53 protein-coding genes (2 of these 53 cut by a window edge) are annotated in these 57,671 nt (G+C 57.3%); 33 read left to right on the top strand and 20 right to left on the bottom strand.

What is annotated here, in order from left to right; genetic code table 11:
• A protein-coding gene (locus VN577_22585; protein HWR17634.1) for a hypothetical protein crosses the window boundary here: on the bottom strand, positions 1–283 show its 5' portion. 89 nt of this gene lie to the left of the window's left edge; only the first 283 of its 372 coding nucleotides appear in the window; the start codon lies at positions 281–283; its stop codon lies beyond the left edge, outside the window.
• Positions 284–463: 180 nt separating this feature from the next.
• Between VN577_22585 and uvrA the strand changes: the two genes are divergently transcribed.
• On the top strand, positions 464–3,244 hold the full coding sequence (gene uvrA / locus VN577_22580; protein HWR17633.1) for an excinuclease ABC subunit UvrA: 2,781 nt from the start codon (positions 464–466) through the stop codon (positions 3,242–3,244).
• 4 nt (positions 3,245–3,248) lie between these two features.
• Here the strand turns inward: uvrA and VN577_22575 are convergent, their stop codons facing one another.
• Positions 3,249–4,490 (bottom strand): Nramp family divalent metal transporter, encoded by a 1,242-nt coding sequence (locus VN577_22575; protein ID HWR17632.1) that lies wholly within the window; start codon positions 4,488–4,490, stop codon positions 3,249–3,251.
• A gap of 254 nt (positions 4,491–4,744) precedes the next feature.
• Here VN577_22575 and VN577_22570 point away from each other — a divergent pair, with 254 nt between their 5' ends.
• Positions 4,745–5,161 carry a hypothetical protein gene (locus VN577_22570; GenBank protein HWR17631.1) on the top strand — a complete coding sequence of 139 codons (417 nt, stop codon included), beginning with the start codon at positions 4,745–4,747 and terminating at the stop codon, positions 5,159–5,161.
• A 49-nt stretch (positions 5,162–5,210) separates the two neighbouring features.
• On the opposite strand, the gene VN577_22565 is transcribed toward VN577_22570, so the two are convergent.
• On the bottom strand, positions 5,211–6,464 hold the full coding sequence (locus tag VN577_22565) for a penicillin-binding transpeptidase domain-containing protein (protein HWR17630.1): 1,254 nt from the start codon (positions 6,462–6,464) through the stop codon (positions 5,211–5,213).
• Positions 6,465–6,806: 342 nt separating this feature from the next.
• Here VN577_22565 and mtnA point away from each other — a divergent pair, with 342 nt between their 5' ends.
• The 4 genes from mtnA to VN577_22545 all read left to right on the top strand — a co-directional run bounded on the left by mtnA (position 6,807) and on the right by VN577_22545 (position 9,253).
• Complete coding sequence (gene mtnA, locus VN577_22560; protein ID HWR17629.1) at positions 6,807–7,856, top strand: S-methyl-5-thioribose-1-phosphate isomerase; 1,050 nt, start codon at positions 6,807–6,809, stop codon at positions 7,854–7,856.
• Between the two features lie 64 nt (positions 7,857–7,920).
• Entirely contained in the window at positions 7,921–8,208 is a 288-nt protein-coding gene (locus VN577_22555) for a type II toxin-antitoxin system prevent-host-death family antitoxin (protein HWR17628.1), read from the top strand.
• Positions 8,192–8,464, top strand: a complete 273-nt coding sequence (locus VN577_22550; GenBank protein HWR17627.1) for a Txe/YoeB family addiction module toxin — start codon at positions 8,192–8,194, stop codon at positions 8,462–8,464. Before VN577_22555 ends, VN577_22550 begins: the two co-directional genes overlap by 17 nt.
• A 96-nt stretch (positions 8,465–8,560) precedes the next feature.
• Entirely contained in the window at positions 8,561–9,253 is a 693-nt protein-coding gene (locus tag VN577_22545) for a dienelactone hydrolase family protein (GenBank protein HWR17626.1), read from the top strand.
• On the opposite strand, the gene VN577_22540 is transcribed toward VN577_22545, so the two are convergent.
• Positions 9,250–9,450, bottom strand: a complete 201-nt coding sequence (locus VN577_22540) for a hypothetical protein (GenBank protein ID HWR17625.1) — start codon at positions 9,448–9,450, stop codon at positions 9,250–9,252. The two genes, VN577_22545 and VN577_22540, sit on opposite strands and share 4 nt — an antisense overlap.
• A 120-nt stretch (positions 9,451–9,570) precedes the next feature.
• On the opposite strand from VN577_22540, the gene VN577_22535 reads away from it, so the two are divergent.
• From VN577_22535 to hutH, 7 genes are all read left to right on the top strand, one after another.
• Positions 9,571–11,262 (top strand): acyl-CoA carboxylase subunit beta, encoded by a 1,692-nt coding sequence (locus VN577_22535; protein HWR17624.1) that lies wholly within the window; start codon positions 9,571–9,573, stop codon positions 11,260–11,262.
• Between the two features lie 351 nt (positions 11,263–11,613).
• Positions 11,614–12,489, top strand: coding sequence for a hydroxymethylglutaryl-CoA lyase (locus VN577_22530; GenBank protein ID HWR17623.1), 876 nt, complete (start codon positions 11,614–11,616; stop codon positions 12,487–12,489).
• 50 nt (positions 12,490–12,539) lie between these two features.
• On the top strand, positions 12,540–12,974 hold the full coding sequence (locus VN577_22525; GenBank protein HWR17622.1) for an antitoxin Xre/MbcA/ParS toxin-binding domain-containing protein: 435 nt from the start codon (positions 12,540–12,542) through the stop codon (positions 12,972–12,974).
• Positions 12,974–13,432, top strand: coding sequence for an RES family NAD+ phosphorylase (locus tag VN577_22520; GenBank protein ID HWR17621.1), 459 nt, complete (start codon positions 12,974–12,976; stop codon positions 13,430–13,432). The genes VN577_22525 and VN577_22520 overlap by 1 nt, the downstream gene beginning before the upstream one ends.
• 108 nt (positions 13,433–13,540) lie before the next feature.
• Positions 13,541–14,323, top strand: coding sequence for an enoyl-CoA hydratase-related protein (locus VN577_22515; GenBank protein HWR17620.1), 783 nt, complete (start codon positions 13,541–13,543; stop codon positions 14,321–14,323).
• A complete protein-coding gene (locus VN577_22510; GenBank protein ID HWR17619.1) occupies positions 14,320–14,751 on the top strand; it encodes a thioesterase family protein in 432 nt (143 codons plus the stop codon). Before VN577_22515 ends, VN577_22510 begins: the two co-directional genes overlap by 4 nt.
• Positions 14,752–14,814: 63 nt before the next feature.
• Entirely contained in the window at positions 14,815–16,401 is a 1,587-nt protein-coding gene (gene hutH / locus VN577_22505; GenBank protein HWR17618.1) for a histidine ammonia-lyase, read from the top strand.
• On the opposite strand, the gene VN577_22500 is transcribed toward hutH, so the two are convergent.
• Both VN577_22500 and VN577_22495 read right to left on the bottom strand, forming a co-directional pair.
• Positions 16,402–17,202 carry a hypothetical protein gene (locus VN577_22500; GenBank protein HWR17617.1) on the bottom strand — a complete coding sequence of 267 codons (801 nt, stop codon included), beginning with the start codon at positions 17,200–17,202 and terminating at the stop codon, positions 16,402–16,404.
• Positions 17,203–17,263: 61 nt separating this feature from the next.
• Positions 17,264–17,845: an HD domain-containing protein gene (locus tag VN577_22495; protein HWR17616.1), complete on the bottom strand. Its 582-nt coding sequence runs from the start codon at positions 17,843–17,845 to the stop codon at positions 17,264–17,266.
• 259 nt (positions 17,846–18,104) lie between these two features.
• On the opposite strand from VN577_22495, the gene VN577_22490 reads away from it, so the two are divergent.
• On the top strand, positions 18,105–18,560 hold the full coding sequence (locus VN577_22490; GenBank protein HWR17615.1) for a helix-turn-helix transcriptional regulator: 456 nt from the start codon (positions 18,105–18,107) through the stop codon (positions 18,558–18,560).
• A gap of 76 nt (positions 18,561–18,636) precedes the next feature.
• On the opposite strand, the gene VN577_22485 is transcribed toward VN577_22490, so the two are convergent.
• Positions 18,637–21,048: a TonB-dependent receptor gene (locus tag VN577_22485; protein HWR17614.1), complete on the bottom strand. Its 2,412-nt coding sequence runs from the start codon at positions 21,046–21,048 to the stop codon at positions 18,637–18,639.
• A 570-nt stretch (positions 21,049–21,618) separates the two neighbouring features.
• On the opposite strand from VN577_22485, the gene VN577_22480 reads away from it, so the two are divergent.
• Positions 21,619–22,410: an isoprenyl transferase gene (locus VN577_22480; GenBank protein ID HWR17613.1), complete on the top strand. Its 792-nt coding sequence runs from the start codon at positions 21,619–21,621 to the stop codon at positions 22,408–22,410.
• On the opposite strand, the gene VN577_22475 is transcribed toward VN577_22480, so the two are convergent.
• Both VN577_22475 and VN577_22470 read right to left on the bottom strand, forming a co-directional pair.
• Positions 22,411–22,845, bottom strand: coding sequence for a hypothetical protein (locus VN577_22475; GenBank protein HWR17612.1), 435 nt, complete (start codon positions 22,843–22,845; stop codon positions 22,411–22,413).
• 33 nt (positions 22,846–22,878) lie between these two features.
• Positions 22,879–23,613, bottom strand: a complete 735-nt coding sequence (locus tag VN577_22470) for a ZIP family metal transporter (GenBank protein HWR17611.1) — start codon at positions 23,611–23,613, stop codon at positions 22,879–22,881.
• A 99-nt stretch (positions 23,614–23,712) separates the two neighbouring features.
• Between VN577_22470 and VN577_22465 the strand changes: the two genes are divergently transcribed.
• From VN577_22465 to VN577_22450, 4 genes are all read left to right on the top strand, one after another.
• Complete coding sequence (locus tag VN577_22465) at positions 23,713–24,351, top strand: DUF4412 domain-containing protein (protein ID HWR17610.1); 639 nt, start codon at positions 23,713–23,715, stop codon at positions 24,349–24,351.
• A gap of 2 nt (positions 24,352–24,353) precedes the next feature.
• On the top strand, positions 24,354–24,701 hold the full coding sequence (locus VN577_22460; protein HWR17609.1) for a spore germination protein GerW family protein: 348 nt from the start codon (positions 24,354–24,356) through the stop codon (positions 24,699–24,701).
• Positions 24,702–24,875: 174 nt separating this feature from the next.
• On the top strand, positions 24,876–25,058 hold the full coding sequence (locus VN577_22455) for a hypothetical protein (GenBank protein HWR17608.1): 183 nt from the start codon (positions 24,876–24,878) through the stop codon (positions 25,056–25,058).
• Positions 25,059–25,192: 134 nt separating this feature from the next.
• Positions 25,193–26,212, top strand: a complete 1,020-nt coding sequence (locus VN577_22450) for a radical SAM protein (GenBank protein HWR17607.1) — start codon at positions 25,193–25,195, stop codon at positions 26,210–26,212.
• A 4-nt stretch (positions 26,213–26,216) separates the two neighbouring features.
• Here the strand turns inward: VN577_22450 and VN577_22445 are convergent, their stop codons facing one another.
• Together VN577_22445 and rmuC are read right to left on the bottom strand one after the other, a co-directional pair.
• A complete protein-coding gene (locus VN577_22445; protein ID HWR17606.1) occupies positions 26,217–26,774 on the bottom strand; it encodes a class I SAM-dependent methyltransferase in 558 nt (185 codons plus the stop codon).
• A 56-nt stretch (positions 26,775–26,830) separates the two neighbouring features.
• Complete coding sequence (gene rmuC / locus VN577_22440) at positions 26,831–28,252, bottom strand: DNA recombination protein RmuC (GenBank protein HWR17605.1); 1,422 nt, start codon at positions 28,250–28,252, stop codon at positions 26,831–26,833.
• 133 nt (positions 28,253–28,385) lie between these two features.
• On the opposite strand from rmuC, the gene VN577_22435 reads away from it, so the two are divergent.
• Together VN577_22435 and VN577_22430 are read left to right on the top strand one after the other, a co-directional pair.
• Positions 28,386–29,180 (top strand): CAP domain-containing protein, encoded by a 795-nt coding sequence (locus VN577_22435; GenBank protein ID HWR17604.1) that lies wholly within the window; start codon positions 28,386–28,388, stop codon positions 29,178–29,180.
• 14 nt (positions 29,181–29,194) lie between these two features.
• A complete protein-coding gene (locus VN577_22430) occupies positions 29,195–30,097 on the top strand; it encodes a DUF72 domain-containing protein (protein HWR17603.1) in 903 nt (300 codons plus the stop codon).
• A 49-nt stretch (positions 30,098–30,146) separates the two neighbouring features.
• Here the strand turns inward: VN577_22430 and VN577_22425 are convergent, their stop codons facing one another.
• The 3 genes from VN577_22425 to VN577_22415 all read right to left on the bottom strand — a co-directional run bounded on the left by VN577_22425 (position 30,147) and on the right by VN577_22415 (position 33,933).
• Entirely contained in the window at positions 30,147–31,754 is a 1,608-nt protein-coding gene (locus tag VN577_22425) for a bifunctional UDP-sugar hydrolase/5'-nucleotidase (protein HWR17602.1), read from the bottom strand.
• A 464-nt stretch (positions 31,755–32,218) separates the two neighbouring features.
• Positions 32,219–33,457, bottom strand: coding sequence for a flavodoxin-dependent (E)-4-hydroxy-3-methylbut-2-enyl-diphosphate synthase (ispG, locus tag VN577_22420; protein ID HWR17601.1), 1,239 nt, complete (start codon positions 33,455–33,457; stop codon positions 32,219–32,221).
• A gap of 101 nt (positions 33,458–33,558) precedes the next feature.
• Positions 33,559–33,933: a hypothetical protein gene (locus VN577_22415; GenBank protein HWR17600.1), complete on the bottom strand. Its 375-nt coding sequence runs from the start codon at positions 33,931–33,933 to the stop codon at positions 33,559–33,561.
• A gap of 389 nt (positions 33,934–34,322) precedes the next feature.
• Here VN577_22415 and VN577_22410 point away from each other — a divergent pair, with 389 nt between their 5' ends.
• On the top strand, positions 34,323–35,828 hold the full coding sequence (locus tag VN577_22410) for an aldehyde dehydrogenase family protein (protein HWR17599.1): 1,506 nt from the start codon (positions 34,323–34,325) through the stop codon (positions 35,826–35,828).
• A 137-nt stretch (positions 35,829–35,965) separates the two neighbouring features.
• A complete protein-coding gene (locus VN577_22405) occupies positions 35,966–36,466 on the top strand; it encodes a DinB family protein (protein HWR17598.1) in 501 nt (166 codons plus the stop codon).
• 57 nt (positions 36,467–36,523) lie between these two features.
• On the opposite strand, the gene rseP is transcribed toward VN577_22405, so the two are convergent.
• Genes rseP through VN577_22390 form a run of 3 tightly spaced genes read right to left on the bottom strand, consistent with a single transcriptional unit; the run spans position 36,524 to position 39,992 of the window.
• Positions 36,524–37,864, bottom strand: coding sequence for an RIP metalloprotease RseP (rseP, locus tag VN577_22400; protein HWR17597.1), 1,341 nt, complete (start codon positions 37,862–37,864; stop codon positions 36,524–36,526).
• A 19-nt stretch (positions 37,865–37,883) separates the two neighbouring features.
• Positions 37,884–39,077 carry a 1-deoxy-D-xylulose-5-phosphate reductoisomerase gene (locus VN577_22395; GenBank protein HWR17596.1) on the bottom strand — a complete coding sequence of 398 codons (1,194 nt, stop codon included), beginning with the start codon at positions 39,075–39,077 and terminating at the stop codon, positions 37,884–37,886.
• 21 nt (positions 39,078–39,098) lie between these two features.
• The gene (locus VN577_22390) at positions 39,099–39,992 is read right to left on the bottom strand and encodes a phosphatidate cytidylyltransferase (protein HWR17595.1); all 894 of its coding nucleotides are present in this window, start codon (positions 39,990–39,992) and stop codon (positions 39,099–39,101) included.
• Between the two features lie 178 nt (positions 39,993–40,170).
• Here VN577_22390 and VN577_22385 point away from each other — a divergent pair, with 178 nt between their 5' ends.
• Positions 40,171–41,058 (top strand): GAF domain-containing protein, encoded by an 888-nt coding sequence (locus VN577_22385; protein HWR17594.1) that lies wholly within the window; start codon positions 40,171–40,173, stop codon positions 41,056–41,058.
• A gap of 79 nt (positions 41,059–41,137) precedes the next feature.
• Positions 41,138–42,679 carry an ATP-dependent DNA helicase RecQ gene (locus tag VN577_22380; GenBank protein HWR17593.1) on the top strand — a complete coding sequence of 514 codons (1,542 nt, stop codon included), beginning with the start codon at positions 41,138–41,140 and terminating at the stop codon, positions 42,677–42,679.
• A gap of 44 nt (positions 42,680–42,723) precedes the next feature.
• Here the strand turns inward: VN577_22380 and VN577_22375 are convergent, their stop codons facing one another.
• Positions 42,724–43,827, bottom strand: coding sequence for a VWA domain-containing protein (locus tag VN577_22375; protein ID HWR17592.1), 1,104 nt, complete (start codon positions 43,825–43,827; stop codon positions 42,724–42,726).
• A gap of 292 nt (positions 43,828–44,119) precedes the next feature.
• On the opposite strand from VN577_22375, the gene VN577_22370 reads away from it, so the two are divergent.
• On the top strand, positions 44,120–45,916 hold the full coding sequence (locus VN577_22370; GenBank protein ID HWR17591.1) for a hypothetical protein: 1,797 nt from the start codon (positions 44,120–44,122) through the stop codon (positions 45,914–45,916).
• A gap of 60 nt (positions 45,917–45,976) precedes the next feature.
• Here the strand turns inward: VN577_22370 and VN577_22365 are convergent, their stop codons facing one another.
• Both VN577_22365 and VN577_22360 read right to left on the bottom strand, forming a co-directional pair.
• Positions 45,977–46,924: a site-2 protease family protein gene (locus VN577_22365; protein HWR17590.1), complete on the bottom strand. Its 948-nt coding sequence runs from the start codon at positions 46,922–46,924 to the stop codon at positions 45,977–45,979.
• 15 nt (positions 46,925–46,939) lie between these two features.
• The gene (locus VN577_22360) at positions 46,940–47,752 is read right to left on the bottom strand and encodes a hypothetical protein (GenBank protein HWR17589.1); all 813 of its coding nucleotides are present in this window, start codon (positions 47,750–47,752) and stop codon (positions 46,940–46,942) included.
• A 163-nt stretch (positions 47,753–47,915) separates the two neighbouring features.
• On the opposite strand from VN577_22360, the gene VN577_22355 reads away from it, so the two are divergent.
• The 7 genes from VN577_22355 to VN577_22325 form a co-directional block, all read left to right on the top strand.
• The gene (locus tag VN577_22355) at positions 47,916–50,267 is read left to right on the top strand and encodes a two-component regulator propeller domain-containing protein (GenBank protein ID HWR17588.1); all 2,352 of its coding nucleotides are present in this window, start codon (positions 47,916–47,918) and stop codon (positions 50,265–50,267) included.
• A 160-nt stretch (positions 50,268–50,427) separates the two neighbouring features.
• A complete protein-coding gene (locus VN577_22350; GenBank protein ID HWR17587.1) occupies positions 50,428–51,012 on the top strand; it encodes an isoprenylcysteine carboxylmethyltransferase family protein in 585 nt (194 codons plus the stop codon).
• Between the two features lie 90 nt (positions 51,013–51,102).
• Positions 51,103–52,398 (top strand): FtsX-like permease family protein, encoded by a 1,296-nt coding sequence (locus tag VN577_22345; protein ID HWR17586.1) that lies wholly within the window; start codon positions 51,103–51,105, stop codon positions 52,396–52,398.
• 112 nt (positions 52,399–52,510) lie between these two features.
• Positions 52,511–53,314: an ATP-binding cassette domain-containing protein gene (locus VN577_22340; GenBank protein HWR17585.1), complete on the top strand. Its 804-nt coding sequence runs from the start codon at positions 52,511–52,513 to the stop codon at positions 53,312–53,314.
• 135 nt (positions 53,315–53,449) lie between these two features.
• The gene (locus tag VN577_22335) at positions 53,450–55,897 is read left to right on the top strand and encodes an ATP-dependent Clp protease ATP-binding subunit (GenBank protein HWR17584.1); all 2,448 of its coding nucleotides are present in this window, start codon (positions 53,450–53,452) and stop codon (positions 55,895–55,897) included.
• Positions 55,898–56,017: 120 nt separating this feature from the next.
• On the top strand, positions 56,018–56,689 hold the full coding sequence (locus VN577_22330; protein HWR17583.1) for a hemerythrin domain-containing protein: 672 nt from the start codon (positions 56,018–56,020) through the stop codon (positions 56,687–56,689).
• A 377-nt stretch (positions 56,690–57,066) separates the two neighbouring features.
• Positions 57,067–57,671, top strand: the beginning of a protein-coding gene (locus tag VN577_22325) for a potassium transporter Kup (protein HWR17582.1). It continues 1,261 nt past the right edge of the window; 605 of the gene's 1,866 nt are visible here — the first part of the coding sequence; it begins with the start codon at positions 57,067–57,069; its stop codon lies off the right edge, out of view.

Genomic DNA, 57,671 nt, shown 5'->3' with positions numbered 1-57,671 from the left:
CGTCATAAGCGAGCAAAATGGGTAGTACTGAGTCAGCCAGGCGATCCGCACACGGGCCATAGAGGAAGATCTTGTGGTAGCCTCCACCGGTTTCGTGGCCGTCCCATTCACCGGATCCCGCCTCTTTCAACTGCTCTTCCAATTGCTCTTCCAAACGAGTTAGATGCCGGGCTTCCGCTTCATTCCCGAAAGCATCATTGGAAAGCCGCATAGAAACGATGATGGCCTGCTCTTTGCCCGGTTCGGATCTCTTTATCACTGGCCACGGGCCCAATAATTTCACGCTGTCCTCTGCTCGAAGCACTTTGCGGTGGTTTGACCCTGTTCGCCAGTGACAATTAAGATACGGAAGTAGAACTGTGCCTTATCCCCGGCGGACTTTCTAGGGACTATGCACTCTCGGAAGTGCTAATACCTTCCCGCATTGGGCTATTCCGAAACGGCACCCAGGTCCTGGTTTGTCATGGGTATTTCGAAGATTACGGTGCGCGGCGCGCGCCAACACAACCTGAAAAACATCGACGTCGAAATACCCCGGAATACGCTCACGGTGATTACGGGACTCAGCGGGTCGGGTAAGTCTTCGCTCGCATTTGACACCATCTACGCCGAAGGCCAGCGCCGCTACGTAGAAACCCTATCCGCCTACGCCCGCCAGTTTCTCGACCAGATGGAGCGGCCGGACGTGGATGCTATTGACGGCCTGAGCCCATCGATCTCCATCGAACAGAAGACTACCAGCCGCAGCCCTCGTTCCACGGTCGGTACGATCACCGAAATCTACGACTATTTGCGCCTGCTTTATTCCTCGATCGGCGTGCCGCATTGTCCGCAGTGCGGAAAAGCGATTTCGCGGCAGTCGGCAGACCAGATCGTGGAGCGCGTGATGGCGCTGAAGCCGGAAGACCGGGTGATGATCCTGTCGCCGATCGTGCGTGGCCGCAAGGGCGAGTTCAAGCAGGAGATGGAGAAACTGGTCCAGCATGGATTCACGCGCGCCCGAGTCGATGGCGAACTGGTGAACCTGGAAGAAGAGGTCCGTCTCGACAAGCGGAAGAACCACACGATCGAAGTGGTGATCGACCGCCTGCTGGTGAAGCCGGGCATTGAAAGACGACTGGAGCAGTCGGTTGCGCTGGCGATGAAACTGGGCGGCGGTCTGGTACAGGTGGTGATTGTGGGCGGCGAGGAGTACATGTTCAGCGAAAGGCTGGCATGTCCGCAGTGCGGCATCAACGTGCCGCAACTTGAGCCGCGCTCGTTTTCATTTAACAGCGTGTATGGCGCGTGTCCGGAATGCCACGGGCTTGGGAGCAAATACGACTTCGACCCGGCCAAAGTGATTTTGGATTGGTCGAAGCCGCTGCTGGACGGCGCGCTCGGGCCGGGTTCCGCTTCGACGAACCTGCTGCACATGGTGAAGATTGCGGCGTCCGCACACGACATCGACCTAAGTACGCCATTCGAGAAACTGCCGCAAAACGAGCAGAACCTTTTACTTTATGGTCCGGAGAAGGGCGACCGTAGGACCGGGTTCAAGGGCGTCCTCGCTTATTTGAAGCAGAACATGGAAGACACGGCTTCCGAAGGCTATCGCGAATGGCTGATGAATTACATGTCGGCGACGCAGTGTCCGGTGTGCCATGGGAAGCGGTTGCGTCCGGAGAGCCTGGCGGTGAAGGTGAACGGGATGTCGATCGCGGACTTCACCGCGTTGCCGGTATCGCGAGCCGTGGAAGCAGTGGCGAAGGTCACTCTGAATGACCGCGAAGAACAAATAGCCGGACGCATCGTTCGCGAAGTCGCAGAGAGATTGGGTTTCCTGAATACCGTCGGACTGGGGTACATCTCGCTGGATCGCTCGGCGGCGACGCTTTCAGGCGGCGAAGGCCAACGGATCCGGTTGGCTACACAAATCGGGTCGAAACTGCGCGGCGTGTTGTATGTACTCGATGAACCTTCGATTGGCCTTCACCATCGCGATAATGAGCGGCTGTTGCAATCGCTGGAATCGCTGCGGGACCTCGGCAATACGGTGCTCGTGGTGGAGCACGATGAAGAGACAATTCGTCGGGCTGATTACGTCATCGACCTTGGACCGGGCGCGGGACGCCACGGTGGTGCGCTCGTAGCTTCGGGAACGCCGGCGCAGATCATGCAAAGCCCTGAGTCGCTCACCGGGCAGTACATTTCCGGCGCGACGCAGATCGAGATGCGACCGGAACGACGCCATGCGAACGGAAACGCCATCGCGGTACTGGGCGCTACCGAAAACAATTTGAAGCACGTGGACGTCACCTTCCCTCTGGGTGTGATGACGGTAGTAACGGGCGTCAGCGGTTCGGGCAAGAGCACGCTCGTGAACGACATTCTCTACCGCGCACTGGCGAAGCAGCTCTATCGTTCGCGCGAGGAACCCGGAGCGCACAAGTCGATCTCGGGCATTGAGCAGGTCGACAAGGTGATACAGATTGACCAGTCGCCGATTGGGCGCACCCCACGCTCAAATCCGGCGACCTACACCGGCGTGTTTACGCATATCCGCGACCTGTTTGCGATGCTGCCGGAAGCGCGCGAGCGCGGATACAAGGCGGGACGGTTCTCGTTCAACGTTCCGGGTGGACGCTGTGAGGCCTGCCAGGGCGAAGGCCAGCGCCGCATTGAGATGAACTTCCTGCCAGATGTTTACGTTTTGTGCGAAGTCTGCGGCGGCAAGCGCTACAACCACGAGACGTTGGCGGTGAAGTACAACGGGTATTCGATCGCGGATGTGCTGGAACTGCCGGTTTCCGACGCACTGCCCGTGCTCGAGAACTTCCCCCAGGTGCGGCAGAGACTGCAGACGCTGGTCGACGTCGGGTTGGGGTACATCCATCTAGGACAGTCTGCGGTGACGCTCTCAGGTGGTGAAGCTCAGCGCATCAAGTTGGCGCGGGAACTGAGCAAGCGCCAGACTGGCCGCACGCTTTATCTTCTCGACGAACCCACGACCGGGCTGCACTTCGACGATGTCCGTAAGTTGCTGGACGTCCTGCATCGGCTGACGGATCTTGGGAACTCGATCATCATCATCGAGCATAATCTCGACGTGATTCGCAATGCCGACTGGATCATTGACCTCGGGCCGGAGGGCGGCGAGGATGGCGGAAGAGTCGTTGCCCAAGGTACGCCGGAGCAGGTCGCGAAGGTGAAGAAGTCGTACACCGGACAGGCACTCGCACACTTCTTCTCGAAAAAGCAGTAGTTCCCTACTGCCGGAACAGCATGAATGTCGTTAGAGCGGTGAGGATGACCGTCAACGTCCAGGCGAGCACGTTATAGACGCGCGAGTTCCTGTACTTCCCCATCAGGTCGGTCTTGTTCACCAGCAGGAGCATGAATACCAACACGAACGGCAACAGAACTCCGTTCAGCACCTGCGACAGCACCGCGACCTTTACCAGTGGAAAATCCGGAATCAGGATGACCGCTGCTCCCAGAGCGATCAGAACGGTGTACAGCCCGTAGAAGATGGGTGCCTCGCGGAACTTCTTGTTCAATCCTGACTCGAAACCAAGTGCCTCCGAGACGGTGTAGGCCGTGGAGAGCGGCAGGATAGACGCCGCAAATAGCGAAGCATTCAGCAATCCGACTGAGAAGAGGATGTAAGCATATTTGCCGGCAAGGGGCTTCAGCGCCTGGGCGGCGTCGGTGGCATCGTGAATCTCGCGGAATCCATGGAGGTAGAGAGTGGCAGCGCAGGCGATCACGATAAAACCCGCGACGACGACGGAGAAGACCGATCCGACGACGGAGTCGATCTGCGAATACTTTAGGTCGCGCAGGCGTGTGCCTTTGTCCACGACAGATGCCTGTAGATAAAACTGCTGCCAGGGCGCAATGGTGGCGCCAATGATTCCGACGGAGAGATAGAGATAGGCGGAGTCTGAAAGCTGCGAGAGGCGGGGAACACTCAAGGTCTGGCGAGCGGCTACGGCCCAGTTCGGTTGCGCGATGACCGCCGTGATGATGTAGGCGATATAAAGGAACGAGAGAAAGACGAAAATTTTTTCGAGCTTGCCGTAATCGCCGAACACGACTGCGGACCAAACGATCACGGCTGCAATCGGAACGGAAACATATTTGCTGACACCGAACAGCTCCATACTGCTGGCGACGCCGGCGAACTCGGAGAGCACGTTGCCGAGATTGCAGAGCACGAGGGCGCTCATGAGCAGGAACGCGATGCGGAGTCCGTATTCTTCACGGATGAGCTCTCCCAGTCCTTTTCCGGTGACCACACCCATGCGGGCGGCAATTTCCTGGGCAAAGGTCAGGACGACCATGACGGGAAGGACTGTCCAGAGCAGCGAATAGCCGAACTTTGCGCCAGCGGAGGCGTAAGTGTAGATGCCACCCGCGTCGTTATCGACGTTGGCGGTGATGAATCCTGGCCCAAGGATGGACAGGATAAAGAGCAGTCGAATTCCCCAATTTCGCAAGCGGGACACTACTGCCCTCCACGTCAGAAGTGGAGTGGATCATCATCAGGGCGAGTGTAGCAGATTTGCGTCAGTGTGCCAGAAACGGATTTGTCACCATCCCGTGCTTCACCCATCACTGCACTGCGTGTCACAGGGATTTACTTTGGAGATAACCGGGAGGATATACCGTGCTTTCCGGCCCTTCAAATCGCCTTCCACTGGCCCGTTCTGCTGCCAGGTCTGTATCACAAAGCCCGGAACTTCTTCTCTGGAGGTCTGCCGTGAAACCATTCAGTATTTTCTTCGGAATACTTGCCGCAGTGCTGGTCGTCGTGGCGTTGCTGCTCGTCTTCGGCGTGCGTTTTACATCCGACGTGATGGCATACGATCCTGCCAAGGAGACCACGATCGCCGGCATTGTCGCTCAGCACGATGAGTTCGCGTGCCCCGCAAGCGATGGAGAATTGGGATCGCACATCCTGCTGAAGACCGCAGACAAATCGTATGAAGTGCACCTGGCGCCGGCGCGCGTAATGCGCAGCATGAAATGGAAATTCAACGACGGAGACAAAATCGAGGTCCGGGGGGCTCCAGTACGATTCCGCGGCCACGATGGACTGATGGCGCGCCAGATCACCAAAGGCGACGAGGTATTCACATTCCGCGACCCGCAAGGGCAATTGCTGGTCCGCCAATAAGCGAACAAAAAGGCCTCCCGTGCTGGGAGGCCTTCGTGTGTAAAGGTGGTTATTGCGAAGCGCCGATGGTGCCGGTACGGTCGGTCGCCGGTTTCACAGCAAAGAAGTTCTGGTCGTAGAGTGCGCGATACAACTTGCCGGACAGTTCAGCGGCTTTCGGGCCGAACGTCGGGCGTCCGCCTTTCAGGAAGATGACAACGACGATCTTGCCATACTGCGTGTTCGCGTAAGAGGCGAACCATCCGAAGCGCGTGCCGTCTTTCGAGCACGTGCCGGTCTTCCCGAGAATCTCTTCTTCGCTAAAGCTGTAACGCACGCTGCGGGCGGTGCCGTAATGAACGGCGCCAGACATTCCATCGAGAATGGACGGGATGGAAGCGGCGATATCGAGGTGGCGCTTCACGCGGGGCCGGAAATTCGCGACTTCTTCCGGCGTCTGCGGATGCTGTAGGTAATACAGTGTCCCGCCATTGGCGATGGCAGACGTCAGAGCCGCGAGCTGCAATGGCGTCATGTTGATGCTCTCGCCAAAAGAGCACATCTTGCCAACGCCACCGAGCTTCGGATCCAGTTCTTCGGTCGGGTACACACCGAGATGTTCGCCGGTAATGTTCCAGCCTGCCAGTTCACCGAGTCCGAACTGGCGCGCGTAGTTTGCGACCTTCTCGAAGCCCATCCGCCTGCCGAGAATTTCGAAGTAAGTATTGTTCGAGTGGGCCAGCGCGTCGGTAAGGTTCATCTTGTAGCCGCGGCCCAGGTTGATCTTTGTGTCCTTGGTGATGATGCCTTCGTTCAGGGCTGCGAGCGCGACTGAAAGTTTGATAGTCGAGCAGGGTGTTGCGCCTTCGGCAAGAGCAAGGTCCTGGTTCACCATTGCCAGGATGCGACCCGTACCAGGATCGACGGCGACAATGGTTCCATTCATGTTGCCCAAGGCATCGATGGCAGCCTGACGCACGATCGGATCTTCACCGGAGATGATGTCGTTTTGCGTCTGGTTATCGGCGTACGAATTGCCCGTGAAGTGCTCGTAGTAACGGCGCTTGCGAACTGAGCGTCTGGACTTTTTGCGCTTGGTGGCGGATTTCGCAACCGGACGGCTGTGCCGCGATTGCGACAACTTCTTCTTCGTGCGGGAAGATTCCGAAATAGATTGCGACTTCGATTTCGAATAACGGTTAGAGACAGTGGCGGCCTCGGCCGGCATAAGAAGTACGGCGGCCAGCGTAACAACGAACAGCAGACGAATGAGGCGTGAACCGTTGTGCATCCCAGGTCCCAAAATGGTATTTACTTTCGCCACCGCCGCACTCCTGCAGACACTAACCCGAATCGAATGTTCGGGTTGCGCCGCTGGTGAGGGATGGGCCGCGAACAGTATGTAAACTCCTGCACAGAAATCAATCGGGAAAACCGCTCAAAACATGATTTTCCTCGGATGTCTGTCCAGTTCTCCTCATTTTAATGGATGTTTTCCCCTTACAGAGAGTTGCGGAACCTATCGTTAGTTACAGCTTTGGTAACAGTGCATAAATTACTTAGTAGTTATCGCACAAAAGAGTACCAATTACTCCGGAGTATATGTTCGAGCTGATTCAACGGCGACTGGTAAACTGAAATTGGGAACAAACTGAAGAACTTACCTATGATCAAGACCCTTGAATGGACGGACGACGGCGTTCGCTTTATCGACCAGACGAAGCTTCCTACGGAAGAGATTTACGTAACCTGCAAGGATTACGAAGACGTAGCCACGGCTATCCGCGACATGATCGTACGGGGAGCCCCGGCGATCGGCGTCGCCGCGGCCATGGGAATCGCGCTTGGCGTGCGCTATGCGGAAGGTGACCACGTCGCCGAGTTGCGCCGCCAGTTTGACCAGATCTGCGAAACGATGGGGGAAACCCGTCCGACCGCGGTGAACCTGTTCTGGGCGATCAAGCGAATGCAGGAACGGTTCGAGCAAGTGAGCGAGTTACCGGTCCCACAGATCAAGCAGGCGATGATCACCGAGGCACAGCGCATGTATGTGGAAGACATCGCCGCAAACGAAGCGATGGGCCGAAACGGGGCCGTACTGCTTCCCTCCTCCGGCGGCGTGCTTACGCATTGCAATGCCGGTGCGCTGGCGACGTGCGGGTACGGAACCGCGCTAGGTGTCATTCGCGCGGCGGTGGAAGCGGGCAAGAAGATCAATGTGTATGCGGATGAGACGCGTCCGTTTTTACAGGGTTCGCGATTGACGGCATGGGAGTTGACCAAGGACGGCATTCCGACAACTGTCATCTCCGACAACATGGCGGGCGCGATGATGCGCCAGGGAAAGATTGGAGCTGTCATCGTTGGCGCCGACCGCATAGCCGCGAACGGTGATGTTGCCAACAAGATCGGGACCTACACGGTTGCCGTGCTCGCGAAAGAACATGGAATTCCCTTCTACGTTGCAGCACCGTGGAGCACCATCGACATGGAAACGCCCGATGGCAGCAAAATCCCGATCGAGCAACGCTCATCGAAGGAAGTGACGCACATCGCCGGCAAGCAGATGACACCGGATGGAGTTCGTATCGAGAATCCGGCGTTCGACGTGACGCCGAATCAGTATGTGACGGCAATTATCACGGAACGTGGCGTGGCAAAGGCGCCATTTGGGGAGTCGCTGAAGAAGCTGGAGGTCGTTGCCATTGGGGTGTAGCCAACGGCCGCTGTCGGTGGACGTAATGTACAGGTTTCCTGTACATTATATGTAGGAGTTTACGGTGCCGATTGAAACCACATATACCAGTTTGCGAGAGCGACTCGCGTCCGTGCTCGACGATGTCACCGACCATCAGGAGATCGTTATCGTTCGGCGCCGGGGCGCAAAGGACGTGGCGCTCATCCCGGCAGATGAACTTGAAAGCCTTATCGAGACTGCGCACCTGTTGCGTTCGCCCAAGAACGCCCAACGGCTGCTTACGGCATTAGCACGCGCCACTAAGAAGCAGGTTAAGCCAGAGTCGATTGAGAAACTTCGCCGGGAGATGGGACTTGGCGAAGCAGGTTGATCGTCATGCTGTATTTCATCCCGAGTTCCGCCAGGATTTGAGTTATTGGGTAAAAACGGATCGCAAGACTGCTCTCCGTATACTCGAACTGGTTGAAGCAGCGATCAAAGATCCGTTCGATGGCGTCGGCAAACCTGAACCGCTCAAGTTCGTGTTAGCCGGATGCTGGTCGAGGCGGATCACTCAGGAACATCGTCTGGTATATCGCATATCTGAAAACCGGATCGACTTCCTACAAGCCCGATATCACTATTAAATCCGTGATTAAATCCGTGTCGAACGCACGGAAGAAGCTGGGTACTCGCAGCACAGACAAGCGACGAGCAATCGCGTGCTGCATCTAACGGGCATCATGTCATTCTTAAACTCTCTTAGCGCCATCCTTTCACAGCACCAGGTCCAGAAAACTACCGACTCATTTCTGAGTGACAATAAGCAGATCCGCATCGATCGCTTTTTGCCTCTTGCCGAGAAACAGTTCCCTGCTGTCATCGCACTGCATGGTTCCGGCGGCATGCGCGAATCATTCTCGGACCAGCCTGCACGTATGCTCGCCGCCAGCGGATACGCAGTGTTCCTCCTGCATTACTTCGAGCGCACCGATACGAGCTACGCAACGCAACCCACTATTCTTGAGAACTTCGTCCCGTGGATGGAAACGATCAGCGACGCGATGACCTATGTGGGAACTCTGTCGCAAGTGCAGAAAGACCGCGTAGGCCTGATTGGATTTTCGCTCGGGGGATATCTGGCGTTGTCAGTCGGATCGCGCGATCCGCGGGTGAAGGCAGTCGTGGAATTCTGCGGAGGACTTCCGGAAGAGCTTGCCGCTCAATGTGCGCAGATGCCGCCCACGCTCATACTGCATGGCGAGGTGGACAACATCGTTCCTGTCGCGGAGGCGCACAAGGTGGAAGCTCTGCTCAAGAAGACAAACAGCGCGTACGAGATGAAGATCTACCCCGCTGTGGGGCATTTCTTCTCCGGGCTAACGATGGTGGACGCGGCACAGAAAACACTGGCGTTCCTGAAGAAGCATCTCTAAAGCCGGCCCGGCGCACCCAGGAGGCGAGCGGGCAACGTCACTACGGCCCAAACAAGTTTCAACGCGCCTTCCACCGCAATTCCCAACAACCGGAACGGCAGCAGAAACAGCCAAACCAGCGGGTACAGCAAGATCGCGAGCAGCGCCAGCGGCCAGCAGATCACGAATAGAATGCACCACAAGATGAATGTGAGCATGCGAGTGCCTCTGCCTGATGATACGCATTGTGCTGTCACGAAGTTCCGTGCGGCAGCCCACTAGCCGTTCTTGTCCCGCTCCTATACCCTAGTTGGTTCGATTTCATACGGAATCCTTATATGAGCGAAACCGCCACTTCCAGCAACGTTCTCCCCAGCAAAATTGATCCCACGTCGCAGCGCTTCGAAAAGAACATGCGCGCCATGGCCGACCTTGTCTATCAGCTCCGAAACGAGGAAGAGCAACTCGTTCTCGGCGGAGGAAAGAAGGCCATCGAATCCCAGCATCAGAAGAAGCGGTTGACTGCCCGCGAGCGCCTGAACCTGCTGCTGGATCCCGGCACCGAATTATTTGAGCTTGGGCTTTATGCGGCATTCGGGATGTATGAGGAATGGGGCGGCGCTCCGTGCGCTGGGGTGATTACAGGGCTTGGCAAAATCCATGGCCGCACATTCATGATCATCGCCAATGACGCGACGGTAAAAGCCGGCGCGTTCTTTCCGATGACGGCCAAGAAAGTGATTCGTGCGCAGAACATTGCCATCGACAACCACATCCCCACGATTTACCTGGTGGACTCGGCAGGCGTGTTCCTGCCGCTGCAGGAAGATGTCTTCCCCGATACCGATGACTTTGGCCGCGTCTTCCGCAACAACGCCGTGATGTCGGCGAAGGGCATTCCGCAGATCGCAGCCATCATGGGCATGTGCGTAGCCGGCGGCGGATATCTGCCGGTGATGTGCGACCACGTACTGATGACCGACGGCAGCGGTCTGTTTCTTGCCGGACCGGCGTTGGTACAAGCGGCGATCGGACAGAAAGTTTCCGCCGAAGAACTGGGCGGCGCGGAGATGCACTCGGCGATCAGCGGCACCGTGGACTACCACGAACCAAACGACGAATCGTGCCTGAAACGGATTCGCTCTCTGGTGGAGAAGATGGGTGCGCGTCCACGGGCACCATTCGATCACATCAACAAGGTCGATCCGCCGTTGTACGCGCCGGAAGAACTATATGGAATCTACCAATCGAATCCCACGCAGCCGTACGACATGAAGGAGATCGTCGCGCGCATTGTGGACGGCTCGCGTTTCGATGAGTACAGGGCCGAATACGGCAAGACGCTGATCTGCGGATTCGCGCGCATCGGCGGCCATGCGGTTGGAATCGTAGCGAACCAGGCCGCGCACCAGCACCAGACGGATGAGCAGGGCCACAAGCGCGTGGAGTTCGGGCGCGTGATCTACACCGAGTCGGCAGAAAAGGCTTCGCGCTTCATCATGGACTGCAACCAGAACCTGGTGCCGCTGGTCTTCCTGCACGACGTGAACGGCTTCATGGTCGGACGCGACGCAGAGTGGAGCGGCATTATCAAAGCCGGCGCGAAGATGGTGAATGCCGTCTCGAATTCAGTGGTGCCGAAGATCGCAGTCATCATCGGCGGTTCGTTCGGCGCCGGGCATTATGCTATGTGCGGCAAGGCCTACGATCCGCGCTTCATCTTCGCGTGGCCAACGGCGCGCTACTCGGTGATGAGTGGCGAGTCGGCGGCGGGAACGCTGGTGGAAATCAAGATCAAGCAATTGGAACGCAATGGCCACAAGCTCAGCGAAACCGATCGCAAGAAACTTTACGACGAAGTGAAGAACACCTACGACCAGCAGATGAACCCGCGTTACGGCGCGGCACGGCTATGGCTGGACGCCATCATTGATCCTCTGGACACGCGCGACGCGATTATCGCGGCACTAACGGCTGCGACGCTAAACCCCGAGGTGCCGAAGTTCAGCGTGGGAGTGCTGCAGACGTAAGATGACGGCGCTACTTCCCATTCTCATAGGCGCTTGCGTCACAGTGGGTTTCATACTGCTCTTCGCCTCTGGTCAGTACAAGCGAGTGCGATTATGGCGGGCAATAGGATCATTGCTACTGGCGCTCCCCGCAGCTTCGCTAACATACATGTTTCTCGGAATCAGACTGGCGCGAGTGCACGGCCTGTCGCGTTTCTACAGTTGGCCGGTGGGTGGGGCTGCGATTTCGGACGGCAACATCGGAGTGAGCCTGTTGTTCTGGGTTGCGGTATGGTTCGTGGTGCTGTTTGCAGCATCGAATCTTTTGCCGGTTGATAAGCGTGCGATTCACCGGAGGAGAGAAATGGCCCGATGACCCGATCGTCAAATGACCCGATCAAACTGGTTGAATGTCCTCGCGATGCCTGGCAGGGCCTCAAGGGCCAAATTCCCACTGACGTCAAAGTCCAGTACCTGCGCGCTCTCATTGGCACCGGGTTCAAGCACATTGACGCCGTGTCGTTCGTTTCTCCGAAGGCCGTGCCACAGATGTCGGACTCGGAAGAGGTGCTGAAGCAACTCGATCCGCCCGATGATGTCGAGATCATCGGCATTGTCGTCAACGAGAAAGGCGTGGAGAGAGCGATTGCGACCGAAGCGGTGAAGACCGTTGGCTTCCCTTACTCGATTTCGCCGACGTTTCTTGACAATAATCAGAAGCAATCGCTGGAAGACGCGGTCGAAGAGCTGGAGAAAATCGAGAAGAAGGCGGACGAGGCTGGACTCGACGTCGTCGTTTACATCTCGATGGCATTCGGCAACCCGTATGGCGATTTGTGGAATGTGGACGAGGTGGTGAACGCCGTGGAACTGCTCGAGTCGATGGACATCCACCAGATCTCGCTGGCGGATACCGTTGGTGTTGCATCGCCGCAGCAGATCGCCGACGTCTTTGCCGCCGTGAACGCCCGCTTTGACTACCTCGAGATCGGGTGCCACCTGCACAGCCGTCCCGACGAAGCCGCGGCCAAGGTGCTCGCCGCCTATGACGCCGGATGCCGCCGGTTCGACTCGGCCATTGGCGGGTTGGGCGGATGCCCCTTCGCGCAGGACACGCTGGTCGGAAATATCCCGACGGAACGCATGCTTGCAGCGTTCAACGAGCGCGGCATTCAGGTGCCGATCCGGAAGCCGCTGGAGAGCGTGCTAGCGATGACTTCCGACATCTCGTCGAAGTTCGCGAAATAGGCTTTGCAACTTCAAGCCACTTGGCCTAATCTATATAGCCAAGAGGCCACATGGAAACCCAAGCCATTGCCGACGTACTCGGAGGCCGCAAGGTACTCGGGAAGACGGTTAAGAAGTCGAACGATCTCGCGGACCTCGTTCGAGAAGGACTGCCGGCTCACTCGATCAGCGCGCTTGCTGAGCGTATGAACGTTGGACAGAGCGTGCTGTCGCGCAAGCTTGGCATTCCGCAAAGGACGCTAACGCGCCGCCTGAGTCACCATTCACGTCTTACGGCAGCCGAGTCCGACCGTACCGTGCGTTTTGCCCGCGTCTACGCAAGTGCCGTGGAGAAGATCGGCGACGAGGAGAAGGCTTCCGAGTGGCTTCGCACGCCGAACCGTGCGCTTGGTGGCGAGAAGCCGTTTGACCAACTGGACACAGACCTTGGCGCCCGCGAAGTGGAAGACGTCCTGGGCCGTATCGCTTACGGCGTATATAGCTGATGCGCTTCTGGCGGATTTGTCGTCAGCGGTTTGCCGCAGACGCGGCGACCGGGGAAGGCGCCCGTCTGTTCGGAGGCCGATGGAACAGCCGCGGCGTATCGGTTGTTTATGCCTCCACTTCCCTTGCCCTCGCCGCGATTGAGACGTTCGTAAACCTTGAGCCGAACCTGCGTCCGAAGGACCTGGTGTCCGTTGCCGGCGAAATTCCCGATAGCCTCGAGGTCTTGAAGGTGGCGCTGGAAAGCTTGCCCGCAAACTGGAGGCGATCACGAGAGGAATCGCTGCGAAAGATTGGCGACGCCTGGGTGCGCGAAGGCCTGACCGTCGCGCTACTCGTTCCTTCGGCCGCAATTCGTGGAGAATGGAACCTGCTGCTGAATCCCGCTCATCGGGAGTTTGCGCGCGTGAAATTCGAGAAGCCTGAACCTTTCGAGTTTGACCTGCGGATGTTCCGGTAAATCGTTTTCACCACAGAGGCACAGAGTTCCGGAGGTTCAGTTTCTCAAAGCTTAAATCTCTCTGCCTCTGTGTCTCCGTGGGTCAAACGTCTATAATTTCTCGTTCACATGCCGTACAACACCATCACACTCACTTACGACAATCGCGTTGCCACAATCACGCTAAATCGTCCGGAGAAGCGCAATGCCATCAGCTTCGAGCTGGTGGAGGAAGTCCTGAATGCGCTGGACGAGGTAGAGAGCTCTGAAGCGCTGGTGCTCATCATCACCGGTGCCGGCAAAGCGTTTTCCGGCGGAATTGATCTCGAGAACCTGAAGGCGCTGCTCGGGCGGACGCACGAAGAGAACGTGCGCGACACGCAAACGATGGCGCGACTGTTCCGGTCGGTATACGAGTTCCCCAGGCCGACCATAGCTGCGGTCAATGGGGCTGCCATCGCCGGTGGGACTGGGCTGGCGACGATGTGCGATATCACGATTGCTTCGACGGAAGCGAAGTTCGGCTACACGGAAGTGCGCATCGGGTTCGTGCCGGCGATCGTCTCAAGCTTCCTCGTGCGGCAAGTCGGCGAGAAGCACGCACGCGATCTGCTGCTTACCGGGCGCATCTTCGACGCGCACGAAGCGTATCGTTTTGGGCTGGTGAACGAAGTCGTCGAGCCGGAACGGCTGATGCCTCGCGTGCAGGAAGTCGCCGCGACATTGCTGGAGAACAGTCCGCTTTCGCTGGTCGCGACCAAGCGTCTGATTTCCGGATTCGGATTCGAAGAGCTCAATCGGCAGATATCCGCAGCCATCGACGAAAATGCACGCAGCCGCACAACCGGCGACTTCCGGGAAGGAATCTCGTCGTTCCTCGAAAAACGTAAGCCACGGTGGTCGGGTCAATGACGAAGACTCCTTACGTTGGCGAAGCGCGGATACGCGTACGGTATGCCGAGACCGACCAGATGCGCGTGGTGTATCACTCGAATTACGTGATCTGGTTTGAGGTGGGTCGAGTTGAGCTACTGCGGCAAATTGGCTTCACCTACAAGGAAATGGAAGCCGAAGACCACTGCCATATTGCAGTCGTGGACCTGAAGGTCCGTTACAAAGCGCCGGCGCTCTACGACGACGAGCTGATTATTCGCACGCACTTGAAAAACGTCCGCAGCTGGATGCTGCACTTCGGGTACGAGGTGGTGCGCGCCTCTGACGGTTCGGTGCTCGCGGAAGGCGAGACGACGCATATCGTTGTCGGCGACGACCTTCAGCGAAAAAACTTGCCGGAGAAGTACCTTGTGCCGTTCCGCGCGGCGGTGGTGGCGAGCCTGTAATCGAGTTCTGAGAAGCCGAACTGGTAGACTAGCCAGTTATTTTCCCCAGATTGGCGGCTTCTTATGAAAGCACTTCATCTTACCGGTAACGACCTCACCCTCGAAGATCTTAAAGAAGTTGTTTATCAGAAGCGTCCGGTGCTGTTGGCACCTGATGCACGCATCGCCGTGGAACGCGCCCGCGCGGTGGTGGATGACATTCTCGCCACCAACAAGGTGGCCTACGCGATTACCACCGGGGTAGGCAAGCTGAGCGATGTTCGCATCTCTCCCGAGCAGAGCCGCGAATTGCAGGTGAACCTGCTGCGCTCGCATGCCGTGGGCGTTGGCGAACCGCTGAGCGAAGCCGAAACTCGCGCCATGATTCTTCTTCGCGCGAACTCGCTGGCGAAGGGCAACAGCGGCGTGCGGCCGATTGTTATCGACACACTCTGCGAGATGCTGAACCGCGGCGTGCATCCGGTGATACCGGCGCAAGGGTCGGTTGGAGCGAGCGGTGACCTGGCTCCCCTGTCTCATTTGGCTTTGGTCCTGATCGGAGAAGGTGAGGCGTGGCATTCCAGCGGCAAGAAACCACGGCGCGCGGGTGATCCACCGGCGCGTCGCGTAACCGCCGCCACGGCACTGAAGCATGCAGGCATTAAGGCACTGGTGCTGGAAGCAAAAGAGGCTATCTCGCTCATCAACGGCACACAGGCGATGCTGGCGGTCGGCTGCCTCGCGCTGCTGGCGACCGAGACGATGGTAAATTCCGCCGACGTAATCGCCGCGCTCACGCTCGATGCACTGCGTGGCACCGATGTCGCCATGGACGAGCGGATCCACCGCGCGCGTCCTCATGCTGGACAAATTCACACTGCCGCGAACATCCGTAAGCTGCTCGAAGGCAGCGCTATTCGTGAGTCGCATCGTGGTCCGGACTGCAAGCGTGTGCAGGATGCCTACTCGCTGCGCTGCATCCCACAGGTTCATGGAGCAGTCCGCGATACGCTCGCTCACTGCCGTCGTACCTTTGAAATTGAGATGAACTCCGCCGTCGATAACCCGCTGGTTTTCCCTGCTCCCAAGCAAGTTGGAGCGAAAGACCAGTCGATCACGGGTGACGTAATCTCAGGTGGAAACTTTCACGGCGAACCGATCGCCTTTGCGCTGGATTTCCTGGCGATTGCGTTGAGCGCTCTGGCCGGAATCAGCGAGCGGCGAGTCGAGAGGCTCGTGAACCCGAGTTTGAATGAAGGTCTTCCGCCGTTTTTGGCCGGAGAGGCCGGCCTGAATTCCGGATTCATGATGATCCAGGTCACGGCCGCAGCCCTGGCAAGCGAGAACAAGGTGTTGGCGCATCCATCATCGGTGGATTCGATCACGACGAGTGGCAATAAGGAAGACTACGTATCCATGGGCATGGCGGCTGCGGTGAAGCTGAAGAAGGTCATCGAGAACACCCGCTACGTAGTAGCGATCGAGGCCATGGCTGCCGCCCAGGCCATTGACTTCCTGCTTCCGCTGAAGCCAAGCAAGCGCGGGCAGGCAGCGTATGAGGCGATCCGGTCAGTATCGCCGATGGTCAAGCATGACCGCATTCTGTCGGGCGATATTGCGAAGGTTGCAGACGTGATCGCCAGCGGAAGAGTGGCCGAGTCGCTGAAGTAATCAGCGGTAGACCTTCGCCACTGGAAGGCCAACATCGGGTAAGTCGCGCTTGCTGAGTAGCAGCAAGCGCAAGGGTGACGCGTTCTTCTTGATCTCCGGGCATTCGACCACGCGGGTGGAATAGTTCGCCAGCCTTGAGAAGGGTCGGAAGTGCTTGTTCAGCGTGCAGACGAGCAGTCCGCGCTCGTGAAGCAGCGGATCGATCTCGTCCAGATAGAAGTCCAGCGACCAATGGAAGCCCACGCTGTAGAAGCCATAGATGAAATCGTACGGGCCGGGAAGCTGCGTCAGCGGCATCGTGGCGGCATCGTGGACGTGGAAGTTGTGGATGCCGTTGTACTCCAGCACCTGTTTTAGCAGCGGCAAGTGCCCACAGAACGAAGAGACGTCCGGCCACTTCGGTGGCGTGTCATAGAACTTCTGCTTGTACTTGGTCTGAGTACCGTTCGTGTCGTAAAGATGAATTTCGGCGGTGTCGTCCCACACACCTTTCTTGCCGAAATAAATAACGGAACGCCCAAAGCCGGGCCCGATTTCGAGCACCTTACGCGGCTTTTTCTTTTTCGCGAATACCGGGGCGAGGGCCTCGTACTCCTTCAGCGAAGCCGCATTCGCTTCCTTCTGCGCCAGCAGGCGCGATTCCTCATCGGCCTTTACCGTGATCCGCGTGGCAATCAACTGAACCGCGGCAGCAATCTCCGGAGTAAATGGCGGCAACTGAACAACCTGCTCGATGTGCTCGACTCGTTCGTCGAACAGTTTGCGGCCACGCAGGCGATTCAATGATGAAAACAGGCTCACGAAGCGACACTCTCAGGGAAATGACCTCACGAGAATACCACGCAGGTACTCGCCACCTCGGTCACGAAGCCGAACCGGCCTGAGCTCCTGCCAACCCTAAATCCGTGGCGATTCCCTTCATGGCCTCGATGCAGAACGTGATGTGTTCGTTCAGGTCCACACCGAGATCGGCAGCACCATTGATGATGTCCTGGCGGTTGACGCTGCGCGCGAAGGCCTTGTCTTTCATCTTGCGCCGGACAGAGGGTGCATCGACTTCGGCGATGGATTTGTTCGGCTTCACCAGCGCTGCGGCCGTAATCAGTCCGGCAAGTTCGTCGCAGGCGTAGAGAGTTTTTTCCATCAAGGAATCGCGCGACACCCCGGAATAGTCGGCGTGGCTGAGGATGGCGCGCCGAATGTCTTCAGGATAGCCAAGCTGCGTGAGGATCTCATGGCCCCGAAACGGATGGTCTTCCGCCGAAGGCCAGCGCTCGTAATCAAAGTCGTGCAGCAATCCGGTGAGTCCCCACTTCTCTTCGTCTTCGCCATACTTCCGGGCGTAAGCCCGCATGCAAGCCTCGACCGCCCTAGCATGTTTTCGGAGACTTTCCGAGGGGGTGTATTCAGTTAGTAAACTCCACGCAGATTCACGATTGATCACTGGTTTTCTCCGAACTTTCGCTGGATAACTTCCGGTATCTTCCGGTTTCGTAATGACATTTTGACGTTTTCACCGATATTTTGCTTGACACTATACCTGCCGATGCCGCAAATTGCTCAGACATTGGGACAATTTATTTGCCCAGTAGTAGGTGCCCGCTCTGGCATCTTCCACAACCTGCATGGCCACGACTCTCGCACCCGTTGATTCCCGGGAAGTGGTGAGATGTGATCGGTGTTTGCTGGTGCAATTTCGCACCATGAGCGGTACTTGCCGCAAATGCCACACCCCTTTGGATGAAGAACCTGAGCCAGAGCCGACGCCAGTAGTTGCGCCGCAGCCTGTCGCCAACGAACATCGCGGCGGACACCTGCAGGTTGCGATGTCAATTCGTGCGTTGCGCCAACGCTCCGGATTGAGCCAACGTCAGCTCGCACTTCGTATGCGCGTACCTCGCACATACGTCTCCAAGATTGAGAACGAAAAGGCTACACCAACGCTGTCTTCACTGGAAAGGCTGGCGACAGCGCTGGAAGTCACGGTGCCCGAACTGTTGAGCGGAGCATGCTCGCGTGAGCGGGAAATCCGTGAGTTGATGGCCGACGAGTTCATCGCCGAGATGGTGCCGTACATCGCCAAGCTGAACGGCATGCAGTGGTCGAGCCTGCTGACGCAGATGCGCGACATGGTCACGCGTCCCGTCCGCACCACCTAAATAAGTTCTGCTCCTCCGACCTGGCACAAAAAGCCGAGGCATAACAGCCTCGGCTTTTTGTTGGCTTCCAATCGGACTAAAACCCACTGCTTGACGTGGTGGCGTCCTTTTCTGGCTTGGCGCTGCTGAAGCGGAACACGATGCGGCCAGAGACCTCGCGGGGACGTCCAATGTGCGTTCCCGAAAAGACGCTTTCAAAGTTGTACAGGTAGAACCGGTCGAACAAGTTTGTAACGGACAATTGCAGATCAATCGGCATCCGCGATTCCGAACGAAGCGTGTAGCCAGTTGCGATGTCGAAGGTGGCCCTTGGCTTTACGCGCCCGCGTACCGGATCGAGGTTCTCCTGCAGCCGAGGATCGAGTGTCGCCCAAAGCTGGGGATCTACTTCGCTGGCGACTCCGCTGTCATAGCGACCGGTGAACGAACTCCACCAGCCACGCGGCGCAGTATAAGTAACGCCGAATGATCCGGTGTTTCGCTGATCGTGATCTGCCGGGAACTGCAGGCCGGACACCAGCAGCAGGTCCGATTCCGTACCCAGGAACAAGCCACCGTTTAGAGGAGTCGTATTGTTTGCCTTCGCGTTCGCATAGCTGAGGAAGCCAGTGAACCCACGAACCGCCGCCAGGTCGAGGCGCACCTCGTAACCTCGAACATCGCCTGAATATACGGCCACCGGAAAGATGATGCCGGTGTCGAGGAACTGGTCCTTATCGCTGATGTTCCGGATGTTCTTAACGTAATGGGCAAGGTCAAGTCGGACATAGTGACCCAGTTGCTGTTGCAGGCCTACCTCGTAGAAGTTTTGCCTTTCAGGCGGAACCGGGGTCACGATTTTGTTCGGGTCCCCCGAGAACACCGCGCCCGCCTGCGATGACGAGATCAGCAGGTTCTCGACCGGCGGCGTTTGAAATAGCCGGTTATAAGACGCACGGACTACCGTGCCAGTCTTCGCCACATAGTACGCCAGCCCGATGCGTGGGCTCCACGCATCCTGGGTTAGTAGAAGGTCGTAATGATCGTAGCGTATGCCCATATCGGCCGTTAAGCCGGCCCATTTGAAGCGATCCTGCACGTACCATGCGAACTGCTTTCCCGTCTTCGTGTCCCGGAATGAGAACGGGTTTGAGAGCGAGAAATGCGACGCAGGATTACTTGGGTCTTCGAGAATCGCCGGATCGGTAGCGGCAATCATGAACCGTTCCGTAATGGGTAGCCGATGCGCTTCAATTCCCGTCTTAAACGAGTTGTGGGGAAACTCACGGCTCAAGTTGGCTCGGAAACCTTCATTGCGAAGACGGCGATTCTGTTCGGCATGGAACGGAAAACCGGTTTCAAGCGGATCAAGCAATCGCGACGTTGATGACCGTCGAAAGATCACCAGATTGCCCAAGGTCGTGTTGTTAAAGACATGGTCCCATCCGAATGACTGGGAGTCGTCTCGCAGCTCCTGCCTGACATTCTGGCCAAGCTCCTGCTGCTCCAAGCGATTGGGGACACGGAAGTCTGTTCCGTTGGTCGACAGGCTGAGCCGCAAGTTGTCTTTGTCCGTCGGGGAGTAGTCGAAACGGCTGAACAGGTGCGCGCTGCCGCCGGTATTGTGGAAGTTCGCGATCTCGGGAGGATCCAGATATCTGCGGCTACGGCTCACGTCGGAGTTCACATAAACTCCGAACTTCTTCACGTGTCCACCAAATTCAACACCGGTCCCGGCGGTGTCGAAGGATCCACCTGAAAAACCGATGCTGCCTTGCCACGGCATTTCGAGCCCTGACTTGGTGTTGAACATCACAACTGCAGCGACTTTGTCGCCGTATTCGGCAGGGACATTCCCGGTGATAACTTCGGCAGAACGCATGTTGCCTGCGCTCAGCGCCGTGGAAAAAACTCCGGCAAGATTCTCGGTAATTGGCACTCCGTCGACGACATACTGCACCTGGCTCTCAGAACCGCGGGCATGCATACGACCGTTGTCGTCCTTCACCACACCGGGGAGCGTCTGTACGATCGCAGCCATGCCCCGGCTGGACTGGGTGAGTGGCAACTTTTCCATCTCGAGTTGATCGATGTCGTGGTGAGTGCCAGCCGAAGTGGTTTCCAGGAGTGGCGCCTGCTCCGTGACGGTAACTTCCTGCTGGGCTTCCGCCAGTTCAAGGGTCATGTTCTCGGTTACTGGGACGTTCGTCCGCAGTTCGCCGCGCTTGTCGGCGTGGTGAAAACCCTTGATCTCAACGTGGATGGTGTACTGCGCAAACGGCACGTTCGTGAACTTGTACTGACCATTGTTGTCGGTCTTGACGGTCTGCCGATATCCGGAAAGCGAACTGGTGATCGAGACTGTTGCTCCGGGGACCACGGCCCCGGTGGGATCCGTGATTGTTCCGATCACCGTGCCTACGTTTTGCGCGACTGCCGTGAGAACCAGAACGGAAGCAAGCAAGCTTGCCAATGCTGCATAACCAAAAAATGTACGACGGAATACCATGAATTCACTCCTGTTGATAAAGGCCGATCGGGGACTGCGATACAGGCGACTTCAACAACCGGGAGGAGGGCGAACGTAGCGCTCAAACACTTCAACTTGTGAACTACCCTTCGAAGTGCATGGGGCCGCAGTGCCGATGGCGAGAGGGAACTCTGCGAGGTCGGCACTCTGGGTGGATATCGCTGGCGAGTGAGCGTTCTGGCAAACGAGACATCCGTCGGGAGTTTTCTTCTTGGTGATGGGGGCAGGATTTGAATCCGAATGGAAGTGCGCCAACTCCACACTGGTGCTCAATAGCACCACGAAGGCGCACAGCATCACTACCCATGCTTTCGTACGGGATGTCATCTAGCTAAGTTTAGGACTACGAATGAAGCTCAGCGCTCTGGCCCCATTCTCATTAAACACTTTGTCTCTCAAATAGTTTCCTACACGGACCCGAATATCCACTTCACGAGGGTGCGTCCGAAACATCGGCAACTTACTTGCCTTTCTATTGTAACTGCCGCATTTGCAAGAACCTGCATGCTGTGTTACGTTCAGGTTTCGGACCACTTTACGAGGTAGAGTTTGCACCCTGCTATCCCGGCCGGACTGGACCGGAACGAAGCGAAAATCTACGCCAGTCTCGACCCCGAAAGGCTGCCCCAGCACATTGCCATCATAATGGATGGCAATGGCCGTTGGGCGAAGCGTCGGCACATGCCACGTGTAGCCGGGCATAAAGCAGGCGTTACGGCCGTGCGGTCCACGGTCGAAACCGCGGCGCGCATCAATATCCCAGCACTCACCCTGTACGCCTTCTCCGCCGAGAATTGGCAGCGGCGACCCGCAACCGAAACCGGTTTCCTCATGCGGCTGCTTCGCCACTTCCTCAAGCAGGAAGTTCCCACCATGAACCGGAACAACATTCGCGTTGAGTACATCGGACGCCAGCATGAACTTCCGACGGAAGTCCAGGAGCGCATGCAGTGGGCACGTGAGGAAACAGCGAAAAACACGGGTATGGTGATGACTCTGGCGCTGAATTACGGCGCGCGACTCGAACTGGTAGACGCCTTCCAGTCGATCGTAAAGAGCGCCGCCAGTAACGGCGGACTGAATCACCTGACCATCGACGAGGAAACCATTTCGCGGCATCTGTACACGCGCAACCTCCCCGATCCGGACTTGGTGATCCGTACCAGCGGCGAAATGCGAATCAGCAACTTCCTGCTCTGGCAGATTGCTTATTCTGAGATTTACGTGACGGACGTTCTCTGGCCGGACTTTCGCGGTGTGAACCTTCTCGACGCCATTGCCGATTTCCAGAAGCGTGAACGTCGATTCGGCGGCGTCGTCGCCATGCACGCCAGCAGGTAATCACAGTTTCGGCAGCAATTCCCTTAATGCCCACTGAATACGGTTCACGCTTTCGCGTATCGTGTTGATCTCTTCTTTGTTGTTCGAGTGAGTAGTGAGCGAGATCACCTGCAACGCATTGCGGACATGATGGTTCATGTCGGCGATCACTTCCAGTTTTTGCCGGAGACGCTCGCGACGCAGTTGCTCAAGCTTGATGACTCGGTAACAAAGGGCGCCGATCACAATAGCTGAGATGCCGTCGGATATCTCAAGAGTCAGGTGAACCGGCTCATGCCTGTACAGCATGATCAGATCCGCAGCCGACGTGACCGCGAACACGAGCAAGGCAAGTCCGGCCGCAATCACCACAGCACTCTTCCGGAGCAGTTTCCCGTTCTGAGTTGATGGTTCTTCCGGGAATGGAGGCATGCTGGATGGGACAGGGCTACTCATTGCGACATTTCATTCTAAACACGGATTCGAGAATTAGTGGTGGATGTGGAAAACGAAATCGAGGACGAAAAGCGTAGCCACTCCGAGAAAGACGACGAGGGCCATCTTGATTCCCGGCTCACGGTTTACTTCGGGGATGAGGTCCGAAGCAGCGACATAAAGCGTCACACCGGCTGCCAGGGGCAGTCCCACGCTGACGGCCTGCTGTGTGATGGACATAGTGGCAACACCGGCCAAGGTGGCAACTCCCAGCGCCACTGACGAACCCCATGCGAAGCCCTTGCTTTTCCCCGACGCGAGCATGACCGACGCGACCGTAAATCCCTCCGGCACCTTGTGTAAGAAAACCGCAAGGAAGATCACCCATCCCAGCCAACTGGAAACCAGGAACCCGGACGCGATGGCAATCCCGTCGAAGAACGTGTGAATCATCAACCCAATCAGAACCGAGTAACTCTTGTGGGCGTGGCGGAACTCGTGCTCATGCGTTTCTTCGCCAAAGTGAAAATGCGGACTGACCGTATGCTCGAAAAAATGAACGATCAGGTATCCCAATAGGACGAGCAATGCAGCCTTCTCGCCGCGCAACTCGAAGCTGGTTGGCACCATTTCCATGAGCGCGGTCGCCAGCATGAACCCTGAGCCGAGCGCTACGAAATATCGCAGGTAGCGACGTTCCCAGTGTTTCTGCACGATTACCGCGCCGCCGAAAACGTTCGCTCCAGCAGCGGTAAGACCAAGCAGCAGACTCAGTACGATCGGGTGCATATCTTTTCAGGGTAACAGGTCAGACACTTTCGATGCACAGCAAACCCCCGTTGCGCTGTGATAGCCTTGCAAACCGTAAGTTCGAGGTACGGAGGAGATATGCGGAAATTCGCAGTCGTGATTCTTTTTGCGTTTGTCGCTTCGCTGGCATTAGCGCAGGTTCCGGGCGCGGTTCCCTTCTCTGGGGATCTGACCATGAAAGCCAAAGGCGGAGAAACCATGAACGGGAAAATGTATTTCAGCGGCACGAAGATGCGCTGGGATATGAACGCCGCCGGGCATCAGAGCATCATGATCAACGACATCCCGGGGAAGGTCAGCTACATGGTGATGCCGCAGCAGAAGATGTACATGGAAATGCGCGCCGGACAACAAAGCATGCATCGTGGCCCCAAGATGCCCGACCTGAAGTCCTACGATCCGACGAATCCGTGCTCCGCAGCAACTGATATGACTTGCGAAAAGGTGGGTACTGAGACGGTCAACGGCCGCACAACAGACAAGTGGCTGTTCAAGAACAAAAAAGATGGGTCCACGATGACCGTGTGGCTGGACAAGAAAATTCACTTTCCGATTCGCACCCAAACCAATGACGCGACCATCGAATTGAACAACATCCAGGAAGGAATGCCCGCAGCCTCGCTGTTTGAAATCCCCTCCGGATACCAGAAATTCAGCATGGGCGGCATGATGGGAGGCCAGATGCCTCAGATGCCGACGGGCAAAGACGACGAGTAACGATGGAAATACAGAAGTATCTGGAATCGATTCACACCAGCATCGCCGGGAGCACGACGGTGAAAACCGTCTTCGGCGACCCGGTCAGTGCCGAAGGCAAGACCATCATCCCTGTGGCCCGCGTCCGATACGGATTCGGCGCGGGCTTCGGGATGGGTCCCAGTCGCAATCCGGAAGAGCAACGCCTCGGCCAGGGAGGCGGTGGCGGCGGTGGTGCGATGGTAAAACCAATCGGAGTGCTTGAGATCTCGTCGGCGGGCACCAGATTTGTTCCGATTCGGGACCATAAACGACTCGCCGCTCTCGCTCTTTTGGGATTCGCGGTGGGATGGTTCTTGAAAAAACGCTAACTCCCAAATCGAAACTCCTCTTGACGCAAATTCTTGCCCCGCTAACGATCACTTGACGTCGATTGGTACCAGAGTTGCATCGTTCCCAAATGTGTCTCTGAAATAGTGCTGTAGTAAACAGTTTTCAGCCGTTTTGCTTGTCAGACGAAAAGCTCACCGCCTATTCTGGCCTCGATGCTTTGTAATACGTGGAATCACCTATACGAGCAATATGAGCGCATTGCGCTGAACAGGCTGCAAAGCCACCGCACCATGGGCGTTCACATGACCGACCGTAAGATGGACGCTATGAATACCGCCATCGCGGAAGCCCTGCGCGCTTTGCGCGAGCACGAACGGCAGCACGGCTGTCACTAGCAATCCGCCCCTTCCCAAACCAAGGCCGCCTACATCTGACGGCGGCCCGTTTTCCTTCTTCCTTCCTGGTGTTGACGAGTTTCCCATTTCGGGAATACGATAGCGAAGAAAAAGCGAAAGTCGAGTACCTCCCTATGGCTTCCCTTCCGCTTCTCCCTCCCGACTGCGATGACCCGAAACTCGTGGGGATTGCCCGCCTTGCCGCCGCTGGGGAACACATCCGCGACGGACACAACATCGAGTACTTCACTATCCAGACCCGGTCGATCCTGAATCGCTGCAACGTGCCCCGGATGCCATTCTCCTGGACCGTAAATCCGTTTCGCGGATGTGAATTCGCCTGCAAATACTGCTACGCACGGTATACGCACGAGTTCATGGAACTTCGCGATCCGCTCGCGTTTGAGCGGCTGATCTACGTGAAGCAGGATGTGGTCAGCCAGCTACGTCGTGATCTGAAGAAAGTTAAGGACGGAGAGCAGATCGCGATTGGCACGGCCACGGATCCTTACCAACCGGCCGAGCGGCGGTATGAAGTTACACGCTCGATTCTGGAAGAGTTCTCGCGACATGAGGGGCTCGACATCAGCATCGTGACCAAGTCGAACCTGGTCGTGCGCGATACCGATCTGCTGCGCAAGATCGCCGAGCGCAATCGCATGTACGTGAATCTCACCGTAACGACGCTGGACTACCGTTTGGCTCACATTCTGGAACCGCGAGCACCGCGTCCAGATTTGCGCCTGGAGGCGGTTCGGGCTCTAACGCAAGCGGGCGTGTCTGCGGGTGTGATCTGCGCACCAGTGCTGCCTGACATCAACGACTCGCTGCGCGATCTCGATGCGCTGGTAAAAGCAACCAAAGAACATGGCGGACTATACATCTACGCCAACCCATTATTCCTGAAGCCGTGCTCGGCAAACGTCTTCCTGCCATTTCTCGAGAAGGAATTTCCTCACCTGGTTGAAAAGTATCGTGCGCGCTACGGAGAGAAGGCTTTCGTGACCGCTGCGTATAGAAAGAGAATCTCGACGCTGATGACCAGCTTGCGTAAAAAATATGGGCTTTACGGGCGCTGGGATTACGCAAGCCATCCGAAACCGGCGAGTGCCCGAGCCTCGCAAGCGGCGCAGATGGGACTCTTCCCGGCGTAGCCACCTACATTTTGCGGAGTAACACAGTTTTGCTCCGGCGAATGTTCGGCCGCTCCGCGACTGCGAAGCCCGCAGCCTCCGCTTGCTTCAACTCCGAAGCGAAGAATGCGTCGTCGACGTGCCCCGTCGGCTCTGAAACCAAAAACATTGCCCCTTGTTTCGAAGTAGCGGCGACTTCGCGAAAGCACGGATGCCCTTCTGGAAATTCGTGCACTACGTAGAAAGCCAACGTGAAATCCACCTGCCCGGCCAAATCGGAAATACCAAGAGTTTCCGGTCCAGCAACCCTCGCGTCGATACGATCGCCGACTCCGGCCTTCTCTGCCCGACGCTTCAGTCCGTCTATCATCTTCTGCTGTACGTCAATGGCAACCACACGCCCGGAGGGACCGACCATCTTCGCGATGGGCAGCGTAAAGAAGCCCATCCCCGGCCCCGGTTCGAGGACTGTCATGCCGGGCTGAATGTAACGGGAGAGCAACTGCTCGGGCTTCGTAAACAGACGGCGAAGGGGACTTGCAAGCAGATATCCGAGCCACCAGGGGCAAACACGATGGGACATCGAGCAAACCTTTCTGTCCACATCTTAAATGGAGCGATAGCTTACCGTTGATGCAGCTACTCGGCGCCTGCCGAAGCCGCCAGTTCCTCTGTGCTGTCGAATAATTCCAGAGTCCGTGTGGTCTTCTCCACTGGCTGTAGCTCGGCAATTTCCTCGGTCACCGCGGGTCCCAACTCCGCGAACTTCCTCGCGGAAACCATCACACGTGATTCCATCGATCCCACAGCTCGGTTGTAAGACTCAACCGCACGGTCGAGGCCCTTACCGACCGCCTCCATGTGATTGCCCATGGCGCGCAACCGCTCGTACAGTTCCTTGCCAAGGTTGCTGATCTCCAGAGCGTTGCGGGCAAGCTTCTCTTGCGTCCACCCATAGGCGACCGCCCTCAGCAACGCAATGAGAGTGGTTGGCGAAGCCGGGATCACCTTCTGCATCACGCCATCTTCGATGAGCGTGGCGTCCTGTTCGAGGGCTGCGCTGAAGAAGGTTTCACCGGGCAGGAACATAACAACAAACTCCGGCGTTGGCTGGAATTGTTCCCAGTAGGCCTTCGAGCTGAGCTTCTTCATGTGCTCGCGAATCTGGCGCGCGTGGGCGAGCAGATGCCCCTTGCGATGATCTTCGTCCTGCGCCTCCAGCGCATTCAGGTACGCCTGGAGCGGGGCCTTCGCATCCACCACCACATTCTTGCCGCCGGGCAGCTTCACAATCAGGTCAGGACGCAGACGCCCATCGCTGGTGGAAACGCTCACCTGTTCTTCGAAATCGCAATACGGGATCATATTGGCGATCTCGACCACGCGCCGCAACTGGATCTCGCCCCAACGTCCGCGGACATTCGGAGCACGCAAGGCTGTTACCAGCTTTCCGGTTTCAGCCTCCAGCTTCTGCTGTGATCCGATCAGCGACTTCACCTGTTCGGTCAGAGTTCCGTATGCCTGGCTCCGGCTCTTTTCGAGTTCCTGGAGTTGGGTATCAACCTTCGCGAGGCTTTCCTTGATGGGATCGACCAAAGTAGCGACGGCTGTGTGCCGCGCCTCGAGTTCCTTCTTCGCTTCAGTCTGATATTTCTCCAGGGTACTCTTGGCGAGTTGCAGAAACGACTCGTTGTTTGAACTTAGCGCTTGTGCGGCGACAGCCTGGAATGCGTCCCGCAGCTTGTCCTGGGCTTCGCTCAGCAGAGCACGTTGTTCCTCCAGTCGCTTGCGCTCTTCGCCAAGAGCGGTTTCCGCAATGCTGCGCGCCTTCAACTCGGCTTCCAGCCGCTCCTGCAACTGCTTGCTTTCAGCATCCTTCCGGCTGAACTGGGTACGCAACTCTGGAACCGCGGCTTCGGCCGTTGCCGTCCGCCGCTCGGCATCGCTCAACTTTGTTTCGAAGTCCTTGCGAAGTCTGTCACTTGCCAGCAGCCTCCCGATAAAGACACCGATTCCTACTCCGCAGATAATCGAGACTAAAATGATTGCTGCCTGGCCCATCATGACTCCAACTTGGAGATTAAAGCTTGGCGCGAATCGTATCACAAACGGGTGCGAGTATTCGCTTTTTTTTCGCCTTAGTTCCGTGAGATTATTGCGGATAAGCATCCAAGAGTTTGAGCATCCTTCGACGATGAGATCGCTAGTCCTAATCCTGGTCGCCTTAATCCTTCCCTTTTCAGGATGGTCCCAAGTTCAACCAACTTCCGACGAGCAGAAACTCGTCGACGAACTCAACCAGTCTCGACGCGAAGCCGGCCTGCCCGATCTGAAACTGAATCCTTACCTGGTTCAGTCGGCCCGCCAACACGCTGAGCGAATGGCGCAAACCGGAAAGCTCTCTCATCAACTGCCCGGAGAACCTGAAGTCTCGAAGCGCATTTCGGCTACGGGGCTTCGCTTCGATCGCGCCGGCGAAAACGTCGGCTTTAGCACCTTCTTCGAAGACCTTCATCCGAATTTCATGAAGTCGCCGCCGCACCGGGAGAACATCCTTGAACCGCGCTACAGCGACGTTGGTGTCGGAATCGCCCGTGGGCAGGACGGCACCTATTGGGCCGCGCAGAATTTCGCTCATGTAATCGAAGAGCGGACGGCCGCCCAGGCGGAAGAACTGGTCGCGAAAGCGTTCACGGACTTGCGCCGTCGCTACCGCTCGCCGCGACTCGAGCGCCTAAATTCGGCAACGCTCAAACAGCTTGCATGCAGGATGGGCAAAGCCGGCAAGGTCAACGCACAGGCGGTACTTGGTCTGCCCGATGTGCGTTACGCCGTTACTTACAACAACAGCAACCCGGAAGACCTGCCGGAATCCGCACAGCGGCTCGCACGTAATCGCGACATTTCCAAGTACTCGGTCGCAACCTGTTTCGCACAAAGCCCGGAAAATCCGGGCGGCACATACTACGTCGCGCTGGCTTTCTATTGATTTACGATGATCCAGTGAAGATCCACATCGGCCCCGCAGGATGGTCTTACAAGGATTGGGACGGGACCGTGTACCCTGCCCAACTTAAGAAGGACAAGCATCCTGTCGAGTATCTCGCGCAGTATTTCGACCTGATCGAGATCAACAGCTCGTTCTACGGGCACATCCGCCCGGAGATCGGAAAGTTGTGGTGCCGCAAAGCGAAGGCGGTTAATCCGGACTTCGTCTTCACCGCCAAGCTGAACAGAGCCTTCACGCATTCACCGATCGCAGTCGTCGAGTCAACCTCGGCGAAAACCATTCGCTTCAACGACAAAGATGAAGACGACGCCAAGGCCGGGTTGGACTCCCTCGCGGAAGAAGGCATGCTCGGCGCAGTGCTGGTGCAGTTCCCCATCTCATTCAGGAATACGAACGAGAACCGTGATCACCTCGAGTTACTGATTCGGCAATTCCGTGAGTATCCACTGGTGGTGGAAGTACGCCATTCAAGTTGGGGCAACGAGGGCGTGCTTCGTTACTTCGCGCAGAAGAACGTCGCGTTCTGCAATATTGATCAACCGCTTCTCGGCCAGGCGATCCAGCCGAGCGAGCATGTCACCTCGAGCATTGGTTATGTACGCCTGCATGGACGCCGCTACGATCAGTGGTTCGATCCGGAAAAATCGAGCGACCGCTACGATTACCTCTACACCACCAAGGAACTCGAAGGCTGGAAGGAAAAGATCGAACTAGTCGCAAAGAAAGCCGACGTCACCTTTGTGGTCGCTAACAACCATTTCGAGGGCAAGGCTCCAGCGAACGCCTTGGAACTGAAGGCAATGCTCACCGGCCGAAAGGTTCTCGCACCGGAACCCCTGCTCAGAACCTACCCACGGCTGGAAGCGATCGTCGTGCCCCATGCCAAGACTGCCTGAGCCTTAAGAAGAAAACCCGCGCCCCCTGAGGAGCGCGGGATCATGTCACCTACTTTTGCGCCTTTCCCGGAATCGATGCCACGTCGCGAATACGTCCTGAATACGCGGGATCGAGAATCGCCCGTTGGATCACGAGCGCCTTGATCGCGTCGTAGGCGGTGTCGGGAAGTATATGAACGTCCTGCACCTCAAGTCCCATCATGGGCAGAAACATCACCAATCCCTCGGTTCCCGTAACCGAATAGAGCCGGGTGGGGTCGAGTTTGTGCCCGTTGATGTGGACTGTATCGAGCAGAATGCGCTGATAAGGAGGGTTACGCGAGTCCATTTCGAAGCGCATCCCTGAAATCTGCGGATACAAATCCGTGTTCGTCAGCGTTATTTCCAATCCTTTGATCAGTTCCGCGCCGCTGATGCGGAACGTCGCCAGGCGGAACAGATCGATCGACAAACCGGTTTGGGTCATGTGCGGGATGCCATAGCTCATCACGCGAAACACATCCGCTCCCACGATGGGCCCAGGCGGCATATCTTCGTTGATGAAGCCGCTGGCTTCCAATGCGATCTCTGTCCCGGTGTGGTTCCGGTAGGCATCGGCGACTAGGTCCCCGAGAGCCGTGTCACGTTTGATGTGATCGGGATCGAATTCCTTGGAGATCGGCGCAGTCGCCCAGGCAATCTGGGTGTGATAGATGTCTCCGTAACGAGCGACGATTTCCGGCTTCAGACTGTCGACTACTGCCTGGAGCGACGGATACGCCGGCACATTCTCATCAACAGACAGCAGCGAATAATCCACCATGGAGACATGTGTTCCGTCGTAGTTCAGCCGCAACTTCCCAACCCACCGGTAATACTGTCCGGCCGAAACGATGATCGTTGTGCCCGTCGGCGACACAACCATCTTCGGTTCCGCGAGCGCAACGTGGTCGTGCGCGTTCACGATCACATCGATCCCCGGCACAACTTGCGCCAGCAATTCAGATACCTGCATACCCGTGTGACACAGGCACACAACGATCTGCGCTCCCTGCGACCGCAACTGCGCAACAGCGGCGGCTGAGTCCTCTGCCAGCGTTTCGCGCACCACTACCGGAGCAGGCTGCTCAATCACGTCGTACGGGGTGGTGATGCCAAAGAATCCGACCTTCACTCCATTCACTTCCTTGAGTGTGGTCGAACCGATCCAAGGCAGATATGGGTAGTTGGCGAAATCGAGGTTCGAACTTACCAGCGGAAACGACGGAGGCGCAGGATACGTCGGCATCGAGTAGCTCAGCACAAAGGCCAGGAAGTCAGGCCCGTACTGAAACTCATGATTGCCGACGGCCATCGCGTTCAATCCGAGTTGTTGAAGGATCTGAATCTCCGGAATCCCGAAGTATTGGTTGAAGAACGGATCTCCGTGGAACAAATCGCCACCGTGCACAAACAGAGCCTGCGGGTCGGCTGCGCGTTGCATGCCAACAACCGTGGCTACTTTCGGTAATCCGCCGAGAGTGCCGTCGAGATTTGCGTCTTTCGGTCCCCAGGCGTCGATGTGCGAATGCGTGTCGTTCACGTGGAGCAAAGTGACCTGTTGGGCCGTGCAGATTCCCACCCAGACTAAAAAGCAGAAAACGATGAGAAGAAGCCGAATAAGGCGTGACCGCTTCATGAACACCTCCCCAAGTGCTCAGTACTGAAGCGAAGCTTATCGCCGAAGTTCCAGGTGGGAGCTACTTAGATTCGCAATTATTTACAGAAATTCCCAAATTGAAATCGCCGAACTCGCTGCAAAAAAGTGTCACTTTCGGTGACAAAGGAAATCCAGGGAACTTTTGCCATCAGTCCTTCGTATACAGGGACAGAATCGGTTGACGAAACGGAAATGCAAACGTCAGAAAAGTAGGCAACCGGGAGGTTCTTATGGATGCGAATTGGAATTGGTTCATCGACAACGCTTTGATTCGGACGGCTTTGGTAGTGGCGGGATTTGTGGTTTGGCTCGGTGTGTCGGTCGGCCTACTGAGTTTATAACGCGACCACGTCCGTTTTCCGCGCGACAACGAACGCGCCGGTGGTCAGTGGAGGGCACGGCGAAGCTGCCGTGCCCCCGGTGTATTCAGTAGGTTGAGCTGATTACTTCGCGACCGCTTCCGTCTTCGGTGCGTAGTGTGAGTCCACGTAATCCTGCAGGATCTTCATGAACTCTTCGGCGATGTGGTCGCCTTTCAGTGTGGTCATTAATCGACCGTCAACATACACAGGAGCCTTTGGCTCCTCAAATGTCCCGGGAAGTGAGATACCAAGGTTGGCGTGTTTTGATTCGCCGGGACCATTCACCACGCATCCCATGACAGCCACTTTCATCTCTTCCACGCCGATGTAGTTGTCGCGCCAAATTGGCATCTGGTTGCGAAGATAACTCTGGATATTCTCAGCCAGTTCCTGGAAATAGGTGCTCGTCGTTCGTCCGCATCCTGGACACGCCGTCACCTGCGGCGTGAAGCTGCGGATGCCCATCGACTGCAGAATCTGCTGCGCAGTTACGACTTCTTCCGTGCGATCGCCGTTCGGGGCCGGTGTAAGGGAAACGCGAATCGTGTCTCCAATCCCTTCCTGCAACAGGACTGCAAGTCCCGCCGTTGACGCGACAATTCCCTTTACGCCCATGCCTGCTTCCGTCAAACCGAGGTGCAGTGGATAGTCACAGCGAGCCGCCAGGTTCCGGTAAACATCGATCAAGTCCTGCACGCCACTCACTTTCGCGCTCAGGATGATCTGGTCGTGACGCAGTCCGTACTTCTCCGCCAGTTCCGCAGACTTCAGTGCGCTCACTACCATCGCTTCCATGGTCACGTCGCGAGCCGGCAGTGGGTCCGCAAGCTTGTTGTTGTCGTCCATCATGCGGGTGAGCAGTTGCTGGTCGAGCGAACCCCAGTTCACGCCGATGCGAACCGGTTTCTGATTTTCGACGGCCACTTCGATCATCGTGCGGAAGTTGTCGTCGTCTTTCCGCCCGACGCTCACGTTGCCGGGATTAATGCGGTACTTCGCCAGCATCCGCGCGCACTCGGGATACTTCTTCAGCAGGATGTGGCCGTTGTAATGGAAGTCGCCGATGATGGGAACGCTGATACCCTTGCGGTCCAGCAAGTCCACAATGCGAGGGACGGCAGCGGCAGCCTCGTCGTTGTTCACCGTCACGCGCACCACTTCCGATCCGGCGCGCGCCAGTGCTTCCACCTGTGCAACGGTGGAGAGCACATCAGCGGTATCGGTGTTGGTCATGGACTGCACCATTACTGGCGCGTCGGAGCCCACGCGGACATTGCCGATGGTACAGGTAACGGATCCTCTGCGACGTATCTCTGCCATGTTGGAAATTCTTGAATACGTGTGACTTATTAAAATTCTAGCACGCAGGGGAGAGGTCAGGGCCGTTGTTCAGGCCTACAACAGCCCCATTACAAACCCTCTTATTGTCGCCGGCTTCTCATGCGCTCCTTTGCTTCTTCTCTCATTTCATCAAGTTTCTTTTGCTGATCGTCGGTCAGGATGGGACGAATCTTGTCCATATGCGCCTGGTGAATCTCGCGGGCTTTCGAGACTTTCTCCTGACGCGATTTCGAACCATCTTTCTTGATTTGTTGAAGTTGACTGGCTTCGTCCTCGAGGATGGGCTTGATCTTGGCCTTTTGATCGTCTGAAAGCTGGAGTTTCTCGGACAAATTCTTCAGGCGGTCTTCCGCCGCCGGCATGTTTCCGCGGCGGCCAAGGCGGCCTTGGGCAAATGTTGGTATTGTTCCCACAAGCAATCCAATCAGAACAATCACAGGCACGACACTTCTCATTACGTTCTTTCTCCTAAGTTAAGGCCACGTCGTGATTTCAACGATGACGCGACTTTCTCTTGAACACGGCAAGTACGCCTGAGTCGTGCTGCGCGTTGAAGTTGACTGTGAATTACGTTAACTCTCTCGGTCGTTAGCCAGGCCGTCCTGTATGGAACCATCACTCCGGTTTCATACCGCTTGACCGATTCATACGCTGACTGTCTGGTCTCCAGAGCCCCACTCCTTTTCGTTTTCCCACTCCTGAAAGAAAGTACTTTTTGTGCTACATTTACTTCCCTTCGGCGGAAGAGGATGCCGCCGTCGTGGTAGTGGGTATTCACGTAACGCACTAAATTCAACTAGCAGCGGAGCGCCCTTCCCAGCACGCTCCGGACAGGAGATGGGCTATGAGCACAGCAGTAGCTCCCTTGGTGAACGAGCATGTTTCCAAGTTCATCGCGACCCCCCGCAAAATGTTGATCGACGGAAAATGGGTAGACGCCGTTTCCGGAAAAACCTTCCCCACGTACGATCCCTCCACCGGCAAGGAGATGGCATATATAGCTGAGGGTGACGCCGCCGACATCAACCTCGCCGTCACCGCCGCGCGTCGAGCGTTCGACAAAGGCCCTTGGCGGAAGATGACCTCCTCCGAACGCGGCCGTCTCATCTGGAAGCTTGCCGACCTGCTCGAGAAGAACCTCGAAGAGTTTGCGCAACTCGAAGCACTCGACAACGGCAAGCCTGTAGGTGTCGCTCGCGCTGCCGACGTTCCTCTCGCAATCGACCTGTTCCGTTACATGGCCGGATGGACGACCAAGATTGAAGGCAACACCATCCCGATCTCGGTTCCCTACACTCCGGGTGCGAGATATCTCGCCTATACCCTTCGTGAGCCCGTGGGCGTCGTTGGACAGATCATTCCGTGGAATTTCCCGCTGCTGATGGCAGCCTGGAAACTCGGCCCCGCACTGGCGGCAGGCTGCACGGTAATTTTGAAGCCTGCTGAGCAGACTCCACTCTCCGCCATCCGACTCGGCGAACTCATCATGGAAGCCGGATTCCCTGAAGGCGTCGTGAACGTTGTTCCGGGCTACGGCGAAACCGCCGGTGCCGCGCTCTCAGCGCACAACGACGTGGATAAAGTAGCCTTCACCGGTTCCACGGAAGTCGGCAAGATCATCTTGAAGGCCGCCGCTGGAAACCTGAAGAAGGTCTCTCTCGAACTCGGTGGCAAGTCGCCGAACATCGTATTCGCCGACGCCGACATGAAGACCGCCATCCCTGGCGCCGCCAGCGCGATCTTCTTCAATCATGGTCAATGCTGCTGCGCCGGGTCGCGCCTTTACGTTGAGAAGCGTGCGTTTGATGAAGTGGTGGAAGGCGTCGCCGAGCAGGCCAAAAAGATCAAACTCGGTCCCGGTATGTCGCCTGACACCCAGATGGGTCCATTGGTCAGCGATGAGCAACTCGCCCGCGTCACCAGTTATATCCAGTCCGGTCTGAGCGAAGGGGCAAAGGCCGTTGCCGGCGGCAAGCGTCACGGCGAGCAAGGCTACTTCGTCGAGCCAACCGTACTCGTAAACACCAACGAGAACATGAAGTGCGTGAAGGAAGAGATCTTCGGACCTGTGGTGGCTGCGATCCCGTTCGAACGCTCCGACGAACTCGTTGAGCGCGCCAACAGCAACCCTTACGGACTCGCGGCAGCAGTGTGGACCAAGGACATCTCCAAGGCCCACCAGATCGCAGCGGAGATGCGTGCAGGCACCGTGTGGATCAACTGCTACAACATCTTTGACGCCGCCATGCCGTTCGGTGGCTACAAAGAGTCCGGTTGGGGACGCGAGATGGGTCACGACGCCCTTGAGCTGTACACAGAAACCAAGGCAGTCTGCACCCGGCTCAGCTAACCCGCTTGTGTTTGGACAAGGCGCGGCGTGAGTCGCGCCTTTTTCTTTAAGATTCCGCTTTTCAAATAGCGAACAAAAGGCGAAAATAGTTGCCGTTTCGGGGTCGAGGATGCCCCGTCATGGAAAGGAACCTCACCATGTCTATCAGCACACTGCTATTGGCCGAATTCGAGGCCGAGATTAAGACCACCCGCATTACGCTCGAACGTGTTCCCATGAAGCCCGATTTCGCGCCACACGCAAAGTCTATGAAGTTGAAGGATCTCGCTCCTCACGTTGCGCAACTCGCAGGATTCGGACTTACTATCTTAACCACGCCGGAGCTGGACTTCTCCACCAGCAGTTGGAAGCCGCTACCGTTCGAATCCCCCGAGCAGCTAGTGAAAGCCCTCGATGAGGGTGCGGAGAAGGTCCGCGAGGCTCTGAAGAAACTTCCCGACACTGCGTGGAACGATAACTGGCGCCTGGCATTCAGCGGCAAAACTATCTTTGAAGGATCGCGATTCCTCGCCTATCGCGAAATGTTTCTGAACCACCTGGTACACCATCGCGCGCAGCTTGGCGTATACCTTCGGCTGAATGGCGTACCTGTCCCGGCAACTTACGGCCCTTCCGCCGACGACACCCTGGGCTTCTAAGCGTTCGCAAAAGCAAAGGCGCGACCGAAGTCGCGCCTTGTCTTCTCGATTGAGTAATTACGGCAGTCTTGGTGTGAACGCCGGCAGCTTCGCGATGTCGTTAAAGATCACCAGCGCCGCGAATAGCACCAGCAGCACAAATGCTACCTGGTACACGCGTTCCTTCACCGCCAGGCTGATGTCCTTCCTGCGGATTCCTTCAATCGCCAGCATCAGGATCATGCCGCCGTCGAGAATCGGGAACGGGAACAGGTTGAACAATCCCAGTTGCAGGCTGACCATCGCCATCAGGTACATCAGCGGAGCCCAACCCGGCTGTTTCGCGGCATCTCCCGACGCCCGCGCAATACCGATCGGACCCGACATCTGTTTCACCGAAACCTTACGCTGAAGCATTTTTCCGACGAGGTCGAACACCAGCAAAGAGTTCTTTTTGTTCTCGTCGATTGACTTCGAGAGCGCTTCGCCGAAGGACAGCTTGTCGATGTGAACAGGATTGCTGTGAATGCCAATCCGGTATTGCTCGGTGCCGTCGTCGCGACGATCCAGCATCGGCGTAACCGTGAAATTCATCTCCCGGCCGTTGCGCAGCGCAGTCACTTCCACCGGAGCGCTCTTGTTCGCCTGGAGCATCTTGATCATTTCTTCGGTCGTGCGAGTCTGCTTTCCGTTCAGCGCAGTAATCTCGTCGCCAACCTTCAAGCCTGCCTTTGCAGCGGGCTTATTCTCTTCCACGAACGTGACGATATTCGGCTGCTGCGGCACCCATCCGGTGTCACCGCCAGCCTGGTCCGGTCCAACCGCGTGCGGAACAATCGTTTTGTCCAGGATTTCACCGTTACGCGCGACTTGCACCGGCAACGAATGATTTGGGCTTAGCAGCACTTTACGCAGGACGTCTTCCCAGTTCGGATTCTCGACGCCGTCGATGCGCACAATCCGGTCGCCCGGTTCGAATCCCGCCTTGGCCGCGGGAGAGTCGTCGATCACCGATCCCACCACCGCCGCGCGCTCCAGGAACAACGGGTGTTCGTAGCGAATCATGAACACGGCCGTGAGCAGCGCAACCGCCAGCAGGATATTCATGAACGGGCCGGCCGCCGCAATGATGAAGCGCTGCCAGCGCGGATGGGCCATGAACTCATAGGGAGCGCCCGAGCGCTCTTCCATGAAATTCTCGCCGGTCATCTTCACGTATCCGCCGAGAGGGATCAGGCTGATCCGGTAGTCTGTGTCGCCCCGGCGAAAGCCGAGTAGCCGCTTACCGAAACCAATGGAGAAAACTTCAACCCGCACGCCAAACAACTTGGCGGCGGCATAATGGCCGAACTCGTGGATCAGGATCATGATCCCGAGCACGAAACCGACGGCTACTACTGCGATTAGAAAATCCTGCATAGCTGGGGAACTTTACCTCTTAATTCACCTGCACTGTTTGTGCTGACTTTTTCGCCAGATGTTCAACCCGGCGGCGGGCCGTCAGCCGGGCCTCGGCATCAACGCCCAATACACTACTTATAGATTCAGGATGCGACATTGTAGTTTCATATAGCGTCTCCTCAATCACCTGTGCGATCCCCGTAAACGGGATTTCACCGTCAAGAAAAGCCGCTACTGCCACTTCATCGGCCGCATTCAAAGCGATCGTTTTAGATCCTCCCGCCTCGGCCGCTTCGTAGGCCAGCCGTAGACAGGGGAACTTTCCCATATCCGGAGCATAAAAGTCGAGTTTCCGAAGGTCACGTAACGAAAACCTTAGGTCCGATTTGGTACGCTCCGGAAAGGTCAAAGCGTACAGAATCGGCAGCCGCATGTCTGTGACCGATAACTGTGCCAGGATACTTCCGTCCCTGAATTCCACCATCGAGTGAATCGTGCTCTGCGGATGCACGATTACGTCCACCTGCTTCGGCGGTAAGTTGAACAAACGACAGGCCTCTATGACCTCAAACCCCTTATTCATCAACGTCGCGGAGTCGATGGTGATCCTTCGCCCCATCTTCCAGGTGGGATGATTCAATGCCTGTTGGACGGTGATCACCGCAAATTCGTGAGCAGGCGTGTGTAAAAAAGGACCGCCGGAAGCCGTCAGCCAGACTCTGTCCACCTCGTCCAGGGTTCCGCCGCGCATGCACTGATGCACCGCATTGTGCTCGGAATCGATGGGCAGCAGCGGAACGTTGTTCTTCCGCGCTTCGGCTGTGATGATCTCACCCGCTACTACCAGCGACTCTTTGTTCGCCAGCCCGACGCTCTTCCCCGCCTTCACCGCTTCGTAAGTGGCTTCCAGCCCGGCAACGCCAACAATCGCGCTTACCACGAAGTTCACTTCCGGATGCGTTGCCACCCTGACAGTACCCGCCGTCCCGAATACGACCTCGATATGTCCAAGTTTGGCGTCTGCGAGCTTCGCCCGCAGGAGATTCGCATTTTCTTCGGTAGCGACTGACACCAGTTTCGGGCGGAACTTCTTCGCCTGCTCGAAAACCGTGTCAACGTTGTTGCCGGCTGCGAGTGTGATTACCTGGAACCGTTCCGGGTAGGACTCAACGATATTCAGGGTGCTGTGCCCAATGGAACCCGTTGAGCCAAGGATGGCAATTCTCTTCATTTGGCTGGGACTTTCATTCTATCAGGCCAGCACACGTAAAGCAGCAAAGTACCAGAGCACCGGAACCGCAAATAACAGCGCGTCAATCCGGTCCAGTACTCCGCCGTGGCCCGGCAACAAAGTTCCCGAATCCTTTACACCCGCTCCGCGCTTCAGCAGCGACTCCACCAGATCACCCAGTTGCGCGGCAACGTTGAGACTACCTGAAAGCACCACCACCTGCCATAACGGTGGCGTCGGCGCCATGTATCCCTGCCACTGCTCGATGAGCTTGGCGCTCAACAGGGCCTCGCTGATCGGACGTGCATAACTGAAAACCAGCACGCCAATTCCGATCGATCCGAAGAACGACGCGATGCCACCTTCCCACGACTTCCCCGGACTTACACGCGGCGCCATCTTGTGACGTCCGATGGCTCGTCCGACGTAATACGCCGCCGTGTCGCCCGTCCACACCACCAGGAACAGGTACAGGATCAGGAATGCGCCGGCCCACTGTTGCCGGACGTTGGCCAGCAGCAAAAGGGGCACGCCACAATACCCGAGCGCAAAGAACGACGCTGCAGCCGCGGGATATGACGTCGCCAGGTCGCGTCGCATCATTCCCACAACCAGATAAATGAATGCACCAAACGCAAAGGCGGTGAATACGATCAGGAACAGCGCCTCCGTTGCCAGCGTCGGAGTCTGAGCCTGAAACGCGCGAACGATCAGCGCCAGGAACATCAGCGCGATACCGGCATAAGTGGGCATGCGAAACGGCGTTACGTTGTAGTGCTTCGCCAGGTCCACGAATTCGCGCGTGGCCAGCAGCGCCACCGCGCCAACTAACGCCGCGAACAACCATGACGGAGCACGGAAAACCGCAAGCAACACCACTGGAATCAGAACGATTGCTGTCAGTACACGTTTCATAAGAACGGAACATTGTACTGTGAGGACAAAATCTGCTTTGTCCAGCGATTTTCCTCACCGTAATCAATATTCCTAATTGTCACCAATCAAGAATTGTCCTAACTTAAGAATCAGGATCACCACGTAATCTGCGACGAGGCCCTCTGCCTCACTCCCCCTCGCCGATTGTTGGAGCGTGATGCCGTACGGTACAACTGACACCTCTCGCCGACTGCGCCGGAAAACCGTGGCGCACTCGGTTTCAATTTCTTTACCTCGAATTCTTACTCAGACTGAGCCGAATCTCGCTGCACTTAAGCTCCGGCTTTCCGGTCTCTTACCCGCACAATCGCTCAGCATCATCGCCAACGAAGCGCTTGCTTTCACCAACGCCGAGGGATCTGCGATCGCTCTCTTCGACGGCAACGAAGTCACCTGCCGGGCACGTGCTGGATCACTGGCGCCTCCACTCGGCACCACGGTTAGCCGCGACTCGGGGATTTCGGGTACATGCATGCGTACAGGCGAAGTCATCTGCTGTAACGACACGCAGAATGATCCTCGCGTAAACGCCGAGGCCTGCCGGCAGTCGGGCATTTACTCCATGCTGGCCGTGCCTCTGAGCTATGACGACGATTCCTTCGGCGTCTTTGCAGTGTTTTCGGGTGAGGCTGACGTGTTTGGAGAACGAGATATCGAGACGCTGGTACTTCTGTCGGGTTTGGTGCCGGCACTGAAACCGGAATCCGGACCTGCGATCGTTGAGTTACGGCCAGATCCCGTTCTCGATTTGCAGGAAACGCCGCCAGAGGGAATCGCCGTTCCTTCACCTCTGCCACAGGCACCTCCGCCACAGGCAGAGGCCAAAAGGTCGGTTCCGCGGACTCAGTTATCGGCGCGTCACATCGCTATTGCGCTCGAGACCATCCGGCACGATGCCGCTTTCCAATTGCTCGGACGTGTAAAGGCGTACCTGACTATTGAGTCCCTTTACGACGGCCGGGAGCGCGAGGCAGCCATCGACCTATGCCAGGAACTGATGTTCAAGCGGGCGGAAGAACTCGGCGTGACTCTTCCGAAAAACTAGGCGGAATGAGTTTTGTAAGCGGAATCGTTCCGCGGCAGCACATACCGGGGAATAACTGAAGTGTTACATTGAACCGTTCATGATTTCCCCGGAGTCCATTCTCCAATCCGTCTTTCGCCTCAAGCAGTTCAGGCCACAGCAGCGCGAAGTCATCGACGACGTGATCGCCCGCAACGATGTCGTCTGCGTCATGCCGACCGGAGCGGGCAAAAGCCTCTGCTTCCAGCTGCCTGCCGTTGTATTCCGCGGACTGACCATTGTCGTTTCGCCGTTGATCTCGCTCATGGCAGATCAGGTCGCTCAACTCCGGCAGTTGCGCATCCCCGCGATGATCCTCAACAGTTCGCAGTCGAGCGACGAGATCAGAAAAGGTCTCGCCGCACTGCACAACGGCTTCCGAGGGCTGCTTTATATTGCCCCGGAACGTTTCGCCGCACCGTCCTTCCAGAACCTGTTGCCGAAACTTCGCCCGAATCTCTTCGTCGTCGACGAAGCCCACTGCGTCAGCTTCTGGGGACACGATTTTCGTCCCGACTACCTGAACCTCGCCGATGCTCGAAAGAAACTCGGCTCACCCGTAACGATGGCATTGACGGCAACCGCGACTCCGCAGGTTCGCCGCGATATCGTCTCCATGCTCGGTCTGCGTAATCCTCGCGTTCACGTTACGGGATTCGATCGTCCGAACCTCGCCTACTCCGCCCGCCGTATCGAAAGCGAGGCCAACAAAGACGAAGCCGTACTTCAGTTTGTAAAAGCTCGCAACTTAAGTGGAATCATCTACTGCTCCACTCGCCGCGCAGTGGAAGAGTTGTCTGCGCTGATCGAAGAGAAGTTTCCGCGCCGCGTCGTTTGCTCTTACCACGCCGGAATGGAATCGCAGGTAAGGAAAGCCAACCAGACGCGTTTCATGGAATCCTCGAACGCCATCACCGTCGCAACCAACGCGTTTGGGATGGGGATCAACAAGCCCGACATTCGTTTCGTGCTTCACTACAACCTGCCCGGAAGCGTAGAAGCCTATTACCAGGAAGCCGGACGTGCGGGACGCGACGGCGCACCTGCGGAATGCGTTCTCCTTCATGGCTATCGGGATCAGCGCACGCAGGAGTTCTTCATCGACAAGATCGGCGAGAACAATCCCTCGTTGAGAGAGTCCGACCTCGCCCGCTTGCAGGCGCATTCACGCCGCAAACTCGACCTCATGCTCGGCTATGCCGACACTCATCGTTGCCGTCGCCGCCAGATTCTCGATTACTTCGGTGAAAGCACTGCGATCGATAAATGTTCGTGTGACGTCTGCAGCGGAAAAGCGGAGCCCCGTTTCAGACCCACCCTCGACAAACAATCGTTTCCGAAGAAAGTCAGGAAGTCACCGTTATCCGATTCTGAACTCACGCCCGAAGCCGCGCTCCGATTCGAAAGACTGAAAATCGTTCGGCGCAGGTTAGCCGATAAACAGGGATGGCCTGCCTTCTGTGTCATGCACGACAGTACGTTGAAGGAGGTCGCACGGCTTGCCCCCGATTCGCTGCGGGAACTCGCGACCATTAAGGGCATTGGCGAAAAGAAGGCGGTAAACTTCGGCCCAGCCTTGCTGCAAGCACTTCGCGAAAAGTAAAAGCGCCTCGTTTAAGCGAGGCGCCCGCAATTCATCTATTCCGTTTATTCCACTTCGTGCTTCGCGGTGTACCCCTCACGCGCGATAACCTGCGCCTTCAGAGTTTTGCCTTTCTGGTTCTTCACCGTAAGCGGCCCGCCATCCGGCGCGACTAACTCGACTTTCAGTTTTCGATACGTCCCGTCCTGCTTCGCGTTCGTGGGCTTATAGGTGATCAGGTACTGATTGCGGATGTTCCCTGCCACGTCCTGAAAGATTTCCGGCAACTCACCTTCGAAACGCGGTTTGTACCACTTAGCGCCCGTGAGATTGGCAAACGTGCGCATCTGGTTATCGGCCTGAAGATAATCCATGTTGTACGCGCCGAACTCGCTGCGATTGCCGTAGCGGGCTTCCATTGCAATTCGAAATGCTTCACCGGTGCTGATCGTGTAGATCCCAACGTTTCGCGTTTCCTTCACCTTCTTCAGGATCTTGTCGTAGTTCAGCTTGCTGAAGGTGTCGATACCCCTAGAAATCAGGATGACGTACTTCCGCCCCTGGATTCCTTCCAACCGGTCCAGCGTGTCGTAGAGTGCGTCGAAAACGTTCGTCTCCGAGAAGCCCGGGATCTGTAGTTTGCGGATCGCGCCGTAGATCTCGCGTTTGTCCTGCGTGAAGTCGGCGAGGATGAATGGCCGGTTGTCGAATGTGATGACAGCGACCCAATCTTCCGGCTTCAAGCTGTTGGCAAAAGCGTAGGACGCATTGATCGCGTCATACATAAACCAGTAATTGATGTTGGCAAACTCAATCAGCAGTACCGCCGTGATGGGCGCTTCCGACTGCCGGAAATCCGTGATCGTCTGCGGAACGCCATCCTCGTAAACCCGGAAGTTCTCTTTCTTCAGCCCGGGCAGGAAGCCGCCTTCCTTGGTCGTTACCAGGACCGGCACCTGGACGTTTTGTACGTCCACCCTCAAGGAAAAGTCCGGCATGCCTTCGGGGTTCTTAGGAATCTGCCGCTGCGGCGGCGGAGGAGCCTCCTCAGGCTTCTTCTTCGGCACGATAATCGGACCAATATCACCCTGAGGGCCGCCGGCCTCAGCAGGTGCCTGTTCACTGGGCTTCTTCTGTTGGTCGCCGCTCTGCGTTTGAGCCGGCGCCAAAGTAACCAGAAGAACCGAGATTAGGGCAAAAAGGACTAGGGCATTAGTTCCGGAAGTACGGTGATTTCTTGATTGAAGGGGAACCATGGGAATCCTAAACTTCAGACATGCGGGCGCGAGTAACTCGCCGGTGTCTATGCTAGTATAGACGCTCATTCCCCGCATTTTGACTCGGTGCGAAACACATTCTTGTCCCCTCGGTTTACATGTAAGTGCCTGCGGGGCAGAGTGTTCGCCCACGAATGCCACCCGTCAGCCACGGACTTCAGCCGTCCGGAGGACGTCCAGCAGTATGAATAAAGCAGTTGCGCGCCTCGTTATCTTCGTCTTCGTCCTGAGTTCCTGTTTTGCCCTGGCCCAGTCGGCCCCTCCATCCGGGAAGCTCGTCACCATGCCCGTCTCAGAAATAAAAGCTGGGATGAAAGGCGTCGCCTACACCGTTTTCGAAGGCACCCAGCCGGAGCCGATGAACCTTGTCGTTCTCGGCGTGCTGAAAAATGCCAACGGCCCGAAGGGCGACATCATTCTTGTTCGCCTCCAGGGAGAGAAGCCTGAATACACCGGTGTCGTCGCCGGAATGAGCGGAAGCCCCGTTTACATCGACGGCAAACTCGTCGGTGCGCTCGCATTCCGTATCGGGCAATTTTCGAAGGAACCCATCGCCGGCATCACTCCGATCGCCGACATGCTCGAGATCAACGAACTCGATAACACCGTGGCTCCCGCGGAAGCTCGCTCCACTGAGCCTGCGCCCGATGCGACCACGAAGACGTCCGGCCCCGGCACAGCTCCTGCCCTCGGCAAAGTCACGAACCTGCTGACCCCAATCGAGACACCACTGGTCTTCAATGGTTTCACCGAAGATGCCGTGAAGCGTTTCGCCCCGCAGTTCGCAGCAGCCGGCATCGTTCCCGTGATGGGCGCCGGATCCGTTTCCAACGAAAAGCAGCCTGAGCCCATCGTTCCCGGCTCGGCTGTGAGTGCCGTCCTCGTGAAGGGCGATCTCAACATCGCCGCCACCTGCACCGTCACCTACATCGATCCCGAGCGCCTCTTGGCCTGCGGACATCCGCTGCTTCAGTTCGGCAAGGTTGATATGCCGATGACGAAAGCCAACGTCGTCGCCACTCTTCCCTCGCCTCTCAACGCCTTCAAGATCGTCAACACCACGGAAGAAGTCGGCGCCTTTGTTCAGGACCGTCACACCGGCATCCTCGGTCGCTTCGCCCGCACCCCGCAGATGATCCCAGTCACCCTCTCCGTTCATGGCGGAAAGAGCACTAAGACCTTCCGGTATGAAGTGCTCAACAACCCGAAGCTAACGCCCGTCGCCATCATGTCGACCGTCTTCAGCGCGCTTCAGGGTTTGAATGAGTACGGCGAAGACCTCACCTATCGCTTCCGCGGTCAATTGAACGTGGATGGCTTCCCGCAGGTGAATCTCCAGAACATGTACGCGCCCATGGATGGCGGCGTGCCAACTGCCTTCGCGGTCGCTCTCGGCCTTGGCGAGCGGTTCAGCCGCATCTACGACAACCCATACGCCAAGCCGAAGATCGACTCCGTGAATCTCGACTTCGACCTGATCCGCGAACGCCGCTACGCACGCCTCGAGAACGTACGCACCGACATAACCGAAGCTCGCCCCGGCGATGAAATCGTGATCGAAGCCACGCTACGCCCCTATCGCGGTGACCGCATCGTGCGCCAGATCCCGATTCGCATTCCGACCTCGACTCCAAAAGGCACGCTTCGGATCCTGGTCAGCGATGGAGATTCCCTCGACCGCATGCGCCGCACCAGCGGCGGTCCGATGGCGCGCAAGCTCGACATCGCCTCCACCATTGCGATCCTGAACAAGGAGCACAGCAACTCACGCCTCTATGTTTCGTTGCTGGAAGCGAATCCGGAAGCAATGGTCGAAGATAAAGTGATGCCGACATTGCCACTCTCCGTAATGAACGTCATGGACGGCCTGCGCGGCACGCAGGATATGATCGTTACCGGCGAATCTTCGGTGAGCGAAGCTTCCACTCCGCTCGATTACGTCGTCTCCGGCGCCCAGATTATTACCGTGTCCGTGAAGTAATCTTCAGAAACTCAAAAGCCCTCGGCACGTCCGAGGGCTTTTTCTTGTCTCGAAGAGAATTTACGTCCCGAACCCGGTTCCCGGAACGTAATACATCACCGCGGCCAGCAACGCCATAAGCGCGATGAAATACGCCGCCGCCGATTGGCTAGGTTCCTCCGGAACGTCCTTGCTGAATGCTCGGTACAGCGCACCCGCCGCGACCACGAAGAACACGCTCTCTCCCGTGAACCTCCACGCGGCCACCGCAAGCACCAAAATGGCGAATCGATGCACTCTTCCCAACGCCGACGCTGCCTGTCCGCCATCAAGCACCCACACCGGAGTCATGTTCACCACGTTCAGCCATGCCGCAGACTGCGCCAGCGCGGCCCAGTATTTGTTGCCGGTCGCATACCAGATCGCAGCACAAGCCACGGCAGAAAGGAATCCTGCAAACGGCCCGGCCAGCGAGACACCCGCTCGCACTTCCTTCGTGATCGCCGTCGTCTTCAGACGCACGAATGCGCCGATCCCCGGCAGGAACACCGGCAAGTCAGCCTTCAGCCCTCTCCGCTTCACGTCAACGAAATGGCCGAATTCATGGACCAGAATCAGCACCGAGAACCCGAAGCCGAACGCGATGCCCGCGTACGCGGATTCAAATGCGATGAACAGGGCGAAGCTGATCACGAACGCCGCGACGGACTTCCGGTATACCCGCTGCCGTACTTCTTCGTCGCGACCAAGCTCCTTCAGCGAGCTTGCTGATTGCTCCAGTTCCGCGATATGTCCGCGGATCCAGACCGCCTGCTTCGAATCTTCCGGCAAAAGGCGAAGGGCATGAATCCACTCCTCCCGCGCTTCGGAGAACTGCTCATTCTTCTCCAGCTCTTTCGCGCGGAACGAAATCGAGTTGAGTTCGCCGGCATGGATGAGTGTTCTGCATTTTTCGCAGACCACTGCGTCAGGGGCGATTGGGTTCGCACACCTCGGACACGCAACTAAAACTTCACTCGCCGACGACAATGTCCCCACTCCGCATTAGAACGGACCATCAATCTGCAACTTCGGTCTCGCTAACATCTTCCACGCAAGCTGCATGCCGATGAACAGGATGAACAAACCGATGATCCCGTGTAACGGCGATGCCAACTCCAGGAACGGAGAAGCCAGCCCGATCCCCACCAGCATCGCGATCGCCTTGCCAAAGTTCATCGGAGCCTTCTCCGGCTTCGCTTCAGCAGCGGCCTGTGAAGTAGTGTCAGATCCTGTCTGTGCAGTATCTGCGGCCGGCTGTGCTTCTCGCGAAGCCATCGGATCCGGAACCGCGTCACCGTTCGACTGCGTGATGCTCGATTGCGTGCTCTGGCTTTGTGGCTGCACATGCACCTGTGCTTGGGGCTGAGCGTTCTTCTTTTCTTTTGCGATCTGCGCCACCCAGACCGGAATTGCCGACATCGAAACCGCCGCATACGTCAGTAGCACCGCCGTGATCTGGTACTTGCGGCCGCCCATGCCTCTCGATCCCTTGAGCATCGCCTTGCCGACAATCCAGCCGACACCCAACGAAAGAAACCCGATCACCCAACCGGTCACGATCGCAAACGTCGCATAACCGATCAAGCCCACGATGGCTGCGCCGATTCCGAAAAGCAGAGCGCGCGAATAGTTCTTCGTGCCGTTGGCCAATTCCGCCATTTCCGTCTCCGCGCACCGACTGCACGCCTGCTCTCCGTTGACGCGATAATAAGGACTGCCCACAGCCTGATTGCAGAGTACGCAATTGCCCTGCTGGGCTGCGTACTCAACCGTATCGAACTGTGGAGTTTGAACCGCCTGGTCCGTTGCATTCATGCCGCGCAAAATATCACGAATGCCCGTCGGGTGAACACGTTACGACTGTTATTCCGGAATGACGAAAATGCACGAACCAAAGTTCCGCAGTTCGTCCCAGCCCACGTGGCCTTGTGCGCAACCCGCCCTGCTTCTGGTAGCCTTATTTCAAGCCTGCTTTGTCATGATGAAACGAACGCTTTTCTCCCTGACCGCTCTCCTGATCTTCCCCGCCGTGGTCTTCGCCGGCGGAACGCGCACATGGTTCCAGTCGCGCTACGACGATTTCTCTAAGGGCACCGCCAAGGGCGTCGCTATTCGCAGCAACGGTACGCTTGAGCTCTCGCCCGCGTTAAAACAGGTTGCCACCACGCCCTCGACGTACTTCTGGGCCCTGGCCTCCGACCGCGAAGGCAACGCCTATATCGCGTCCGGCTCTCCCGCACGCGTTTACCGCGTTACGCCACAGGGACAGGTCAGCATCATCTTTGAACCCCAGGAGCTGCAGGTCCAGGCCCTGCTGTTCGGGCGCGACGGTGCGCTCTACGCCGCCACATCGCCGGACGGAAAGGTGTATCGAATTACCCGGAACGCTCCCGCGCCGCCCGCCGGCAAGACGCCTGCAAAAGCAGTCGAACCGCAGCAACCCGAAGCTCCAGTTGCCGAGAAGCAGGGGCCCGTCGCCAAGGACCCGAACTTCACCTCATCGGTTTTCTTCGACCCTAAAACCAAGTACATCTGGGCACTCGCCGAAGATAACGACGGACGCCTTTACGTCGCCACCGGCGACCGCGGTGAGATATATCGGGTCGACAAGACCGGCAACGGGTCCGTCTTCTTCAAAAGCGACGAAGCCCACATCCGCGCTCTCGCCTTTGACCCCAGGGGCAACCTCATCGCCGGCTCCGACGGCAGCGGCCTCATCTACCGTATTTCACCCGCTGGCGACGGCTTCGTCCTTTACAGCGCTCCGAAGAAAGAAATCACTGCGATCGCCGTAGACCGCGATGGAAATATTTACGCTGCGGGTGCTGGCGAAAAACGGACTGCGGCCGTTACGCCCACCATCACCTTGCAGCCGCAGACGGTCACGCCCATCGCACAGCCTCAACCCGGCGCCGCTCCCACAGTGACCTTGGGGAGTCAGGTGGTCGCCACGCCCGTACCGCAAGTGACACCGGTCGTTCCCATCACTACCACCGGCGGGTCAGAGGTATACCGCATCGCGCCCGACGGATCGCCACGTCGCCTCTGGCAATCGCGTGACGAACTTGTCTACGTTCTCGCGTTCGATCCACGCGGACGCCTTATCGCAGGTACCGGAAACAGGGGACGTCTCTTCGTCATCTCTGGTGACAGCTTCACCGATCTCGGTAAGGCTACTGCGAACCAGGTCACCGGAATTGCCCCGGCACCGAACGGCGGCGTGTACATCGCCACCAGCAATCTTGGAAAACTATTCCTCCTCGGTGGCACCGCAGATGCCGACGGTACCTTCGAGAGCGACGTCTTCGACGCCCGCATCTTCTCGCGCTGGGGACGCGCTGTGGTTCGCGGCACCGGCAACTTCGAACTGTTCGCGCGCAGCGGAAACGTCGACAATCCCGACCGCAACTGGAGCGACTGGAAAAAAGTCGATCTCACCCGCGAGCTCCCCATGGAGGTTCCACCGGCTCGCTTTGTTCAGTGGCGTGCCGTGCTGCATCCGGGCAATCCGCCAGCCACGCTCGATAGCGTTCTGGTGAATTACCTCCCGAAGAACGTGCCCCCGCAGGTGGATGAGGTCTATGTTCAACCAGGCGCTCGCTTCCCGCAGATGCCTCGTACTTCCGGCGACAGTGGTCCCATCGCCGTCGGCCCGGGCCAGGTTGGTGTCGCGTCGCGGGTCGATGCACCCGTAACCGCTCTTCGTGACAAAGAGTACGTCGCAGTCCGTTGGGTCGCGCGCGATGAAAACGACGACGATCTGTCCTACTCCGTCTACTACCGTGGCGACAACGAAACTCGCTGGAAGCTGCTGAAAAGCGATCTCACCGACAAGTATTTCTCTTTCGAATCGGCCCTGCTTCCCGACGGTGGCTACAAGATCATGGTCACGGCGTCCGACGCGCCATCGCACACTCCCGAAGAAGCGCTGAGCGACTCCAAAGAGAGTCCCCGGTTTGAAATCGACACCACACCGCCCCAGGTCACCAACGTGACCGGCGTCGTGGAAGGAGATACTCTCCACATCACATTCCGCGCTCTCGATGGCTACTCGCCCATCGCCCGTGCCGAGTACTCCATCGACGCAGGCGAATGGCAAACCGTCGAACCGGTGGGCCAGATTTCCGACTATCGCGTGCAGAATTACGACTTCAACATTAAGCTACCGTCCAACACTCAAACCGCAACCGAGGAAGCGCTCACCGCCTCGCAGTCCGCGAGGAGGAATCAGTCCCGCCCGTCCGCCGGGCAGGAACACGTGATCGTCGTGCGCGTTTACGACCGCTTCGACAACATGGGCTCGGCAAAGACCGTCATCCCCGGACGCTAGCCAGTCATAGCAGTGCATGCCATCAACCACACAGGCCGGTTCCGCCACAGGAACCGGCTTCTCTCCATTTCGCATGACGAAAAACACTCCTGGGTTCTTCCTCGGCGCCTCTCGCTGACTGTTTAGAGGAACTCGCCGCAGCCTCGTCTACAATGCCGCCGTGTCTCTGATCGCCTATCTCGGATGGATAGCCTGCTGTATCTATGCCAGTATTCCGTCGTTCTGGCTGGTGATTCATCCACGCGCCGGGATGTGGCGCACGCGGAAACACCAGGGCAAAGCGGTGTACAAGTTCCTTGTGCCCATGTGGATGTCCATGTGGGTCGCCCTTTACTTGGTCACCTACCCGTTTCGGCACGTTCTCCTGTATCGGCACAAGTGGACTTGGCTGATCGCAATACTCTTTTTCGCCGGGGGACTTTTTCTCTACCACAAGGGACGCCATGGCTTCTCGCCGCTCCAGTTGAGCGGTCATCATGAACTCGAACCCGATCGTCACGCTCAGCGCCTCGTCATTCAAGGCATTCGGGAGCGAGTGCGCCATCCCATCTACCTTGGACACCTGCTCGAAATGATCGGATGGAGCATCGGAACCGGCATGCTCGCCTGCTGGATTCTCACCATGTTCGCCGTCCTCACTGGCATCTTCATGATCCGCACCGAAGAAGGCGAACTCGTCCAACGCTTCGGCAATGACTACCGCGAATATCAAAAACGCGTGCCCGCCATCATGCCGAAGTTCTAATTGGTTTTGCGTACGCCCGAGTGAACTGGTAGCTTCTACCGTGTGGATTGATTCTCAATTCACTAGCTTATTAATCTACTGACTTACTAATTGCGCTTCGAACTCTTCATCGCGACTCGTTACCTGCGCGCCAAGCGGCGGCAAGCCGTCATCGGCATCATCACCGGCATTTCCATTGCCGGGGTCGCGGCCGGAGTCGCATCGCTCATCATCGCGCTCGCCATCAACAATGGTTTCCGTCAGGATCTCCAGGCTCGGCTGCTTGGTTCGACATCGCACGTGAACCTCCTTCGCGTGGAATCCGACGGCATCCGCGACTGGCAGCAGCTCACTGATCGGCTCGGCAAAACACCCCACGTGCTGGCCTCCGCCCCGGCTTTGTATGAGCAGGTACTTATCTCCCGAGGATCGAAAGCCAAAGGCGCCGTCATCAAGGGTGTTATTCCTGAGTACGAACGCAGAGTCTCTGATCTTCTTCAAACCGTGAACGTCGGCTCCACCGACGCTCTCAATCCCCAGGCAGCGCCGGCGAAGCCAGCGGCGGCCGGTAGTGAACCCGACGACCTTTCTGACGTGCAGTCACGCCTAGCCGCCATGCCTCCCATCGTTCTTGGTCGCGAGATGGCCGACGACCTGGGCGCCACCATCGGGTCCATCGTTTTGGTTACCAGCCCGCAGGGGGAGCTCACTCCTTTCGGACTGGTTCCTAAGTATGTTCGTTTCCGGGTAGTGGGAATCTTCAATTCCGGGTTCTACGACTACGACGCCACTTGGGCGTTTACTCGCCTCTCCTCCGCACAGTCGCTCTTTGGGCTTGGCGACGTCGTCTCTGTACTCGAATTCAAAGTGGACGATATCTACAAGGCAGGCGAGATCGGGAGTACGCTCCAGCAGGAAGCTGGAAAAGGCTTCATGGCAACGAACTGGATGGAACAGAATCAGGCGCTGTTTCGGGCCCTACGCCTGGAACGGGTCGTAACCTTTATAACCATCGGCCTCATCGTCTTTGTGGCTGCTCTTAATATCCTGATCTCGCTCATCATGATGGTGATGGAAAAGACCAGGGACATTGCCGTCCTTCGCTCCATGGGGGCTCGCCGCGGCCAGGTACAACGGATCTTCATGGCCCAGGGTGTCCTTATCGGCATCGTTGGAACTATCATCGGCGTCATTCTCGGCTACTCACTGTCCCTCGCTGCCGGGCACTACAAGCTGCTCTCGCTCTCAGCCGAGGTCTACTCCATCGACTACGTACCCTTCGCACCTCGCGTGATCGACGGCGTCATCGTCGCACTGGTTTCGATTGGCATCTCGCTGATCGCAACCATCTACCCCGCCATCGCCGCCGCCCGCATTTATCCCGCCGAAGCCCTCCGTTACGAATAGTCCAAAAGTGTGGTGATTTTCATCACAGTGCGCTGTGATTGACAAATCAAGTCCCATTCCGGCACAGCAGTAACCTCGAAGAGAACTTTTGTGACGAGTTGTGGGAATCAAAATGACGGTGTCGTGGTCTAATACGTCAAGGCTTCAGGTTAAGGCGTCGGCGCTAAGGCCGTGGCCGAAATTGCACCGTGGGGAGTTACGCCTGCATCCAATGGAACAGACCGAGGTTCTGCGAGCCGAAAATTTACGCAAGGTTTTTCGGTCGGGCAGATCAGACCTGGTGATCTTTGACAACTTGTCCTTCCAAATCCGGAGGGGGGAGATGGTCGCCATCGTCGGCCAAAGTGGTGCCGGTAAAAGTACCCTTTTGCACATCCTCGGCGCGCTTGATAGCGCTTCTGAGGGTGACGTATACTGCGCCCAATTGAAGTTGCAATCACTCTCCGACGAAGCTGCGGCGGATTTTAGAAACCGTTCGATTGGGTATGTCTGGCAATTTCATTACCTGTTGCCGGAATTCACCGCGGCGGAGAACGTGGCCATGCCACTGCTCATGCGGGGCACCGGCCAGAAAGAAGCCGACTCAGAGGCTCGTAAGTGGTTGCGTGAAGTTGGACTCGAAGACCGGGCGCATCACCGTACCGGGGAGTTATCCGGCGGTGAGCAACAGCGGGTTGCGATTGCCCGGGCTCTGGTTACGAACCCGCAGTTGTTGTTAGCGGATGAACCGACAGGCGATCTCGACAACACGACAGCCGAGGCGGTATTCGAATTGATCTCCCGGCTGCATCGCGACTACCGGTTGACCTCCCTTATTGCCACCCACAATCTCGCTTTCGCGCGTCGTTGTGACCGCGTGTTCCGTTTGGAACGCGGGCGGCTCGAAGAGGTCTCCCCGGAATCGCTTCCGGTGTGATGGTTTTTGGAAGGGCAGTTCCCGCCGTAACCGCGGCGGGTTGGCAACGGCACAGGAGCCTTACCGTGGCTACGGCAGGGCAATCGGCGACAAACATCGTCGTTCCCAAGGTCTACAGGGAGAAGAGGGTAATCAATGTTTGAACGTTACACCGAGAAAGCCAGGCGCGTGATCTTCTTTGCGCGGTACGAAGCCAGCCAGTTTGGCTCTCCGTACATCGAGACTGAGCACTTGTTGCTCGGACTCCTGCGCGAAGATAAGGCCCTAACCAACCGGTTTTTGCGGTCGCACGCCTCGGTGGAATCCATCCGCAAGCAGATCGAAGGCCACACCACGATTCGTGAAAAGGTCTCGACCTCGGTGGACCTGCCGTTGAGCAACGAATGTAAGCGCGTGCTCGCCTACGCCGCCGAAGAAGCCGAGCGCTTGTCGCACAAGCACATCGGTACCGAACATCTTCTATTAGGACTCTTACGCGAAGAGAAATGCTTCGCCGCTGAAATCCTCCATGAGCGCGGACTCCGCCTCTCTGCCGTGCGCGAGGAACTCGCTCGCACGTCGCAGGAAAAGGCCGCTCCGCAGCGGAACCGCGAATCTTCCCTGCTCGCCGAATTCTCGCGCGACCTGACGCAATCCGCCATGGACAGCCAGCTCGATCCACTGGTCGGACGCGACGCCGAACTCGAGCGTGTTGTCCAGATTCTTTGCCGTCGCACCAAGAACAACCCGGTGCTCATCGGCGAACCCGGCGTCGGAAAGACCGCCATCGTCGAAGGCCTTGCCCAGCGCATTGCCGACGGCGACGTCCCGTCCTTCCTCGCCGACAAGCGCATCCTGGCCCTCGACCTCTCGTTGATCGTCGCCGGTACCAAGTACCGCGGCCAGTTCGAAGAGCGCCTGAAGACCATCATGAAGGAACTGATGGAGTCACAGAATTCCATCATTTTCATCGACGAGCTTCACACGCTCGTGGGCGCAGGTTCGGCGGAAGGCTCGCTCGACGCAGCCAACATCCTGAAGCCGGCTCTATCGCGTGGCGAAATCCAGTGCATCGGAGCCACCACGCCCGGCGAGTACCGCAAGTCCATTGAAAAAGACCGTTCGCTCGAGCGCCGTTTCCAATCCGTGAAGGTTCCGCCTCCGGGTGAAGAAGACGCCGTCCAGGTCCTGATGGGCATCAAGGAACGCTACGAAAAATTCCACGCGGTCAGCTACACCGACGAATCCATCAAGGTCGCCGTGTCGCACTCGAACCGCTACATTCCCGATCGCTTCTTGCCCGACAAGGCCATTGACCTCATCGACGAAGCCGGCGCGCGCGTAAAGCTCCGCCAGACTTCGCTGCCCGAGGAGATCACCGAAGTCCAGAAGCGCATCAAGTTCATCGTTCACCGCATGGAAAACGCCATCGCGAACCACGAGTTCGAAAAGGCGCGCTTCTATTCGGACGAAGAACGCAAGGAGCGCGAGAACCTGCGTGCTCTTCGCGAAAAATATCATCTCGATGAATCGGCCACCGGCGTCGTCAACAAGGAAGACATCGAAGACGTCGTCAGCCGCTGGACCGGCGTTCCGGTTGCTTCCATTAAGGAAGAGGAATCGAAGAAGCTGCTCCGTATCGAGGAAGAGCTGCACAAGCGCATCATCTCGCAGGACAAGGCCATCAGCGCTCTTGCCCGTGCGATCCGCCGCTCGCGTGCCGGCCTGAAGAACCCGAACCGCCCCATCGGCTCGTTCCTGTTCCTCGGACCCACCGGCGTCGGCAAGACGGAAGTCGCTCGCAGCCTGGCGCAGTTCATGTTCGCCAGTGAGAAATCCATGATCCGCTTCGATATGTCGGAGTTCATGGAGAAGCACTCGGTCTCAAAGCTGATCGGTTCGCCTCCGGGATACGTCGGATACGAAGAGGGCGGCCAGCTCACCGAGCGCGTGAAGCGTGCGCCTTACAGCGTGGTGCTGCTCGACGAAATCGAGAAGGCACACCCGGATGTCTTCAACATCCTGTTGCAGGTCTTTGAAGATGGTCAGTTGACGGACGGCCTCGGCAACACCGTCGACTTCAAGAACACCATCATCATCATGACCTCCAACATCGGTGCCCGTCACCTGATGAAGAAGACGGGACTGGGCTTCCAGGTGGAAGAGAAGGAAGGCGAAGTCGGCCAGAAGGTCGAAGAGCTCGTGAAGAACGAAGTCAAGAAAACGTTCAACCCCGAGTTCCTCAACCGCGTTGACGAAATCATCATCTTCAACGCGCTGACCGAGACCGACCTCATCCAGATCGTGGAACTCATGATCGCGCAGTTGAACGCGAACCTGATGCAGCGCTCCATCACCATCACGGTGACGGACGACGCGAAGAAGTGGATCCTCGACAAGACGCTCGTCGACCGCAGCTATGGCGCTCGTCCGCTACGCCGCGCGTTGCAGAAGTACATCGAAGACCCGCTCTCGGAAGCGCTGATCCAGGGCACGATCACCACGCGCCCGGCGTTCATCGAGGTCTATCGCGACGGCGAACGCCTCTTCTATCGCCCGGTCGGCGAAGAGAAGGCAGAAGGCGTGTTGCTCTACACCAACTAGGTTTTCCGGGATTTCATCTCCCGGAAAGATTAAGGCCGCTGGCGAATGTCAGCGGCCTTTTTACATCCCGCTCACTCCTCCCTCATCCAATGCGCGTAGCATCGTTGTGTGGAGGATGCCATGTTCGATTCATCCCGGCGCACCGTCGTTCAGTTCGCTGCTCTATCAGTCGGCGCTCTCTCAATCCCAGCCGTACTCGCGCAGGAGAAGAAGGAGGAAGTAACTCCCGTCGAAGATCTTTGCCGCGAGCACGGACTCCTCAATCGGATTCTTCTCATCTACGATCACTTCGATTCCAAACTCGCCGGACCATCGGCGCCCGACCTCTCCGCGCTCACCCAATCCGCCACCATCATCAAGAACTTCATTGAGAGCTATCATGAAAAGCTCGAAGAAGATTTCCTCTTCCCTCGTTTCGAGAAAGCCGGCAAGCTAACGGATCTCGTAACCGTACTCCGCCGGCAGCATGAAGCAGGACGAGCCGTAACCGCCCAGATCATTTCCCTCACCGCAGACGCCCCAAAGAACACCAAGGCAAAGACCGCCCTCCGCACGCACATTCAATCCTTTGTCCGCATGTACCGCCCGCACGAGGCACGCGAAGACACTATCCTCTTCCCTGCTCTGCGTGAGATCGTCTCGCCCAAAGAGTACGACGTACTCGGAGACCAATTCGAAGACAAGGAACATCAACTTTTCGGCAAAGAAGGATTTGAAGGCGTTCTTGAACAGGTAGCGGAAATCGAGAAGAAACTCGGCATCTACGACCTCAGCCAGTTCACGCCACGATGAATCACGCTCCCTCAAGCCGTGTTGCTCTACAGCAACCAGGTAGTCCGGGATTTCACATCCCGGAAAAGATCAAGGCCGTTGATGAATGTCAGCGGGGTTGTTTTTTGTCATTCCGAGCGCAGCGAGGAATCCCTCTTGCCACCGCTACTTTTCACGTCTTGTCATCTGAGCGAGGGCGCATGCCCGAGTCGAAGGAGGACCCTACGTTCGCTCATGGCACGACGCAAAAAGAGGACCGCCTAGTAATCCCCCGACACACCACAACTTCTACGGTACGAAAACTGACCACTCCCCATCGAACTCACTCCCTCGCGTGACCATCTCACATGCGTCCACTACACTAATACTGGTTGGGGAAACCTCTTACCGGAGTTCCATTGAAACCACGCAATGGCGTGCAGTTCAGCCTCATTCTTGCGGCACTGGGTGTCGTTTACGGGGACATCGGCACCAGTCCCCTTTATGCGCTTCGCGAATCTTTCCACCTGTCGCATCTCCCGCTGACATCCCCCAACGTACTCGGCGTGCTCTCTCTCATCCTCTGGGCCCTCATCCTCATCATCTCCATCAAGTACCTGCTCTTCATTCTCCGTGCCGACAACCGTGGTGAAGGCGGCATGCTCGCGCTCTCTTCGCTTGTGAATCCACGCGCACCGCGCGGCCGCCGCTCGTGGCTGCTCCTGATGCTTGGACTCTTCGGCACCGCCCTGCTCTACGGCGATGGCATGATCACGCCTTCCATTTCCGTGCTCAGCGCGATTGAAGGCCTCACGATCGTGACTCCCGTCTTCCAGCCTTACGTCGAGCCCATCACCATCGTGATCCTCGTCCTGCTCTTCGCGGGTCAAAGTCGCGGTACTGCTGCCGTCGGACGCATCTTCGGGCCGGTCATGCTGACGTGGTTTATCGTTATCGCGGCTCTCGGGGTCCGCTCCATCATCGCGGAGCCACAGGTTCTCGCGGCCATTAATCCCGTGCACGC

Source organism: Terriglobales bacterium (assembly GCA_035561515.1).
Taxonomy (GTDB): Bacteria; Acidobacteriota; Terriglobia; order Terriglobales; family Acidobacteriaceae; genus DATMXP01.
Note: the sequence above shows the minus strand (reverse complement) of the source record. Positions and strands in the feature narration are given on the sequence as shown.

Excerpts from the sequence above, each read along its gene's own strand:
- uvrA (HWR17633.1), top strand. The coding sequence starts at position 464 with ATGGGTATTTCGAAGATTACGGTGCGCGGCGCGCGCCAACACAACCTG.
- mtnA (HWR17629.1), top strand. The coding sequence starts at position 6,807 with ATGATCAAGACCCTTGAATGGACGGACGACGGCGTTCGCTTTATCGAC.
- VN577_22545 (HWR17626.1), top strand. The coding sequence starts at position 8,561 with ATGTCATTCTTAAACTCTCTTAGCGCCATCCTTTCACAGCACCAGGTC.
- VN577_22540 (HWR17625.1), bottom strand. The coding sequence starts at position 9,450 with ATGCTCACATTCATCTTGTGGTGCATTCTATTCGTGATCTGCTGGCCG.
- VN577_22535 (HWR17624.1), top strand. The coding sequence starts at position 9,571 with ATGAGCGAAACCGCCACTTCCAGCAACGTTCTCCCCAGCAAAATTGAT.
- VN577_22530 (HWR17623.1), top strand. The coding sequence starts at position 11,614 with ATGACCCGATCGTCAAATGACCCGATCAAACTGGTTGAATGTCCTCGC.
- VN577_22525 (HWR17622.1), top strand. The coding sequence starts at position 12,540 with ATGGAAACCCAAGCCATTGCCGACGTACTCGGAGGCCGCAAGGTACTC.
- VN577_22520 (HWR17621.1), top strand. The coding sequence starts at position 12,974 with ATGCGCTTCTGGCGGATTTGTCGTCAGCGGTTTGCCGCAGACGCGGCG.
- VN577_22515 (HWR17620.1), top strand. The coding sequence starts at position 13,541 with ATGCCGTACAACACCATCACACTCACTTACGACAATCGCGTTGCCACA.
- VN577_22510 (HWR17619.1), top strand. The coding sequence starts at position 14,320 with ATGACGAAGACTCCTTACGTTGGCGAAGCGCGGATACGCGTACGGTAT.
- hutH (HWR17618.1), top strand. The coding sequence starts at position 14,815 with ATGAAAGCACTTCATCTTACCGGTAACGACCTCACCCTCGAAGATCTT.
- VN577_22490 (HWR17615.1), top strand. The coding sequence starts at position 18,105 with ATGAGCGGTACTTGCCGCAAATGCCACACCCCTTTGGATGAAGAACCT.
- VN577_22485 (HWR17614.1), bottom strand. The coding sequence starts at position 21,048 with ATGGTATTCCGTCGTACATTTTTTGGTTATGCAGCATTGGCAAGCTTG.
- VN577_22475 (HWR17612.1), bottom strand. The coding sequence starts at position 22,845 with ATGAGTAGCCCTGTCCCATCCAGCATGCCTCCATTCCCGGAAGAACCA.
- VN577_22470 (HWR17611.1), bottom strand. The coding sequence starts at position 23,613 with ATGCACCCGATCGTACTGAGTCTGCTGCTTGGTCTTACCGCTGCTGGA.
- VN577_22465 (HWR17610.1), top strand. The coding sequence starts at position 23,713 with ATGCGGAAATTCGCAGTCGTGATTCTTTTTGCGTTTGTCGCTTCGCTG.
- VN577_22460 (HWR17609.1), top strand. The coding sequence starts at position 24,354 with ATGGAAATACAGAAGTATCTGGAATCGATTCACACCAGCATCGCCGGG.
- VN577_22455 (HWR17608.1), top strand. The coding sequence starts at position 24,876 with ATGCTTTGTAATACGTGGAATCACCTATACGAGCAATATGAGCGCATT.
- VN577_22450 (HWR17607.1), top strand. The coding sequence starts at position 25,193 with ATGGCTTCCCTTCCGCTTCTCCCTCCCGACTGCGATGACCCGAAACTC.
- VN577_22445 (HWR17606.1), bottom strand. The coding sequence starts at position 26,774 with ATGTCCCATCGTGTTTGCCCCTGGTGGCTCGGATATCTGCTTGCAAGT.
- rmuC (HWR17605.1), bottom strand. The coding sequence starts at position 28,252 with ATGGGCCAGGCAGCAATCATTTTAGTCTCGATTATCTGCGGAGTAGGA.
- VN577_22435 (HWR17604.1), top strand. The coding sequence starts at position 28,386 with ATGAGATCGCTAGTCCTAATCCTGGTCGCCTTAATCCTTCCCTTTTCA.
- VN577_22425 (HWR17602.1), bottom strand. The coding sequence starts at position 31,754 with ATGAAGCGGTCACGCCTTATTCGGCTTCTTCTCATCGTTTTCTGCTTT.
- ispG (HWR17601.1), bottom strand. The coding sequence starts at position 33,457 with ATGGCAGAGATACGTCGCAGAGGATCCGTTACCTGTACCATCGGCAAT.
- VN577_22415 (HWR17600.1), bottom strand. The coding sequence starts at position 33,933 with ATGAGAAGTGTCGTGCCTGTGATTGTTCTGATTGGATTGCTTGTGGGA.
- VN577_22410 (HWR17599.1), top strand. The coding sequence starts at position 34,323 with ATGAGCACAGCAGTAGCTCCCTTGGTGAACGAGCATGTTTCCAAGTTC.
- VN577_22405 (HWR17598.1), top strand. The coding sequence starts at position 35,966 with ATGTCTATCAGCACACTGCTATTGGCCGAATTCGAGGCCGAGATTAAG.
- rseP (HWR17597.1), bottom strand. The coding sequence starts at position 37,864 with ATGCAGGATTTTCTAATCGCAGTAGTAGCCGTCGGTTTCGTGCTCGGG.
- VN577_22395 (HWR17596.1), bottom strand. The coding sequence starts at position 39,077 with ATGAAGAGAATTGCCATCCTTGGCTCAACGGGTTCCATTGGGCACAGC.
- VN577_22390 (HWR17595.1), bottom strand. The coding sequence starts at position 39,992 with ATGAAACGTGTACTGACAGCAATCGTTCTGATTCCAGTGGTGTTGCTT.
- VN577_22385 (HWR17594.1), top strand. The coding sequence starts at position 40,171 with ATGCCGTACGGTACAACTGACACCTCTCGCCGACTGCGCCGGAAAACC.
- VN577_22380 (HWR17593.1), top strand. The coding sequence starts at position 41,138 with ATGATTTCCCCGGAGTCCATTCTCCAATCCGTCTTTCGCCTCAAGCAG.
- VN577_22370 (HWR17591.1), top strand. The coding sequence starts at position 44,120 with ATGAATAAAGCAGTTGCGCGCCTCGTTATCTTCGTCTTCGTCCTGAGT.
- VN577_22360 (HWR17589.1), bottom strand. The coding sequence starts at position 47,752 with ATGAATGCAACGGACCAGGCGGTTCAAACTCCACAGTTCGATACGGTT.
- VN577_22355 (HWR17588.1), top strand. The coding sequence starts at position 47,916 with ATGATGAAACGAACGCTTTTCTCCCTGACCGCTCTCCTGATCTTCCCC.
- VN577_22340 (HWR17585.1), top strand. The coding sequence starts at position 52,511 with ATGACGGTGTCGTGGTCTAATACGTCAAGGCTTCAGGTTAAGGCGTCG.
- VN577_22335 (HWR17584.1), top strand. The coding sequence starts at position 53,450 with ATGTTTGAACGTTACACCGAGAAAGCCAGGCGCGTGATCTTCTTTGCG.
- VN577_22330 (HWR17583.1), top strand. The coding sequence starts at position 56,018 with ATGTTCGATTCATCCCGGCGCACCGTCGTTCAGTTCGCTGCTCTATCA.